At 71.5% G+C, this 56,612-nt stretch carries 52 protein-coding genes and 1 tRNA gene (2 of these 53 cut by a window edge); 27 read left to right on the top strand and 26 right to left on the bottom strand.

The genetic code is table 11. The features are described from left to right. On the bottom strand, nucleotides 1–948 hold the 5' portion of the coding sequence (locus ACFXKZ_RS10200; protein WP_379998494.1) for a choice-of-anchor A family protein. The gene continues 822 nt to the left of window position 1, outside the view; only the first 948 of its 1,770 coding nucleotides appear in the window; it begins with the start codon at nucleotides 946–948; its stop codon lies off the left edge, out of view. Between the two features lie 290 nt (nucleotides 949–1,238). Here ACFXKZ_RS10200 and ACFXKZ_RS10205 point away from each other — a divergent pair, with 290 nt between their 5' ends. Further along, nucleotides 1,239–2,180, top strand: a complete 942-nt coding sequence (locus tag ACFXKZ_RS10205; RefSeq protein ID WP_379998496.1) for a hypothetical protein — start codon at nucleotides 1,239–1,241, stop codon at nucleotides 2,178–2,180. Here the strand turns inward: ACFXKZ_RS10205 and ACFXKZ_RS10210 are convergent. Continuing rightward, nucleotides 2,102–3,130, bottom strand: coding sequence for a LysR family transcriptional regulator (locus ACFXKZ_RS10210; RefSeq protein WP_379998498.1), 1,029 nt, complete (start codon nucleotides 3,128–3,130; stop codon nucleotides 2,102–2,104). The genes ACFXKZ_RS10205 and ACFXKZ_RS10210 overlap by 79 nt on opposite strands. Before the next feature lie 74 nt (nucleotides 3,131–3,204). Here ACFXKZ_RS10210 and ACFXKZ_RS10215 point away from each other — a divergent pair, with 74 nt between their 5' ends. The 3 genes from ACFXKZ_RS10215 to ACFXKZ_RS10225 all read left to right on the top strand — a co-directional run bounded on the left by ACFXKZ_RS10215 (nucleotide 3,205) and on the right by ACFXKZ_RS10225 (nucleotide 5,944). Continuing rightward, a complete protein-coding gene (locus tag ACFXKZ_RS10215; protein ID WP_379998500.1) occupies nucleotides 3,205–4,125 on the top strand; it encodes an EamA family transporter in 921 nt (306 codons plus the stop codon). A 78-nt stretch (nucleotides 4,126–4,203) separates the two neighbouring features. Further along, a complete protein-coding gene (locus ACFXKZ_RS10220) occupies nucleotides 4,204–5,376 on the top strand; it encodes a helix-turn-helix transcriptional regulator (RefSeq protein WP_379998502.1) in 1,173 nt (390 codons plus the stop codon). A gap of 313 nt (nucleotides 5,377–5,689) precedes the next feature. After that, nucleotides 5,690–5,944, top strand: a complete 255-nt coding sequence (locus ACFXKZ_RS10225; protein ID WP_379998504.1) for a type II toxin-antitoxin system VapB family antitoxin — start codon at nucleotides 5,690–5,692, stop codon at nucleotides 5,942–5,944. Between the two features lie 69 nt (nucleotides 5,945–6,013). Here ACFXKZ_RS10225 and ACFXKZ_RS10230 read toward each other — a convergent pair whose 3' ends face one another. From ACFXKZ_RS10230 to ACFXKZ_RS10255, 6 genes are all read right to left on the bottom strand, one after another. Next, a complete protein-coding gene (locus ACFXKZ_RS10230) occupies nucleotides 6,014–6,973 on the bottom strand; it encodes an electron transfer flavoprotein subunit alpha/FixB family protein (protein ID WP_379998505.1) in 960 nt (319 codons plus the stop codon). Nucleotides 6,974–7,089: 116 nt separating this feature from the next. After that, nucleotides 7,090–7,884 (bottom strand): electron transfer flavoprotein subunit beta/FixA family protein, encoded by a 795-nt coding sequence (locus tag ACFXKZ_RS10235; protein WP_379998507.1) that lies wholly within the window; start codon nucleotides 7,882–7,884, stop codon nucleotides 7,090–7,092. A 241-nt stretch (nucleotides 7,885–8,125) separates the two neighbouring features. After that, entirely contained in the window at nucleotides 8,126–9,412 is a 1,287-nt protein-coding gene (locus tag ACFXKZ_RS10240) for an adenylosuccinate synthetase (protein WP_379998509.1), read from the bottom strand. Next, nucleotides 9,409–10,404, bottom strand: a complete 996-nt coding sequence (locus ACFXKZ_RS10245; protein ID WP_379998511.1) for a hypothetical protein — start codon at nucleotides 10,402–10,404, stop codon at nucleotides 9,409–9,411. The genes ACFXKZ_RS10240 and ACFXKZ_RS10245 overlap by 4 nt, the downstream gene beginning before the upstream one ends. Before the next feature lie 120 nt (nucleotides 10,405–10,524). Then, a complete protein-coding gene (locus tag ACFXKZ_RS10250) occupies nucleotides 10,525–11,679 on the bottom strand; it encodes a lipopolysaccharide kinase InaA family protein (RefSeq protein WP_379998513.1) in 1,155 nt (384 codons plus the stop codon). Beyond that, the gene (locus ACFXKZ_RS10255; protein ID WP_379998515.1) at nucleotides 11,676–12,578 is read right to left on the bottom strand and encodes an NUDIX domain-containing protein; all 903 of its coding nucleotides are present in this window, start codon (nucleotides 12,576–12,578) and stop codon (nucleotides 11,676–11,678) included. Before ACFXKZ_RS10255 ends, ACFXKZ_RS10250 begins: the two co-directional genes overlap by 4 nt. Nucleotides 12,579–12,866: 288 nt before the next feature. Here ACFXKZ_RS10255 and ACFXKZ_RS10260 point away from each other — a divergent pair, with 288 nt between their 5' ends. Next, nucleotides 12,867–13,664 carry an STM4013/SEN3800 family hydrolase gene (locus ACFXKZ_RS10260; protein ID WP_379998698.1) on the top strand — a complete coding sequence of 266 codons (798 nt, stop codon included), beginning with the start codon at nucleotides 12,867–12,869 and terminating at the stop codon, nucleotides 13,662–13,664. 119 nt (nucleotides 13,665–13,783) lie between these two features. Continuing rightward, nucleotides 13,784–13,859, top strand: a tRNA-Thr gene (locus ACFXKZ_RS10265). Between the two features lie 129 nt (nucleotides 13,860–13,988). Here ACFXKZ_RS10265 and ACFXKZ_RS10270 read toward each other — a convergent pair. Next, entirely contained in the window at nucleotides 13,989–14,843 is an 855-nt protein-coding gene (locus ACFXKZ_RS10270; RefSeq protein ID WP_379998517.1) for an ADP-ribosylglycohydrolase family protein, read from the bottom strand. A gap of 542 nt (nucleotides 14,844–15,385) precedes the next feature. Between ACFXKZ_RS10270 and ACFXKZ_RS10275 the strand changes: the two genes are divergently transcribed. The 4 genes from ACFXKZ_RS10275 to ACFXKZ_RS10290 all read left to right on the top strand — a co-directional run bounded on the left by ACFXKZ_RS10275 (nucleotide 15,386) and on the right by ACFXKZ_RS10290 (nucleotide 21,421). After that, nucleotides 15,386–17,554 (top strand): putative bifunctional diguanylate cyclase/phosphodiesterase, encoded by a 2,169-nt coding sequence (locus ACFXKZ_RS10275; protein WP_379998519.1) that lies wholly within the window; start codon nucleotides 15,386–15,388, stop codon nucleotides 17,552–17,554. A gap of 176 nt (nucleotides 17,555–17,730) precedes the next feature. Further along, nucleotides 17,731–19,017 (top strand): sensor histidine kinase, encoded by a 1,287-nt coding sequence (locus ACFXKZ_RS10280; protein ID WP_379998521.1) that lies wholly within the window; start codon nucleotides 17,731–17,733, stop codon nucleotides 19,015–19,017. Between the two features lie 13 nt (nucleotides 19,018–19,030). Further along, the gene (locus ACFXKZ_RS10285; RefSeq protein WP_379998523.1) at nucleotides 19,031–19,699 is read left to right on the top strand and encodes a response regulator; all 669 of its coding nucleotides are present in this window, start codon (nucleotides 19,031–19,033) and stop codon (nucleotides 19,697–19,699) included. Between the two features lie 285 nt (nucleotides 19,700–19,984). Beyond that, entirely contained in the window at nucleotides 19,985–21,421 is a 1,437-nt protein-coding gene (locus ACFXKZ_RS10290; RefSeq protein WP_379998525.1) for a DUF6745 domain-containing protein, read from the top strand. 13 nt (nucleotides 21,422–21,434) lie between these two features. Here ACFXKZ_RS10290 and ACFXKZ_RS10295 read toward each other — a convergent pair whose 3' ends face one another. The 3 genes from ACFXKZ_RS10295 to ACFXKZ_RS10305 all read right to left on the bottom strand — a co-directional run bounded on the left by ACFXKZ_RS10295 (nucleotide 21,435) and on the right by ACFXKZ_RS10305 (nucleotide 23,467). Continuing rightward, nucleotides 21,435–22,394 (bottom strand): DUF1152 domain-containing protein, encoded by a 960-nt coding sequence (locus tag ACFXKZ_RS10295; protein ID WP_379998527.1) that lies wholly within the window; start codon nucleotides 22,392–22,394, stop codon nucleotides 21,435–21,437. A gap of 134 nt (nucleotides 22,395–22,528) precedes the next feature. After that, on the bottom strand, nucleotides 22,529–22,705 hold the full coding sequence (locus ACFXKZ_RS10300; protein ID WP_379998529.1) for a hypothetical protein: 177 nt from the start codon (nucleotides 22,703–22,705) through the stop codon (nucleotides 22,529–22,531). A 69-nt stretch (nucleotides 22,706–22,774) separates the two neighbouring features. Then, nucleotides 22,775–23,467, bottom strand: coding sequence for a DNA polymerase beta superfamily protein (locus ACFXKZ_RS10305; protein ID WP_379998531.1), 693 nt, complete (start codon nucleotides 23,465–23,467; stop codon nucleotides 22,775–22,777). A 259-nt stretch (nucleotides 23,468–23,726) separates the two neighbouring features. Between ACFXKZ_RS10305 and ACFXKZ_RS10310 the strand changes: the two genes are divergently transcribed. The 8 genes from ACFXKZ_RS10310 (at nucleotide 23,727) to ACFXKZ_RS10345 (ending at nucleotide 35,278) form a co-directional block, all read left to right on the top strand. Continuing rightward, nucleotides 23,727–24,530 (top strand): hypothetical protein, encoded by an 804-nt coding sequence (locus ACFXKZ_RS10310; RefSeq protein ID WP_379998533.1) that lies wholly within the window; start codon nucleotides 23,727–23,729, stop codon nucleotides 24,528–24,530. A gap of 178 nt (nucleotides 24,531–24,708) precedes the next feature. After that, nucleotides 24,709–26,307 (top strand): acyl-CoA carboxylase subunit beta, encoded by a 1,599-nt coding sequence (locus ACFXKZ_RS10315; protein WP_379998535.1) that lies wholly within the window; start codon nucleotides 24,709–24,711, stop codon nucleotides 26,305–26,307. A gap of 85 nt (nucleotides 26,308–26,392) precedes the next feature. Next, a complete protein-coding gene (locus tag ACFXKZ_RS10320) occupies nucleotides 26,393–28,462 on the top strand; it encodes an acetyl/propionyl/methylcrotonyl-CoA carboxylase subunit alpha (RefSeq protein WP_379998537.1) in 2,070 nt (689 codons plus the stop codon). Continuing rightward, the gene (locus ACFXKZ_RS10325; RefSeq protein ID WP_379998539.1) at nucleotides 28,459–30,237 is read left to right on the top strand and encodes an acyclic terpene utilization AtuA family protein; all 1,779 of its coding nucleotides are present in this window, start codon (nucleotides 28,459–28,461) and stop codon (nucleotides 30,235–30,237) included. The genes ACFXKZ_RS10320 and ACFXKZ_RS10325 overlap by 4 nt, the downstream gene beginning before the upstream one ends. A 3-nt stretch (nucleotides 30,238–30,240) precedes the next feature. Beyond that, nucleotides 30,241–31,455 (top strand): acyl-CoA dehydrogenase family protein, encoded by a 1,215-nt coding sequence (locus ACFXKZ_RS10330; protein WP_379998541.1) that lies wholly within the window; start codon nucleotides 30,241–30,243, stop codon nucleotides 31,453–31,455. Between the two features lie 189 nt (nucleotides 31,456–31,644). Further along, nucleotides 31,645–32,925, top strand: a complete 1,281-nt coding sequence (locus tag ACFXKZ_RS10335; RefSeq protein ID WP_379998543.1) for an alpha/beta hydrolase — start codon at nucleotides 31,645–31,647, stop codon at nucleotides 32,923–32,925. A 128-nt stretch (nucleotides 32,926–33,053) separates the two neighbouring features. Then, the gene (locus tag ACFXKZ_RS10340; RefSeq protein WP_379998545.1) at nucleotides 33,054–34,601 is read left to right on the top strand and encodes an AMP-binding protein; all 1,548 of its coding nucleotides are present in this window, start codon (nucleotides 33,054–33,056) and stop codon (nucleotides 34,599–34,601) included. A 77-nt stretch (nucleotides 34,602–34,678) separates the two neighbouring features. Further along, nucleotides 34,679–35,278 carry a hypothetical protein gene (locus ACFXKZ_RS10345; protein WP_379998547.1) on the top strand — a complete coding sequence of 200 codons (600 nt, stop codon included), beginning with the start codon at nucleotides 34,679–34,681 and terminating at the stop codon, nucleotides 35,276–35,278. Between the two features lie 76 nt (nucleotides 35,279–35,354). On the opposite strand, the gene ACFXKZ_RS10350 is transcribed toward ACFXKZ_RS10345, so the two are convergent. Together ACFXKZ_RS10350 and ACFXKZ_RS10355 are read right to left on the bottom strand one after the other, a co-directional pair. Then, nucleotides 35,355–36,887, bottom strand: coding sequence for an APC family permease (locus ACFXKZ_RS10350; RefSeq protein ID WP_379998700.1), 1,533 nt, complete (start codon nucleotides 36,885–36,887; stop codon nucleotides 35,355–35,357). Between the two features lie 122 nt (nucleotides 36,888–37,009). Next, nucleotides 37,010–37,675 (bottom strand): TetR/AcrR family transcriptional regulator, encoded by a 666-nt coding sequence (locus tag ACFXKZ_RS10355; RefSeq protein WP_379998548.1) that lies wholly within the window; start codon nucleotides 37,673–37,675, stop codon nucleotides 37,010–37,012. A gap of 160 nt (nucleotides 37,676–37,835) precedes the next feature. Here ACFXKZ_RS10355 and ACFXKZ_RS10360 point away from each other — a divergent pair, with 160 nt between their 5' ends. Further along, nucleotides 37,836–39,041 (top strand): FAD-dependent monooxygenase, encoded by a 1,206-nt coding sequence (locus ACFXKZ_RS10360; protein WP_379998550.1) that lies wholly within the window; start codon nucleotides 37,836–37,838, stop codon nucleotides 39,039–39,041. 141 nt (nucleotides 39,042–39,182) lie between these two features. After that, nucleotides 39,183–40,103, top strand: a complete 921-nt coding sequence (locus ACFXKZ_RS10365) for an alpha/beta hydrolase (RefSeq protein WP_379998552.1) — start codon at nucleotides 39,183–39,185, stop codon at nucleotides 40,101–40,103. 49 nt (nucleotides 40,104–40,152) lie between these two features. Here the strand turns inward: ACFXKZ_RS10365 and ACFXKZ_RS10370 are convergent, their stop codons facing one another. From ACFXKZ_RS10370 to ACFXKZ_RS10400, 7 genes are all read right to left on the bottom strand, one after another. Next, nucleotides 40,153–40,977, bottom strand: a complete 825-nt coding sequence (locus ACFXKZ_RS10370; protein WP_379998554.1) for a heme ABC transporter ATP-binding protein — start codon at nucleotides 40,975–40,977, stop codon at nucleotides 40,153–40,155. Beyond that, nucleotides 40,977–42,092 (bottom strand): FecCD family ABC transporter permease, encoded by a 1,116-nt coding sequence (locus tag ACFXKZ_RS10375; protein WP_379998702.1) that lies wholly within the window; start codon nucleotides 42,090–42,092, stop codon nucleotides 40,977–40,979. Before ACFXKZ_RS10375 ends, ACFXKZ_RS10370 begins: the two co-directional genes overlap by 1 nt. A gap of 141 nt (nucleotides 42,093–42,233) precedes the next feature. Continuing rightward, nucleotides 42,234–43,172: a hemin ABC transporter substrate-binding protein gene (locus ACFXKZ_RS10380; RefSeq protein WP_379998556.1), complete on the bottom strand. Its 939-nt coding sequence runs from the start codon at nucleotides 43,170–43,172 to the stop codon at nucleotides 42,234–42,236. Between the two features lie 188 nt (nucleotides 43,173–43,360). Beyond that, complete coding sequence (locus ACFXKZ_RS10385) at nucleotides 43,361–44,311, bottom strand: hypothetical protein (protein ID WP_379998558.1); 951 nt, start codon at nucleotides 44,309–44,311, stop codon at nucleotides 43,361–43,363. Between the two features lie 83 nt (nucleotides 44,312–44,394). After that, nucleotides 44,395–46,914: a valine--tRNA ligase gene (gene valS / locus ACFXKZ_RS10390; protein WP_379998561.1), complete on the bottom strand. Its 2,520-nt coding sequence runs from the start codon at nucleotides 46,912–46,914 to the stop codon at nucleotides 44,395–44,397. A gap of 209 nt (nucleotides 46,915–47,123) precedes the next feature. After that, nucleotides 47,124–47,312 carry a DUF397 domain-containing protein gene (locus ACFXKZ_RS10395; RefSeq protein WP_379998563.1) on the bottom strand — a complete coding sequence of 63 codons (189 nt, stop codon included), beginning with the start codon at nucleotides 47,310–47,312 and terminating at the stop codon, nucleotides 47,124–47,126. A gap of 11 nt (nucleotides 47,313–47,323) precedes the next feature. Next, nucleotides 47,324–48,328, bottom strand: a complete 1,005-nt coding sequence (locus ACFXKZ_RS10400; protein ID WP_379998565.1) for a helix-turn-helix domain-containing protein — start codon at nucleotides 48,326–48,328, stop codon at nucleotides 47,324–47,326. Between the two features lie 292 nt (nucleotides 48,329–48,620). Here ACFXKZ_RS10400 and ACFXKZ_RS10405 point away from each other — a divergent pair, with 292 nt between their 5' ends. Further along, nucleotides 48,621–49,124, top strand: coding sequence for a hypothetical protein (locus ACFXKZ_RS10405; RefSeq protein WP_379998567.1), 504 nt, complete (start codon nucleotides 48,621–48,623; stop codon nucleotides 49,122–49,124). Here ACFXKZ_RS10405 and ACFXKZ_RS10410 read toward each other — a convergent pair. Then, nucleotides 49,070–49,972, bottom strand: a complete 903-nt coding sequence (locus tag ACFXKZ_RS10410; protein WP_379998569.1) for an ATP-grasp domain-containing protein — start codon at nucleotides 49,970–49,972, stop codon at nucleotides 49,070–49,072. The two genes, ACFXKZ_RS10405 and ACFXKZ_RS10410, sit on opposite strands and share 55 nt — an antisense overlap. A 73-nt stretch (nucleotides 49,973–50,045) precedes the next feature. Next, the gene (locus tag ACFXKZ_RS10415; protein ID WP_379998571.1) at nucleotides 50,046–50,630 is read right to left on the bottom strand and encodes a TetR/AcrR family transcriptional regulator; all 585 of its coding nucleotides are present in this window, start codon (nucleotides 50,628–50,630) and stop codon (nucleotides 50,046–50,048) included. Between the two features lie 70 nt (nucleotides 50,631–50,700). Between ACFXKZ_RS10415 and ACFXKZ_RS10420 the strand changes: the two genes are divergently transcribed. Continuing rightward, nucleotides 50,701–51,162, top strand: a complete 462-nt coding sequence (locus ACFXKZ_RS10420) for a DUF1707 domain-containing protein (protein WP_379998573.1) — start codon at nucleotides 50,701–50,703, stop codon at nucleotides 51,160–51,162. 228 nt (nucleotides 51,163–51,390) lie between these two features. Continuing rightward, nucleotides 51,391–51,912 carry an RICIN domain-containing protein gene (locus ACFXKZ_RS10425; RefSeq protein ID WP_379998575.1) on the top strand — a complete coding sequence of 174 codons (522 nt, stop codon included), beginning with the start codon at nucleotides 51,391–51,393 and terminating at the stop codon, nucleotides 51,910–51,912. 44 nt (nucleotides 51,913–51,956) lie between these two features. Here ACFXKZ_RS10425 and ACFXKZ_RS10430 read toward each other — a convergent pair whose 3' ends face one another. After that, entirely contained in the window at nucleotides 51,957–52,478 is a 522-nt protein-coding gene (locus ACFXKZ_RS10430; protein WP_379998577.1) for a hypothetical protein, read from the bottom strand. A gap of 430 nt (nucleotides 52,479–52,908) precedes the next feature. Here ACFXKZ_RS10430 and ACFXKZ_RS10435 point away from each other — a divergent pair, with 430 nt between their 5' ends. From ACFXKZ_RS10435 to ACFXKZ_RS10450, 4 genes are all read left to right on the top strand, one after another. Next, nucleotides 52,909–54,243, top strand: a complete 1,335-nt coding sequence (locus ACFXKZ_RS10435; RefSeq protein ID WP_379998579.1) for a helix-turn-helix domain-containing protein — start codon at nucleotides 52,909–52,911, stop codon at nucleotides 54,241–54,243. A gap of 286 nt (nucleotides 54,244–54,529) precedes the next feature. After that, nucleotides 54,530–54,664 (top strand): 4a-hydroxytetrahydrobiopterin dehydratase, encoded by a 135-nt coding sequence (locus ACFXKZ_RS10440; protein ID WP_379998581.1) that lies wholly within the window; start codon nucleotides 54,530–54,532, stop codon nucleotides 54,662–54,664. Between the two features lie 62 nt (nucleotides 54,665–54,726). Beyond that, nucleotides 54,727–55,302 (top strand): HD family hydrolase, encoded by a 576-nt coding sequence (locus tag ACFXKZ_RS10445; protein ID WP_379998583.1) that lies wholly within the window; start codon nucleotides 54,727–54,729, stop codon nucleotides 55,300–55,302. A 75-nt stretch (nucleotides 55,303–55,377) separates the two neighbouring features. Then, nucleotides 55,378–55,905, top strand: coding sequence for a flavoprotein (locus tag ACFXKZ_RS10450; RefSeq protein ID WP_379998704.1), 528 nt, complete (start codon nucleotides 55,378–55,380; stop codon nucleotides 55,903–55,905). Nucleotides 55,906–56,146: 241 nt separating this feature from the next. Here ACFXKZ_RS10450 and ACFXKZ_RS10455 read toward each other — a convergent pair whose 3' ends face one another. Further along, nucleotides 56,147–56,473: a DUF1048 domain-containing protein gene (locus tag ACFXKZ_RS10455; RefSeq protein ID WP_379998585.1), complete on the bottom strand. Its 327-nt coding sequence runs from the start codon at nucleotides 56,471–56,473 to the stop codon at nucleotides 56,147–56,149. Between the two features lies 1 nt (nucleotide 56,474). Continuing rightward, on the bottom strand, nucleotides 56,475–56,612 hold the end of the coding sequence (locus ACFXKZ_RS10460) for a DUF1048 domain-containing protein (protein WP_379998587.1). 219 nt of this gene lie beyond the right edge of the window; the window shows 138 of its 357 coding nt (coding positions 220–357); its start codon lies beyond the right edge, outside the window — the gene reads right to left on this strand; the stop codon is at nucleotides 56,475–56,477.

Raw genomic sequence — 56,612 nt, forward strand, 5'->3', positions numbered from 1 at the left:
CATGCTCCCCTGAAACTGGGCGCTGCCCCTGATGGTCACCGTCGTGGCTTCCGGGAAGTTCCACAGCAGCCGCTCGCGCAGCCCGGTCGGGATCGCGGTGTTGCCGATGAAGCTGGCGATCGTCCGGTCCGTCCCGGTCAGGTTGACCAGGACCGTGGCGCCGTTCGGGATGCCGAGGAAGCTCAGGCCCTGGTCCCCGCCGTTCACGCTCACCATGTCGAAGTCGACGTTGAACACCTGGAGCGCGGACGTGCCGTCCCCGGTGAACAACGTCTCGAAACCGACGTTGACCGCCGTACCGGTGGCCTGCCGGAGCCGGCCGTCCGGGAACGCGTAACAACTCGACGAGTCGGTCAGCTGCGGGCGCAGCGCCGTGTACGGCGCCGCGGCGGATCCGTCCTTGACCGGATCCGGCGTCACCGTGCCGCTGAGCGTGCCGGCGTAGCGGACGACGCCGCTGACCGCACCCTCCTCGGCGATCAGGGTCTGCCCCTCCGCCACGGTCAGGTTGCCGCCGACGGTGAGGAAGTCGGTGCCGTTGTCGGGGGGCACACGGGAGCCGACCCCGACGATGCCCACGTTGTAGATGCTGGAGCCGGAGGTCTTGTTCATGTCGAAGTTGCCGAGGGTGACCAGCTTGCCCTCGGCTTCGGCGGCGGACCCGCTCACGGTCCAGTTGCCGCCGACGAACATGTTGATGCCGTTGTCCCGGCCCTGGATCGGACCGTTGTTGGGCTCCAGGTCCACAGCCGGACAGCTGCCCGGGATGCAGGGGCCGAGACCGCCGGGCAGCGGCTTGGCGAAGCCCATCACGGCGAATACGCAGACGAGGATCACGCCGCCGAGGGTGACGACTCCGGATAGCGCGAGGCCCGTCGCGCGGATCCGGGCGTTCGGTTTCCTGTGCATTTCTGAAACATTGGGATATAAAACGACAAATGCGGACAAGGCGCGCGGAAGGTTCCCCCGAATGCCTCTCCCGGGGATTCGCACCCGCGACCGTCAACCGAGATGCGTACGGCCCGCATACGTCGCAGGTATGGGATACGAAGGGCACCGCCGAATCGGAAACCGCCCGCGCGACGTGATCGTTGCCGGGGCGAGGCGGGGCGGGAAGCCGTGCCGGTACGGTCGGGCCCGGGCGGGCACGCGTGAACCGGCGAGGTATTCACGGCCATGCGCCGTCGGTCGTCCTCGGACGAGGCACGAATCCTGGTGAGAGTGAGAGGGAGTCTTCTGTGATCGTCGGACTGGGCACCGCTGTCGCGGCCTCCGCCTGTTACGGAGTGGGGTCGGTACTGCAAGCGGTCGGGTCGCGGCGATCCGCGCGCGAGGAGGCGGCCAAGCAGGCCGCGCGGGGCGGCGGTACCGCACAGGTGACCGGGTACGGGGGCCCGAGCCTGTCCTCGACCGCCAAGGCCGCGGTCACGTGGGAGTTCATCGTCGGCACCCTGCTCGACTTCGTCGGCTTCGCGCTCGGCGCGCTGGCGGCGCGGCTGCTGCCGCTGTTCCTGTCCCAGACGATCATCAGCGCCAACCTGGTGATCACCGCCGTACTGGGCATCAAGCTGCTCGGCATCAAGCTGCATCGCGCCGACTGGACCTCGATCGGGGTGGTCTGCGGCGCGCTGGTCCTGCTCGGCATCGCGGCCGGGCCCGAGGGCGACGGGCACAGTCCGCGCGCCACGCACTGGTGGGTACTGATCGTCACGTTCGTGGTGATCGTCGGCGGGACCGTACTGGTCCGCTTCCTCGGCGCCAACGGCGCGATCGTCGCGGGCCTGCTGTCCGGTCTCGGCTTCGGCGGCCTGGGCATCGGGGTACGCATCCTGGACGGCGTCGACCCGTTCGACCTCGGCAAGCTGGCCGCCGACCCGGCCCTGTACGCGGTCCTGATCGGCGGCATCGGCGGCATGTACCTGCACACGATCGCGCTGCAGATCGGCTCGGTGAACGGCGCCACGGCGGCCCTGGTGGTCGGCGAGACGGTGGTCCCCGGCGCGGTCGGCGTGTTGTGGCTCGGCGACACCTCCCGCGCGGGCCTGGCCTGGCTGGCGGTCCTGGGCTTCATCCTCGCCGTGTCCGGCGCGGTGGCCGTCGCCTACTTCGGCAAGCACGACGCGCAGGAACCTTCCGCCACACCGGACAAGAGCCCCGAAAGCACCCCATCACGCACCTGACCACAGCCGCGGGGGCGCTGCGAGGCGCTCGCGCGGGTCAGCCGGGGGGCGCCCCGCTCCGCGAGTTCCGCGCCCACCGTGCGCAGGGTGTCGAGGAGGGGGGTCGGGCCCTGACCCCGGCGCACGGCGGCCATCAGGTGCCGGCGGGGGGCCGGGGCGGTGATGGGGCGAAGCACCACGCCCCGGGGGAGTTCGGGCTGGGCCAGGCGCGGAATGATCGTCACGCCCAGGCCGGCGGCCACCAGGGCGAGCTGCGCGCCGAAGTCGGTCGAGGTGTGGGCCAGGCGCGGTTGGAAGCCCGCCTGGTGGCAGGCGGTCAGGAGCACGTCGTGGCAGGCCGTCCCGGGCGCGGTGATGATCCAGTCGGCGTCCACGAGATCGGCGGCCAGGGCCACCTCGGCGCGCCCCGCCAGCGGGTGATCGGCCGGCAACGCGATCTCGAACGGCTCGTCGAGCAGCGGGTGCAGCTCGATCCGCGGGTGGTCCGGCGCGGGCAGGTCCGGATGCGTCATCACCACCGCGAGATCCAGCTCGCGCGCCGGCAGCAGCGGCAGCGCCAGCTCGGTCTCGTACTGGACGACCTCGAACCGCCATCCCGGGTGGGTCCGCTTGAGCCGGGCCAGCGCGGGCGCGATCAGGCCCGCGATACCGGACGGGAAGCCGGAGATCCGGGCCCGCCCGATGCGGCCGTCGCGCTGCGCCGCGAGGTCGGCGCGGGCCTGTTCCAGCCGGGTCGCGATGGCGTCGGCATGGCCGAGCAGCACATGCGCGGCCGGGGTGAGCCGGACGCCGCGCCCGTGCTTCTCCAGGAGTACGGCGTCGGCCTCCCTTGCGAGTACCGCCAGTTGTTGCGACACCGCGGACGGGGTCAGGTGCAGCGACTGGGCGGCGGCGACCACGGTGCCGTGCTGGTCGAGCGCGCGCAGGATGTTCAGCCGCTTGATCTCCATGTAGCAAAACTACCGATTGAGATCCGAAAAATGTAGCTGGACTCCATGGATGGCCCGAGCACACACTTCTCGGCATGACCCGTACCGATTCCCTGTGGGCCGTGCTCGTCACGGTGATCTGGGGGGTGAACTTCGTCGCGATCGACGCGAGCCTCGACGACTTCCCCCCGTTCCTGCTGGCCGCGCTGCGCTTCGCGCTCGTCGCGTTTCCCGCGGTGCTGTTCGTCAAGCGGCCGCGGACGAGTTGGAAGCTGATCATCGGGGTCGGACTCACGGTCAACATGGGGCAGTTCGCGTTCCTGTTCAGCGCGATGCACGCGGGCATGCCGGCCGGGTTGTCCTCGGTGGTGATCCAGTGCCAGGCGATGTTCACCGTGTTGTGCGCGGTGGTGATGTTGCGCGAGATCCCCGGGCGTACCCGGGTGCTCGCGCTGGGCGTGGCCGCGGTCGGGATGGGCGTGATCGCGTTCGGTCGTGGCCAGGGCGCGTCGTTGTGGCCGTTCCTGCTGGTGGTCGGTGCCGCCGCGTCGTGGGGCTTCGGCAACGTACTGACCCGCAAGGCCGGCATCCCCGGCGGGCTCGGCCTGGTCGTGTGGTCGGCGCTGGCCGCCCCGTTGCCGCTGCTCGCGCTGTCCCTGACCGTCGAGGGCCCGAGCCGGGACGTCGACGCGCTGACCTCGGCCTCCTGGACCGGTGTCGGCGGGCTGGCCTTCACCGTCGTGCTGTCGTCCTGGCTCGGCTACGGCCTGTGGTTCGCCCTCCTCGGCCGCCGCTCGGCCTCGGCGGTCGCCCCGTACGGCCTGCTCGTGCCGATCGTCGGCATCCTCGCCGCCTGGGCCGTCCTCGGCGAACGCCCGACCTGGATCGAGGCCGTAGGCGCCGCGATCGTCCTGACCGGCATAGCCCTGGCAAGCCTGCCCCGCAGGACCGGGACGCCGCCCCCGACACCCGCGGTCACCGTCCACCCCGCCGTGATCCCGGCCACCCGGCCCTGACCCGCCCGGCCTCGAAGCCGCCGATCCCGGTCGGCCGAGAGCCCCCCGCGCCCGCCCCGCGATCGGTAGCGTTGAGGCGTGAGTCTTGGCGGTTCGAGGCACCGGTTCGGTGGGTTGGACCGGGCCCTGCAGAAGGTGGTGGAGACCGGGAGCGGCGCGGTCGATGTCGTCGAAGCGGCGGCGGAACGGTTGTTGAAGGTGGTCCCGGCCGACGTCTGGTGCGCGGTATTGCTCGATCCGTCGACCCTGCTGGACACCGGCGGAGTGCACCGGGCCGGGTTCCCGGAGCACGTCATGCCCCGCCTGTTCGAGATCGAACACGTGGAGCAGGACGACGTGGACAACCTGCGCGCGCTCACCCGGCGGTCGACACCGGTGAGTTCGCTCCGGGTGTCCACCGGCGGCGCGCTCGAGACCAGCGGCTACTACCGGGACATCCTGCAACCGCTGGATCTGGCCGACGAGTTGCGCGTCCTGCTGCGCGAACGAGGACGCACCTGGGGCATGTTGGTGCTGTGTCGGGCCACCGACAGCGCCCCCTTCGACGCCCGCGACCTGGCCGCCGCACGAACCCTGGCGACGCCCGCCACCCGCGCGGTCCGCCGCGCCCTGGTCGTCGGCGGCGTCGACGAGGCGTCGATCACCGACGGGCCGGGCGTGCTCGTCCTCGACCACGCCCGGCGGATGATCGCGTGCAGTCCCAGCGCCGAGCGCATGATGGCCCGGATCGAGGACGCCGGTCCGATCGGTCGGCCCACGTCCTGCCCCTACGCGGTGCACGCGGTGGCCGCGGCGGCTCGCGCCGGACGGCCGGGCACCACCGCCCGCTCCCGGGTCCGCACCCGGGACGGGCGTTGGCTGGAATTGCACGCCTGGCACTCGCTCACCGAACCGCGGCCGGTGACCATGGTGTCGATCGGCCCGGCCGAACCCAGCCTGCTGGTACCGCTGGTGCTGGCCGCGTACGGTCTCAGCGAACAACAGCAGCGCATCGCCGGACTCGTCATGCACGGCCACTCCAGCGAAGAGGTGTTGGCCGCGTTGCACATCACCCGGAACACGCTGAACGACCACCTGGAGAAGATCTTCGACAAGGTCGGAGTGCGCAGCCGCCGCGAGTTGCCCGCCGCGCTCTTCTCTCGCCACTACCTGCCGCGCCCGAGCCCGGGCCCGCTCACCCTGGACGGCCGACTGACCGACCCGCACGTACCCCACACCCGTGGGGTATCACCCCTGCGCCCGTCGACCTAACGTCGTAATCGCAGGGCACGCCGAAGGGGGGACAACGACCGGCGTGCAACCGGCTCCGCCGGGACCGGGGGAATCCGATCCGGCCGACGAGGACGGCAACCGATGGCCGCGGCCGCCCTCTCGCCCGGATCGTTTCCCGGCGGACGCCCCCACGTTCGTCCGGGCCGCCCAACGCGTCCCGGACGAACACCACGGGGTCGGGATCACCGCACCGTCCCACCGAAAAGGCCGGACCGCGCCGCACCGACGGCGCACCGACGGCGCACCGGCGGTATACCCGAACCACATGCCCGTCTCGACGGAGGTGCATTCGATGGCTGGGACCGCGACCGACCCCGACGACGATCCCCTCGCCGCCATGCCCCGGCCCCCGGGCGCCCGTGGTGCCAACCAGCCCGGCGACCCCACCCTCGGCGAAACCTCGGAACGTCGCCGCCGGATACTCGCGCTCACCCGGTTGCGGGCGGCGGTCGAGGACGGTGCCTTCGACCTCGGCGTGCTCGCGGACAAGCGAAACCACCGTCGACCGGCCCCGCCGGTGTGGGGGGCTCGGGATCGTGCGCTCTGATGTGGAACGACCCCGCGACCGGGTTTCCGGTGCGGGGTCGTTGCGCGTGCGGTGGGGCGCCGGCGGCGGCTACTTGCGCTTGTTGATTTCCGCTTCGAGTTGCGGCATCACCTTGAACAGGTCGCCGACCACGCCGTAGTCGACCAGGTCGAAGATCGGGGCGTCCTCGTCCTTGTTGATCGCGACGATCGTCTTGGAGGTCTGCATGCCCGCGCGGTGCTGGATCGCGCCGGAGATGCCGACCGCGATGTAGAGCTGCGGCGAGACCTGGGTACCGGTCTGACCGACCTGGTGGCTGTGCGGGTACCAGCCGGCGTCGACCGCCGCGCGGGAGGCGCCCACGGCCGCGCCGAGCGCGTCCGCGACCGACTCGATCACGTGGAAGTTGTCCGCGCCGTTCACGCCGCGACCACCCGAGACGACGATGTCGGCCTCGGTCAGCTCGGGGCGGTCGGACTTCTCGCGCGGGGCGCGCGAGACGACCTTGGTACCGGTCGCCGCGGTGGTGAAGTCCACCGTCACGGCCTCCACCGTCGGGGTGGCCGGGGCCTCCTCGGGGGTGGCCGCGTTCGGCTTGACCGTGATGATCGGGGTGCCCTTGGTGACGTGCGCCTTGACCTGGTAGGTCGCGGCGAACACCGACTGCTCGGTGACCGGGCCGTCGGGGCCCGCCTCGACGTCGACGGCGTCGGTGATCAGGCCCGACTCCAGCCGCACCGCGACGCGCGCCGCGATCTCGCGGCCGTCGTTCGAGGACGCGACCAGGATCGCGCCCGGCTCACCGCCCCCGGCGATCTGCGCGAGCGCGTCGACGGCCGGCGCGACGAGGTAGTCGTCCACCTCGGGGGCGTCCACGACGTACACCTTCTGCGCGCCGTACCTGCCCAGCGTCTCGGTGGCGCCCTCGGCGCCCTTGCCCAGGAAGACCGCGGACGGCTCGCCGAGGCGGCGGGCCAGGGTCAGCAGCTCCAGGGTCGGCTTGCGGACCGCGCCGTCGGCGTGGTCGACGAGAACGAGGATCTCGGCCATGGTTGTTCTCTCCTACTCCGGTACAGCCCGGATCTCTCCGGCCGGGTTGCGATGCTCGGTCGCCCCGGGGGGCGGCCGGTCAAAGGTGTCGAAACAGTCCGGTTCTGCCGACCGACTCAGATGAACTTCTTGGCGGCGAGGAACGCGGCCAACTGCACGCCGCCCTCGCCCTCGTCCTCGACGACCTCGCCCTTGGCGCGCGGCGGGCGCTTGGTCGCGGTGTCCACGATCGACCAGGCGGCGGACAGGCCGACCTCGTCCGACTCGATGCCCAGGTCGTCCAGGTCCTTCGAGACGACGGTCTTCTTCTTGGCCGCCATGATGCCCTTGAACGAGGGGTAACGCGCCTCGCCGGTGCGGTCGGTGACCGACACGACGGCGGGCAGCGGGGCCTCGATCAGCTCGGTGGCGACGTCGCCCTCGCGGCGGCCCTTGACCACACCGCCGCCCTTGCCCGCACCCTCGACGGTGATCTCGTCCAGGTAGGTGACCTGCGGAACACCCAGGCGCTCGGCGAGCATGGCCGGCACGACGCCCATCGACGCGTCGGTGGAGGCCATGCCGCACACGACCAGGTCGAAGCCCGCGTCCTCGATGGCCTTGGCCAGGATCAGCGAGGTGCCCAGCGCGTCGGTGCCCGCGATGTCGTCGTCGTTGACGTGGATGGCGTTGTCGCCGCCCATCGCCAGCGCCTTGCGCAGCGCGTCCTTGGCATCGTCCGGACCGACCGTCAGGTACGTGATCTCGGCCTCGACGCCGGACTCCACGATCTTGAGAGCCTGCTCGATCGCGTATTCGTCCAGCTCCGACAGCAGGGAGTCGACCGACTCGCGATCGGTGGTGCCATCGTCGTTGAAGCCCCGGTCCCCGGTCGCGTCGGGTACGTACTTCACGCAGACAACGATTTTCACAACAGTTCTCCTGTGGTCGTCCGGTCACCCAGGTGCCGGTCCGAGGGTGTCATGCCCGCCGTCGGGGTCCACGACGGGCCCACGGTTCCGGCCCCAAGATCCATCGATCTCGCGCCACGATGCCACGCCCGCGCGCAGGCACACGCGTGACACAGGGCACATTCAGTTCTGACGGTCCGTCAACTTCTGGTTCCGAGAGTACGCGGTCTTGGAAAAGACTCCGACCATCGACCCGAAACCGCTATGTTACCGGAGAGTAATAGGAGCCTAGTACCGCCCGCTCGCGCTTGTCACCGGTGCGCGGACCGAACGAGAGCAAGGTCACCGGGGCACCCAGCTCGGCGGCGGCGAAATCCGGCCACTCGGCGGCCGACGGGGCCGGCTCCACCACCGGCCGCGCGGCCGACATCAAGGCGGTCAACCGCTCCGCGTGGGCCAGGTCCGGGACGGGGCTCGCCCATGGCTCGGGCCCCGCGTACGCGCGCACCACGCCCAGCCCCGGCACCCGCCCGGGCACGTCCGCGTGGGTGAGCGCGAGCCCGTCCACACCCCCGCACACCGCGAGCGCGTACCGGTGCGCGACCGCGTCGAAGTGGCCCACCCGGAACGTCCCCTGCCACCGCCCGGTCCCGTTGTGCGGATCCGGCAGCGCGGCCGTCAGCCCCGCGTCCTCGCTCGGCAACGGCCCGGGCCCGTGCCGGGTGGTGTAGGTGCGCAGCACGCCGAGCCGGTACACCCCCTCCCCCGCCTCGGCGGCCAACGCCTCCGCGCCCGCGAACGTCGTGGTCGACCACGTCGTGTACGGGTGGAACCCGTGCCACTCGTCGAGGAGTACGCCCTGCGCCCCCTCGAACACCACCGGCCCGGCCCGCAGCAGCTCGCCCGTATACCCCTCGTCCACCGCGCGCACCGCCCGCCCGAAGGCGGTGAACGCCGCCACGCACGCCTCGACGTCGGGTCCCAGTGGTGTCCCGAATTCGGCGCTCAACACCTCCCGCACCGCGCTCAGTCGCCGACGCAGAACTCGGGGCGCGCCGCAGTCCCCCACCCGCGGCGCCAGGTCCGGATGGGCGAGCGCGAAGGCCGCGGTCTCGCCCACCCCCATCCCGCACGACCCGTGCCGCCCCGCCCCGCGCGCCGACTCCCGGGCCCGATTGGCCGCCGCGTGGTACGGCGTGGTCAACAGCGCGTCCCGGTCCACCGTGAGCAGCCCGAGCGGATCCGCCACCCCCAGCGCGCGCAGGTGTTCGGCCTCGGCGGCCAGCGCGAGCGGGTCCACCAGCACGAACCGGGACAGGTGGGTGCGCGTGCCCGGGGTGAACGTGCCCGAGCCGAACTGGGCGAACGTGTGGTGCCGCCCGTCGTCGGTGACCACGTTGTGCGCGGCCTGCGCACCCCCGTTGAACCGGATCACCGCGTGGACCGGCCGCCCCTGCGCGCGTCCCCGCGCGCACAGCCGGTCCACCGTGGTGCCCTTGCCCGCGTCGCCGAACCCCAGGTCGACGACCGCGACATGACGAGGTGTCACAGGCGCGTGGTGCCCGCGCCGTCGCCCTCGCCCAGGCCCGGCAGCGAACCGGAGACGGCCACCGCGCCGCCGGAACGGGCGTACGAGGCCAGTGCCTTGGACACGTTGGCCACCTGCGCGTCGGCACCCACGTCGCGCAGGTGCTCCAGGCCCTCGTCCAGATCGATCGCGTCCTCCGCGAGGCCGATGGTCAGCGCGATCGTCTCGCAGACCCCGTCGGGGTCGTCGAGTTCGATCACGTGCTGCCCGAGCAGGCCCCTCCACTCGCCCAGGACCTCCTTGTCGCCCACGTAGGAGGACCCGGCCGGCAGGATGTAGTACACCTCGAACTTGCGCCGCAGTTCGGCCAGGATCCGCTCGATCGGGATGTCCTCGCCGATGTCGTCGCCGATGAACTCCAGCACCTCGGACCGGCGCACCTTGCGGTAGGGCATCTCGTCGCCGATCACGAACAGGTAGCCGCGCTTCCCCCGCTTCTCGTGGCAGTCGATCGAGGTGTGCCGAGCCATGAAGTACAGGGCCAGCTCGTAGGATTCGCGCTTTTGTCCGCCGCCGCCCCCTTCGAGCAGGATGTTGCCGAGCTGGTCGTCCATCCGGTTGTCCGACTCGAACTGGCCTACCTGCAACGGGACTCGGTCGCTGGTCGCGTCGCCGATCGCGCCGAACATGATCTGCGGGTCCTGCACATAGCCCTTGCGCAGCAGCAGCCCGAACAACTCGGGCAACTTGGTCTGCAGGGTCTGCGGGACGCGCAGCATCGAGCCCGTCACGTCGAACAACACCGAGACGGCCAGGGACATGGGGTGTTCGTCGCTGTCCCGGCTCTCCCGGACGCCCGCGAGCGCCGGATCCAGGTCGACGTGCGCCTTCCAGGCGCTGTGCGGCGTGCTGTTCTTGGTGACGTGGTCGTAGTGGAACGCGCTGCGACCGCTGGCCCGGTTGTAACTCTGGGCCGCGTCGTAGACGTTGGTGGACCAATTGCCACTACCCATGGTGCTCACTCCCCGATCGGGACGCTGGGATGCGTGCGTGAATGTTCGGCCGGCCGCGCAGGCCGACCGAAGGTGCGACGGGAGCAGGCGGAGACCGCCGCCGCTCCCGTCGGATGGGATCTACGACTCGCGACGCGTGGGCATCGCGAACGGCCGGAAACGGCGCGGGCCGTAGAGCTTGCCGAGCAGTTCGTCCAACTCGCCGAGCAACTTCCACGCGTCGTGCGGACGGCGTGCCGGGGCGGGCAGCGAGCAGCCCCGGGCGAAGCGCAACAGCGGCTTGGGCGCGTCCGGCGCGAGCAGGCCGGTGACACAGCGGGTCGCCATGTAGACGTCCGCGGCGGTCTCCGGCGGTTGCTTGGCCGGGATCTCCGGCGGGTACAGGTCGGCGTGCCGGTCGATCATCGCGGGCACGTGTTCGACCGCCTTCGCCCGCAGGATCGCCTCCGGTCGGGCCGGGTCGGCCGGGCCGTCGAGCAGCACCGAGTAGCACCAGTCGACCAGGACCAGGCCGTGCTCGCGCGGGTGGATCAGCACGTGGTCGGGGGTGATCGCGCCGTGGACCACACCCGCGCGGTGCGCGTATCCGATCGCGACCAGCAGCCGGCGCCACATCCAGGCCACGTCTCGCGCGTCCAGGCCGTCCGGGTATGCCTCGCGCACCTCGGCCAACGACCGGAAGCCGCGCACCCGTTCGATCACGTTGGCGCGCCGCTCGGTACCGGACGCGGCGTCGCGATGCCGGAACGTCTCGATCAGCCGCGGTACGTAGTTCGCGTATTCCGGGTCGCCCTCGCGCGCGATCCGCTCCAGGGCGGTGGCCTCGCGCTCCATCAGGTCGTTGTCGGTGACCGCGCGCGGCAGCTTGAGCAACGCCCGCGCCTCGCCGTCGTCCTCGGCCCGGTAGTTGACCTTGTAGAGCGTGGCGATGTCGCCGCTCGCCCGCTCGCCGCCGACCGAGTAGACCCGGCGCTTGGTGGTGATCACCACCTGACGGCCGGTCACCCCGGTGATGTCCTGCTGATACCGGTTCCACGACTCGCCGAGCCGGGTGAACGCGGCGGCGGCCTCGGCGCGGCGGTCGGCCGGCGCGGTGTCCGGGTGGAGCAGGCGCGCGAGCAGCCGATAGGTGCGGTTGCCCGCCCGCAGACAGGCCTCCGGCGTGCCGTCGTAGGGCCCGAAGACACCCTGCGGGTCCGGCGCGCCGGTCAGCAGATCGAGCGCGTCGTCGAAGGTGGTGGGGCCGGTCGTGGTGGTGCCGGGCGTCCTGGTCATCGGGAGTCCTCCTCCGGGGACGGGCGCAGCAGCGCCGGGTGCAGCAGACGTGCGGGGCCCGCGCGGTACAGCCGGGCGCGGCGCCCGCCGCGCGCGCCGCCACGGGCGGTGGTGGCGCCGGTGTCCCGGACGAAGCCGGGTACCGAGAGCACCTTGCGGTGGAAGTTGCCGGCGTGCATCGGCCGGCCCCACACCGCCTGGTAGACCTCGCGCAGTTCGGTGACGGTGAACTCCTCGCCCGCGAACGCGGTGGCCAGCGGCGAGTATTCGAGCTTGGCGCGGGCGCGTTCCAGGCCGTCGGCGAGGATGCGCGCGTGGTCGAAGGCCAGTTCGGCCGGGTCGACGTCGGCGACGGGCACCCACTGCGCGTGGGCGGCGTCGCCGCCGGCGGTCGGGTCGGGCAGGTCCGGGGCGAAGGCGAGGTGGGCGACCGAGACGATCCGCATCCTCGGGTCGCGCCCGGGCGTGCCGTAGGTGCCCAGCTGTTCGAGGTGGAGCCGGTCGAGCCGGGTGCCGGCGGCGAGCCCGGTCTCCTCGGCGAGTTCGCGCTCGGCGGCCTCGGCGAGGTCCTCCTCGTGTCGGGTCCCGTCCGGGTCGATCACCGGGCGGACGAAGCCGCCGGGCAGTGCGAGGCGGCCCGCGAACGGCATCTCGCCGCGCCGAACCAGGAGCACGTGCAGCGCCTTGGCGGCGCTCTCGGATCCCTCACCGGCTCCCCCGCAGGCCCCCGGCTCCGCCCCCGCCTCCGCGTCGCCCTCCGGATCGACCGACGCCCCGACCGGCGGGCCGAGTTGACGGATCGTCAGCGCGACGATGTCGACGGTCACCGCGATCGGCTCGAAGGCCCTGGGGTCGTAGGACGCGAGCCAGTCGCGTTCGGTGGTGGCGGCGTCGGCCATATCGCGAATCCCTCCCATGCGCTCATGGCGATGCACGTCCGACGCAGCCCTGTCGGTTCACGTTCCCGACACCGACTCGACGGTTGTTCTCCGATTGAGATCTTCTTAACCTGAGAACAACATACACGGCCGGATCCGAACCGGCGAGGGGGTTATCCCTCGAAGAGTCCCCTCCCTCTGGTAGGCATGGGCGATCCACTCGCCGCCCGCGTGCGGGCCACCGGCGGCGGCCCCGAACACCCGAGCAGATGCGGAGCAGGTGGCATGTCCGATATGACCGATCCCGACATGAACGCCGTCGTGGGTGAGCAGGACCTACTGCTCGTCACGCTCGACGCGCTGCGGTACGACGTGGCCGTCGAGCTCGCGGCGGCCGGCCGGCTGCCCAACCTCGCGCGGGTCCTGCCCGAGGGCGGCTGGCAGCGCCGGCAGACCCCCGCGCGGCTCGCCTTCGCCGCGCACACCGCGTTCCTCGCGGGCTACCTGCCCACCCCGGACGGACCCGGGCCACACCCGCGCCTGTTCGCCTCCCGCCTCGGCGACACCGAGACGACCGGCCCGCACACCTGGCTGTTCGACACCCCGGACCTGCCCAGCGCGCTGACCAAGGCCGGTTACCACACCGCGTGCATCGGTGGGGTCGGCTGCTTCGACAAGCAGGGCGCGCTCGACTCGGTGCTGCCCGCGATGTTCGCCGAGAGCCACTGGGACCCCGAACTCGGCGTCACCTCACCGATCTCCTTCGAGGCCCAGGTCGCCCGGGCCGAACTGGTGGTCGGCGGCCTGGACCCCGATCGCCGGTTGTTCCTGCTCGTCGACGTCGCCGCCGTGCACCACCCGAACTGGTTCCACACCCCCGGCGCCACCGCCGCCGACGGCGACACCCGCGACACCCACGCGGCGGCGCTGGAATACGTGGACCGGCACATCGGCCGGCTGTTTCGCGCGATGAGCTGCCGCCGGCCGTGCTTCGCGATCGTCACCAGCGACCACGGCACGGCCTACGACGAGGTCGCGCAAGCCGCCGGCGAGGTGGTCTGGACGGTGCCCTACGCGCACTTCACGATGAGCCCCGGCGAATGGTGAGCACCGCCCCGGGGGCCGGGCGCGAGCCCGGGCGCGGAACCGCTCCCGGGCCGGGCCGGCGACCCGAACGGATCAAGTTGGCAGACCGAACGCAGATCCGGTAAGTTTTCGCCGCGCAGGCCCCAATAGCTCAGTCGGTAGAGCGTCTCCATGGTAAGGAGAAGGTCTACGGTTCGATTCCGTATTGGGGCTCCAGGCAGACGAGAGGCCCCCGGTTCGCCGGGGGCCTCTCGTATTTCGCCGGGGGCTTCCCGTCTTTCGGCCGCCCACCCCTCGGGACGCGGCCGAGGCGATCTTTCGCCGGACTTTCGCCCCGCGCGCGGCTCAGCCGAATCGCGCCGTCAACCGCGCGTCCAGGCCCGCGAGATGTTCCCGGCCGTACGGGCCGTCCTCCAGGCCCGTCAGCAGCTCGCGCGGCAGGTCCTGGGCGTATTCCGCCGAGCAACTAGCCGCCGCCAGCGCGATGGTGGCCACCGTGTCCACGTCGCCGGTGTACGCGACGCACGCGCGCAGGAGCGCGGCCGTGCCGGTGTGCGCGGCGAGCGCGGTGACCGCCGCGCGGGTGCTGTCCATCCCGGCCGAGCCGACCTTGCCGCGCCACGGCTCGGTCCACACCGTCGGGCCGGTGGACGCGGGCAGGCTCGCCGCCAGCCATGCCGGCAGCTCGGCGACCGGGCCGAGCCCGTACCGGCAGTAGTGCACCGCCAGCGCCGCCGCCGTGGCCGAGGTCATCCCGCCGAGCGTGCGGTGGGTGATCCGGGCCTGGAGCGCCGCCGTGCGCCGCACCTCGTCCCGGTCCGGGAGCAGCCCGATCACGCCCGCCCGCATCGCCGCGCCGCTCTTGTCGCTCTCCGGCCGCAGCACCTCCAGAAGCCGTGTGCCGTCCGCGACTTCCTCGAGTACGCCCCGGAACCCCCGCGCGTATCCGGCGCGCGGATCCCGCTTGTACGCCCGCACGAACAGCTCCGCCAGGGCCGGGATTCCGCGATCGTCGCCGAGCAACCACTCGGCGACCGCGATACTCATCTGCGTGTCGTCCGTATATCGACCCGGCAGCACGTCACGATGACGGGGATGCTGCACATAACCGGCGAGTGTGTTGCCTCGCGTGACGAACGAGCGCTCCGCGTACTCGAACCCGGCGCCGTACGCGTCGCCCACCGCCAACTCGACCATCATCGGGACCACATCCTCTCTCCGGACGGGTCGCCGAACGCCGGTCGCGGCGGCGCCCCGACTCGCCGACGCGAGCCGGTAGAGCGTACCGTTACCCGGGGGCGACAACCTGATGGTCCGTCAGTCATCGCGTCGGGCGCCCTGCGTGCGCCGGAGCACGAGGGCGTACGCCACAATTCGGTACGGACCCGCGCGCACCACCTGTCCCTCTCCGGAGTGATGCTCCTCGCGCCGTGTCCAACTGCAAGACGTTTCCGCGCCGCGGCGGATACCGTCAACGATGATCACGCGATCGTCGGGACGTGCCGGACGTACCATCCGGCTCGTCCGAACGGGTGATAACGGGTGATGTGGCTCGTTCACACGGCCGCTGGGGATTGTGGCCGGCTCGTCCGAGAGGCGACCGCACCGACATTGCGCGGTGGCGGATCGCCCCCGAGGAGGAAAGGTGGGGCGGTGGATCGACCATCGTGGGCGCCGGGCATGTGGCTCCAGGCGTGCCGGGGAGCCGGCCGGCGCGCCCGGACCACCGTGGGGAGCAGAGCGTGAGCGGCGGAACGGACGACGCGCGCTTCGACGAGGCCGAGGGGTCGCTGAGCCGCTTCGCCCGGGACTGGGCCCGCACCATCGAGGGCACCAGCTTCGTCCCGTTGAGCGGAGCCGAGATCGAGGAGTACCTGCGCGGGCAGGCCGAGCGTCTCGCCCACGCGCTGCGTTCCGAGCCGTTCGACCCCGCGATCGCGCGCGAGGTCGGCGCGTCGCTGGTCGGGCAACACTTCACCGGCAGCGGGACGCTGGAGCGCACGCTGGGCCTGGTCGGCCCCTGGTGGCCCGTGTTGCGCGCCAAGGCCGCCGCCCAGGGCCACGATCCCGACGTCTGGCTGGAGCGCGTCTCCGCGCTCACCGGGGCGCTCGCGGCGGGCTACGCGGAGGCGCTGCGGCGGCGCACGCTGGACGAGCAGGAGGCCATCCACGCCGCCGTCCTGGTCGCGCGGGACAACGCCGAACACGCGCTGCACACGAGCGAGGCGCGCTTTCGGGCGGTTTTCGACCAGGCCGCGATCGGCATCGGGATCGGCGACGTCGACGGCAACGTGATCGACGTCAACCAGGCGATGACGACCATGTTCGCGGCCAGCGTCGAGGAGATGTGCAAGCGGCAGGTCCGCGACTTCATGCACGCCGGCGACACCGACCACATGTGGAAGCTCTACGACGAGTTGGTCACCGGCGAGCGTGATCACTTCGCGCTGGAGAAGCAGTTCGAGAACGCCGACGGCGAGACGTTGTGGACACACCTGTCGCTCTCCCTGGTCCGCGACTCCAAGGGCAACCCCGAGTACCAGGTCTGCATGCTGGAGGACGTCACCGACCGCCACCGCCTGCACACCCGACTGCGCCACCAGGCGATGCACGACCAACTCACCGGGCTGCCCAACCGCGCGCTGTTCGTCGAACGACTGACCGCGGCCTTCGAACACCCGGGCCCGGGCGATCGGGTCGGCCTGTGCTACCTGGACCTGGACGGGTTCAAGGTGGTCAACGACAGTCTCGGGCACGACGTGGGCGACCAGTTGCTGGTCGCGGTCGCCCGGCGGCTGAGCCGGTACGCGGGCCAGGCCGGGCATCTGATGGCGCGGATGGGCGGCGACGAGTTCGTCATCCTGGTCGAGCACTCCACCGGGACCGGCCAGGTGGTGGCGCTCGCCGACGGCGTATTCGCCGCGCTGCGCGAGCCGTTCCGGATCCGCGGCCACGATCTGACCGTCACCGCGAGCATCGGCATCGTCGAGCGGCCGGTGGCCGGCACCAGCCCGGCGGACACGCTGCGGGCGGCCGACATAACGCTGTACTGGGCCAAGTCCGACGGCCGCGGCCGGTGGACGGTGTTCGACACCGACCGCAACGACCGCGAGGTGGCCCGCTACACGCTGTCCGCGGAGATGCCCGCCGCGCTGCATCACGGCGAGTTCTACGTCGACTACCAGCCCTTGGTGTCCCTCGCCGACGGCGGCGTGCTGGGCGTCGAGGCGCTGGTGCGCTGGCGCCATCCGCGCAACGGCCTGGTCGGACCGGACCGCTTCATCGGCCTGGCCGAGGAGACCGGCCTGATCGTGCCGCTGGGCATGCACGTGCTGGAACAGGCCTGCCGCGAGGCACGCCGCTGGCAGGACCTGGAGCCGGACAGCGCACCGTTCATCAGCGTCAACCTGGCCGAACGCCAGTGCCGCGAACCGGGCCTGGTCCGGCAGGTGGAGCGGGTACTGGCCGAGACCGGCCTGGATCCGGGCCGGCTGCAATTCGAGCTGACCGAGAGTCAGATCATGTCCACCGACGGTGGTCCGTTGGAACGGCTGCGCGAACTGGCCGCGATGGGCATCCGGATCGCGATCGACGACTTCGGCACCGGCTACTCGAACCTGGCCTATCTGCGCCGACTGCCGGTGTGCGAACTCAAGATCGCGGGCTCGTTCGTCGAGGGCCTGCGCCAGCCCGGCGACTCGGACCCGGTGGACGGGCGGATCGTGGCCTCGCTGGTCGAGCTGGCGCACGCGATCGGGCTCACCGTGACGGCCGAGGGCATCGAGACGGCGGTCCAGGCGGAGCGGCTGCGGGCGATCGGGTGCGACGCGGGGCAGGGGTGGTACTTCTCCCGCCCGGGCCCGCCGGACCGCATCGAGGGCATGCTGGCGGGGGTCAAGGAGCCCGGTTGAGGGGTGCGGCGGCCGAATGCCGGCCGTCATACCCGTAATACCTCCGAGCCAGTCGCGAGGGCGGCTCCGCGGCGGGATGCGCGCCGGTGGGGGCGGTGCGTAGCTTCGGTGCCGGGGCCGGGTCGGGCATCGACCCGCCCGGACGGCGGAGGTACGGCGTGCCTAGGGTTGATCCTGTGCGGGAGGGCAGCGGGGGCCGATTCGGCGCGGCACTGGGCACACTGACCCGTACGCTCCGTGACGACCTGTGGACGGCGCGGCCCGATCCGCTGCCGCCCGGTTGGCGCGACTGGCAGCCGGCGATGGTGCTGCTGGTCGCCTTCGCGGTGTTCCCGACCGGGATCCTCGGCATCAACCAGGCCATCTGGCAGTACGGCCTGGGTCAGGGGCCCGGCGTGGTGCTGGGCGCGATTCCGCCGCTGGCGGTGGTGTACGCGGTGCGACGGCCGCTGCCGGCGTGGTGGGCGGTGACGGTGGCGATGGTCCTGGTCGCGGTGCTCGCGAAGCCGCACGGGCCGCAGATGTATCCGTGGACCGGCAGCGGCCTCGCGCTGCACGCCGCGGCGTTGTTCATCCTGGCGCTGCGGATGCGGCCGCGGATCGCGGCCGAGGCGCTGGGGATCAGCGTCCTGGTGGGCGCGGTGTGCACGGTGGCCGCGGCGCCGGTGCACAACCCCGATCTGTATCAGGCCACGCTGATCTTCTGCGTCACGGTGCTGGTCGGCGCCGCACTGCGCGCGCGGGGGGTGGCCCGGAACCAGTTGCTGGCGCAGACCGAACTCACCGCCGAGGAACGGTCCAGGCGCACCCTCCTCGAGGAACGCACCCGGATCGCCCGCGAGTTGCACGACGTGGTCGCCCACCACATGTCGGTGATCTCGATCCAGGCGCAGGTCGCGCCGCACCTGGTGGACAACCCGTCCGACGCGCTGCGCGAGAACCTGATCGGCATCCGGGCGAACGCGGTGGACGCGCTCGCCGAACTGCGCCGGGTGCTGGGAGTGTTGCGCTCCGAGGACGACCTGTCGACCGCGATGCGGCACGTCCCGCAGCCGACCCTGGACCGGCTGGACGAGTTGGTCGACAACGTACGTGGTGCCGGCGTCGAGGTCGACACCCGGATCACCGGGGAGCGTCGGGCGTTGTCGCCGGGGGTCGAGTTGTCCGCGTTCCGGATCGTGCAGGAGGCGCTCAGCAATGTGCTGCGGCACGCGCCCGGGGCGGCGATCCGGGTGGAGGTGGGGTATCAGGCCACGGGGTTGGCACTGCGGGTGGCCAATACGGCGCCGCCGACGACGGGGGGCGTCGCCGGGACCGCCGGGGCGGGGACAGCAGGTGGCGGGCACGGGTTGCTGGGCATGCGGGAGCGGGTGGCCATGCTGGGGGGCGAGTTCGCCGGCGGGCCGATTCCCGGCGGCGGTTACGAGGTGGTGGCGCGGCTGCCGCTGGGGAGTGATTCGTGAGGGGGAACGGTTCGTGACCGTGCGGGTGTTGATCGCGGACGACCAGGTGATGGTCCGGCAGGGGTTCACCGTGCTGCTGAACGCCGAGCCCGACATCGAAGTGGTCGGCCAGGCGGTGGACGGCCTCGACGCGGTCGCGATGGTCGCCGAACTGGCCCCCGACGTGGTGCTGATGGACATCCGGATGCCGCGCCTGGGCGGCATCGAGGCGACCCGCCGCATCACCGGCCCCGCCGACGCCGCGGCCAAGGTCCTCGTACTGACCACCTTCGACTTGGACGAGTACGTGTACGAGGCGCTGCGCGCCGGCGCGTCCGGCTTCCTGCTCAAGGACGCCTCGGCCGAGGAACTGGCGCACGCGGTACGGGTGGTGGCCGCGGGCGACGCGCTGTTGGCGCCCAACCTCACCAAACGCCTGATCGGCGAGTACGCCCGCCTGGCCGGCGCCCCGAAGCTTCCCGTCAAGGGCCGGCTCGGCGACCTGACCGAACGCGAGACCGAAGTCCTGTCCCTGATCGCCCAGGGCCTGTCCAACGCCGAGATCGCCGCCGGCCTGGTGGTGGCGGAACAGACGGTGAAGACCCACGTGGGCCGGATCCTCGTCAAGCTGTCCCTGCGCGATCGCACCCAGGCGGCGGTGTACGCGTACGAATCCGGCCTGATCCGCCCGACGGGATACTGAGCCCATACGCGACGCGACGCGGGCTTGGCCGGTCACGACGCAAGCTCGGTCGAGCGCAGCACGGGCCCGGTCGGGGGGCGGCGCGGCGCGAACGCAGTCGGGCGCGGTCACCGGCGGGCACGGGCACCGGCGGACGCAGGCACCGGCGGGCGCGGGAACGGGCGGACGCGGACACCGGCAGGCGCAATCACCGGCAGGCGCGGGTGCGGTGGGACTCGGGTGGGGTGGGCGTGTCGGTTGGGGGCGTTAGCGTCTCGGGGCGAACCGCGAGTCTTGGGAGACACGATGGCCCCGCCGCCCCGCCGACTGCCCGGCATCGCGCTGCCCCGCAGGCCGCACGACGCACAGCCGGCGCCCCGCCCCGCGCTGCCCGCCAATCCGGCCGCCGCGGCCTGGTCCGCGCTCCGGGCCCGCGAGGCGCGTACGGCCCGCGAGACGCAGGCTCCACACGACGCAACGGCGGTCCGCACGGACGTCTCCGCCCCCGTCGCCCCACCCCCGAGGCGCACTCCCGCGCCCTCCGGGCCCCGCCGCGGGCCGGCCCGAGTGCTCCGGGACGCGGACCGGGTGGTGTTGCAGGAGGCCGCCGACCACTGGGGCGAGGTGGTCTCCGCCACCGGCGGGGCGGATCGGGAGGCGGCCGAGCGGGCGATCCGGGCGGTGTATCGGGCCGCCGGGATGGCGGAGCCCGAGCGGGTGGTCTGGTACGACTCGCCACTCACGGCGGCGGTCGCGGCGGCGGTGGCCTCCGGTACGTGCCGGCCGGCGGATCTGGCCGCCACGCGGTTGTCGGTGAAGGTGCCCGGCCGGCCCGGTCGGCCCGTCCAGGAGCGGTTGTGGAGCGGGCCGTGGCAGGCCGCCAAGGCCGGGGCAAGCGCGGCGCTCGGCGCGGCCGGTTGGCAACTCGCCTGGAACGAGGGCGCGTCACGGCTGTGGGAACCCACCCGCGAGCTGACCGAGCGGATCCGCGAGGCCGTACACGCCGGCGTCGGCGCGACGGACCCCTCGGTACGCACCCCCACCAGGCGCGCCGCCTCCGTCCCGGGCCGATGGGATGTCGCCGACAAGGTCCGCGCGACCACGTACAGCGCCCTCGGCGGCCAGTTCGACGGGGCCTGGCTTGCGGTGTTCGACGGACTGCGCAGGTGTTTCCCCGAGTTCGACTTCCCCGTCGTGGCCGAACTGGGCGAGGTGGCCCGCCACGTCGGCTGGTGGTGGCCCTACGAGCGGGTCGCCCTCGTCAGCGAACGGCCCATCGTCATGCACCGTGACGACCACTCCCGGCTGCACCACGGCGACGGCCCCGCGCTCACCTACGCCGACGGCTTCGCGCTGCACGCGTGGCGCGGGATGCCCGTGCCGGCCGACTTCGTCGGTGGCCTGGGTCCCGGCGGCAGCAGGCTGACCGCACGGGCCATCCGGCACGAACACAACGCCGAACTGCGCCGGGTGATGCTGGAGATCTACGGCTACGACCGCTATCTGCGCGAGGTGGGCGCGCAGCCGCTCGACCGGGACGAGACCGGCGTGTTGTGGGAGATCGACCTCGACGACGACGAGCCGATCGTGATGGTCGAGGTGCGCAACTCCACGCCCGAGCCCGACGGCAGCGTCCGCACCTACTGGTTGCGGGTGCCACCCGACACCGAGACCGCCCGCGCGGGCGTGGCCTGGACGTTCGGCCTGGGCCCGGACGACTACCGCCCGCTGCGCGAGACCTGACGGCCGATCGGCCTCAGTGCGGGATCGCCCGCCTGGGCCGGGTCGACGGCAACTCGTCGCGGAACTCCGCTATGCGCGACGAGACCTCCCAGATGTTGCGGGTGCTCTCCAACCGGTCGAGATAGAGCGAACGTTCGGCCAGACCGACGAGGTCGACAGTGAAGTAGACGCTCATCAGCGGGTTGATGAACAGCTCGCTGTTCCCGGTGCGTTCGGTGAAGTGCGCGTCGCCGAACCGACCGGTCAGCGCGGCGCCCACCGACCCCTGCACGATGCTCGGGCGGCGCGGGGTGACCCGATTCGCGTAGGCCACCGCGTCCAGGAACAGCGTGCCCTCCCGCGACTCGCGCGGGATGGACAGCGCGCCGAGATAGTGGCCCGACCGGCTGAGCGCGGCCAGGTTCTCCAACACCTGCGCGTGGCAGATCCCGTGGTAGGCGTCGATCCCGAACCCGAGCGAGGCCACCAACCGGACCGGTACGTCCACTCCGACCACCGCGGCCAGGCTGGTCATGTCCTCCTCCGGCGTGCCGAGGGACGCCTCGTCGCCGCGCATCAGGATGTCGGTCCCGCCGTCGACCAACACGATCGCGTCGATGTCCAAGTCGTGGACCAGGCGCCGGTACAGCGCCCGCAGCGGCTTCGCCCCGGTCTTGGCGAAGGCGTACACCGTGTCCGGGAAACCGTTGCGCGACAACCACATCGCCAGCGCCCGCTCCGGGAAGTAGTCGTCGTTCCCGGGGGTATCCGACCGCACCGCCGCCAGGCCCGGCGTCACCCGTACCGAGGACGGCAGGTGATCCACCGTCACGAACGACAGATTGGCGAAGTGCACCCGCTTGCCCAGATCCGTCAACGCGATGCCGAGCGGCAGCCCGGCAAACACGTCGAAGCCACCGCCCGCCCCGGCGATCAACACCGAGCGAGCATCGCGGAGGCGGGCGAAGAGCGGAGGTTCGGCAAGTGTGAACACGGCCGGACCGTACCAAGGTGATCACCACGAAAGTCAACACATTTGAGCCATACCGCAAGGGTCCCGGAGCGCCCCCGACCGGACGCGGACGCGGGTGTGCTCGGCGCCGAGGCTCGGCGCCGCCGCGGCGGCCGCTATCGCGTCGGTGGTACCGGGACGGCGGAGGAGCGAAAGCCGCACTCGCCGCACTGGAACAGGTCCGGACCCTCCGCGTGCCAGTCGTGCGGCGTGGCGTCCCAGTGTTCGAAGGAGTTCTTCCAGTCCTTCCGGGGCGGCCTGCTCTTTCGCGGAGGGTCGTTTTCCTGCGCCATGATCGCGCCTCCCTTCGAAGGTTCCGGTCCGTGTCGATACCTACCCACACGGAGCGTATTCGACCTCGGTCAGGGAGTGAGGGCGGCCATCCGCAATTCCACGACCAGCGTGTCGATCGCCGCCCGGTCCGGGCGGTCGGGGAGCACCGAGGCCACGGCGTCGAGGCCGGCCTTCTCGTGTTCGAAGCGCGCGGCGAACGCGGTCGGGTCCTCGACGGCCAGCCGGCCCGCGGCGAACAGGTCCTCGCGCTGCGCGCTCACATCCAGGATCAACTCGCCTGTGGCGAGCAGGCGTTGGGCTTGGATCAGCAGGCGCAGACAGTGTCGGCCGTGTTTGGCGGTGCGTCGGGCGGTGTCCGCGGAGAAGCCGTCCTTGCCCGCCTCGTGTCGCCCGAGCAGGCGTTTGGCCTGCTGGAGCGCATAGCCGCCGTAGGCCGACCGGACGTACTCCGTGGACAGGAACTTCCCCCGCAGGGCCCGGAGTCGACGACCGGCCTCGGTCTCGACCCGATACTCCGGGAGCCACAACAGCTCGGTCACCGTCGGGTTGCACTTGAGTGCGAGCGAGCAGTACTTGCCCAGTTCGTGCATCGTCACGTCGGGCTTCGTGGTCACCCGCGAGCGGCCGGCCGCCGCCGCGCCGTCCAGGCCCAGCACCTCCCGCGAATCCGCGAGGAAGACGCCGAGCAGGTCCTCGTCGGAGGTCTCGGTGGCCAACCCGTAGGCGGTCGACCCGACTACCCCCATCAACAACGTACGCATCCCGCCGACCTCGCTTCCCCGTGACCGTCCCCCGAGCCCGCAGTATCCGACACCGCGCACCCGATGCGAATCCCGTTTTCCGGCCCGGCGACTCACCGGCATCGGCCGTCACGCTGCGAAGAAGTTTCGGGGAGCCTCGCCAATGATCTTGCCTGATACCCCCCAGGGGTATAACTTCGTCTTCGTGGCCGGCACCACCGGCCGCCGACGAAGAGACCGAACACCTCGAACAGCACGCACATCGCTCAGGGAGACCGTCATGACCGTCCACGCCCACCACGCAGCCGCCCCCGCCACCCCCGAGGGTCTTCAGGTCTCCCGCGACGGCTACACCCTGGTCCCGGTCGCCGCGCCCGCCGGCACCTTCGCGTTCCGGATCGACGGCCCCGACGGCTCCCCGGTGCGCGAGTACGTCCCGCAACACGACAAGGACCTGCACCTGATCGTGGTGCGCCGCGACCTGAGCGGCTTCCGGCACGTACACCCGGTCCTCGGCGAGGACGGCGTCTGGACCCAGGAGCTGACCCTCGACGAGGCCGGCACGTACCGGGTCTTCACCGACTTCGCCCCGGCCGCGACCGGCACCCCGCTCACCCTCGGCGTCGACATCCACGTCGCGGGCGACTTCCGGCCCGTGCCGCTGCCCGCCCCGGCCGCGACCGCCGAGGTCGACGGCTACACGGTCACCCTCGCCGGCGAACCCGCGGCCGGACAGGGCGCGCACATCACCCTCTCGGTGGCCCGGGGCGGCGTGCCCGTCACCGACCTGGAGCCCTACCTGGCCGCGTTCGGCCACCTGGTCGTGCTGCGCGACGGCGACCTCGCCTACCTGCACGTGCACCCCGGCGGCGCGCCCGGCGACGGGGTCACCCCGGCCGGTCCGGAGATCGCGTTCCACACCGAACTGCCCAGCGTCGGCACGTACCGGTTCTTCCTCGACTTCCAACACGGCGGCGTGGTCCGCACCGCCGAGTTCACCGTCGAGGCGGGCAAGCCCGCACCGCACGCCCACGCGCCGGAGCAGGCCGACCCGCACGCGGGGCACCACGGGCACCACGGCTGATCCCACCCGCCGACGCGGCCCCCATCCGGGGTCGCGTCGGCGTCGTTGTGCGCCGACCGACCCGGGTACGGCGCCGGCGCCCGCGACTCCCCCGCTGCGCTCGGGCCTTCCATAGCCAAGTGACCGGCCGTTAACATCCGGAAGCTGCCTTCGCGTCGACAGGCGAGGAGTCGAGGTCGTGCCCGTTCTGCGTTCCCGTCTCGATCCCCGGTCCGACACCTACCGGGCCAACCGCACCGCACAACTGGCCGCCCTCGCGGCGCTGCACGAACAACTGGACCTGGCCCGGGCCGGCGGCGGCGAACGCTACGTCGAACGACATCGGGCCCGCGGGCGCCTGACCGCCCGTCAGCGCATCGAGTTGCTGCTCGACCGGGACGCGCCCTTCCTGGAGTTGTCCTCCCTGGCCGCGTGGGGCACCGACTTCACCGTGGGCGCCGGCGTGGTCACCGGTATCGGTCCGGTCTCCGGCGTGGAGTGTGTGCTGATCGCCAACGATCCGACCGTGCGCGGCGGTTCCGTCAATCCGTACTCCCTGCGCAAGAATCTGCGCGCGCTGGAGATCGCCCGCCGCAACCGACTCCCCGTGGTCAACCTCGTCGAGTCCGGGGGCGCGGATCTGCCCACCCAGGCCGAGCTGTTCGTGCCCGGCGGCCGGGTCTTCCACGACCTGACCGAGCTGTCCGCGCTCGGGATCCCCACCATCGCCCTCGTGTTCGGCAACTCGACCGCCGGCGGCGCCTACATCCCGGGCCTGTGCGACCACGCGGTCCTGGTGGCCGGCCAGGCCAAGGTCTTCCTCGGTGGGCCACCGCTGGTCCGGATGGCCACCGGCGAGGAGGCGGACGACGAGGAGTTGGGCGGCGCCGCGATGCACGCGCGCGTGTCCGGACTCGCCGACCACTACGCCGTCGACGAGTACGACTGCCTGCGGATCGGGCGGCGCATCGTGGCCGACCTGAACTGGCGCAAGCACGGTCCGGGTCCGAGCCGACCGCCCGACGAGCCGCTGTACGACATCGACGAGGTGCTCGGCCTGGTGCCGACGGACCTGCGCGTCCCGTTCGATCCGCGCGAGGTGCTGGCCCGGGTGGTGGACGGGTCGCGGTTCGACGAGTACAAGTCCGAGCACGGCACCAGCCTGGTCACCGGCTGGGCCTCGGTGCACGGCTTCCCGGTCGGGGTGCTGGCCAACGCGCGCGGGGTGCTGTTCGGCGAGGAGTCCAGGAAGGCCGCCGAGTTCATCCAACTCGCCAACTGCGCGCACACCCCGCTGCTGTTCCTCCAGAACACCACCGGCTACATGGTCGGCACCGCGTACGAACAGGGCGGCATCGTCAAGGACGGCGCCAAGATGATCAACGCGGTGACCAACTCCACCGTCCCGCACCTCACCCTCAACATCGGCGCGTCTTTCGGCGCGGGCAACTACGGGATGTCCGGACGTGCCTTCGATCCCCGCCTGCTGTTCGCGTGGCCGACCGCCAAACTCGCGGTGATGGGCGCCGCGCAACTGGCGGGCGTGTTGTCCATCGTCGGCCGCCAGGCCGCCGCCGCTCGTGGGATCGCCTTCGACGAGAACGTGGACGAACTGCGGCGCGCCGCGATCGAGGCGCAGATCGAGCGCGAATCGCACGCCTTCTTCGTCACCGCGCGGCTCTACGACGACGGGGTGATCGATCCCCGCGACACCCGCAACGTGCTCGGCATCGCGCTGTCCGCCGCGCATTCGGCCCCGGTCGCGGGTACCACCGGCTACGGGGTCTTCCGCATGTAGGCCCGACCTCCGCCGGGGCCGCACCCGCCACCGCACCTGCCCCCGCGACCACCCCCACCGGCCACCCGCACACCGAGGGGATCGTATGCCGCTCATCCGCAGGCTGTTGATCGCCAACCGCGGCGAGATCGCGGTCCGGATCGCCCGCACCGCACACGCGATGGGGATCGACACCGTGGCCGTGTACGCCGATCCCGACGTCGACTCCCCGCACGTCGCGGCGGCGGACGAGGCGGTCCGGCTGCCGGGCGCGGCGGCCACGGACACCTACCTGCGCGGCGACCTGCTGATCGAGGCGGCCCGGACCACCGGCGCCGACACGATCCATCCCGGCTACGGATTCCTGTCCGAGAACGCCGACTTCGCCCGCCGAACGGCGGAGGCGGGGCTGCTCTTCGTCGGCCCGGCCCCCGAGACCATCGCCGCGATGGGCGACAAACTCGCCGCGAAGGACCTCCTCGGCCGCGCCGGCGTCCCGGTCCTGCCGGGCGGCGTCGTGGCCCCCGAGTCCGCGCCCGAATCCGTGCACGAACTGGCCGCCCGCATCGGCTTCCCCCTCCTCGTCAAGGCCGCGTTCGGCGGCGGCGGTCGGGGCATGCGCGTGGTCCGCGCCCCGGACGAACTGCCCGCCGCCGTCGCCGCCGCCCGTCGCGAGGCCGCCGCCGCGTTCGGCGACGACACCGTGTTCCTGGAGCAACTGGTCGTGAATCCACGGCACGTCGAGGTGCAGATCCTCGGCGACACGCACGGTCGGGTGATCGCCCTGTTCGAGCGGGACTGCTCGATCCAGCGCCGACACCAGAAGCTGATCGAGGAGAGCCCCGCGCCGGGCATCGACCCCGGATTGCGCGCCGAGTTGTGCGCGGCGGCGGTCACCGCCGGTCGCGCGATCGGCTATCTCGGCGCGGGCACCGTCGAGTTCGTCCTCGACCGCGCCGGCGCCTTCCACCTCCTGGAGGTGAACACCAGACTCCAGGTCGAGCACCCGGTCACCGAACTGACCACGGGCCTGGACCTGGTCCGCCTGCAACTCCTGGTGGCCCAGGGCCACGCGCTGCCCGCGAAGGCGCACTCCGCCGGGCACGCGATCGAGGCCCGGCTGTACGCGGAGGACCCGATCCGGGACTACGCCCCCTCGGTCGGCACCCTGCACCGGTTCGAACTCCCCGAGTCCGAGCGGGACGGAATCCGGGTGGACGCCGGGGTGGTGACGGGCAGCCGGATCGGCGCGCACTACGACGCGCTCCTGGCCAAGGTGATCGCGTATGCGCCGACCCGCGAGGAGGCGTGTCGCAAACTCGCCCGCGCACTGGCCCGGGCCCGGGTGCACGGCGTACGCACCAACCGCGACCTGCTCGTCGGCGTGCTGCGCTCGGCCGAATTCACCGCCGGCGCCGTGGACACCGGCTTCCTGGATCGGCATGCCGCCGCCGACCTGTGTGCCGCCGACCCCTCGGCGACGCCCGTGCACGCCGCCGCCGCAGCGCTCGCCGGACAGGCCGAACGCCGTTCCCGGGCAAGCGTGTTGACGAGCATCCCGAGCGGCTGGCGCAATGTCCGCGACGCCGACCAGCAGGTGACCTACACATCCGACCCGGACACCCGGACCACCGTGTCCTACCGCGTCCCGGACCACGTCGCGATCGACGGAAAACCCCTGCCTGGCCTGGTGATCCACGCCGCGCACGCCGATCGGGTCGACCTGACCGCCGACGGCGTCCGGCGAACCGTACACGTGCACCGGGTCGGCGACACGGTGTACCTGGACAGCCCGCTCGGCGCGAGCGTGCTGACCGAACTCCCGCGCCTGCCCGAGCCGGTGCCGGCCGAGACCGCACCGGCCGGGTCACTGCTCGCGCCGATGCCCGGCACGGTGGTGCGGGTCGCGGTCGCCGTGGGCCAACGGGTGACGGCCGGGCAACTCGTCCTGGCCGTGGAGGCGATGAAGATGGAGCACGAGGTGACCGCCCCGTACCCGGGCGTGGTATCCCACCTGCCGGTCGGCACGGGCGAAGCGGTGGACACCGGCGCGGTGTTGGCGGTCGTCCGCGCCGCGGATGGCGAGGAGTCGGGGCTCACCACGAAGCCGGCCGACCCACCCGTCGATCCACCCGCCGATCCACCCGCCGAGACACCGGAGGAGGCGGTCGGATGAGCCGGACCGACAGCCGCCCGATCCGGATCGCCAACTGCTCCGGCTTCTACGGCGATCGCCTCTCCGCCGCGCACGAGATGGTCGAGGGCGGCCCGATCGACGTGCTGACCGGCGACTACCTGGCCGAACTGACCATGTCCATCCTGTGGAAGGCCCGCGCCAAGGACCCGAGCGCCGGCTACGCGCGCACCTTCGTAACCCAACTCGAACAGGTCATGGGCACGTGCCTGGACCGGGGCATCCGGGTGGTCTCCAACGCGGGCGGCCTCAACCCCGCCGGCCTGGCCGAGCGACTGCACGCGAGCGCGCAACGCCTGGGCCTGGCCCCGAAGATCGCGTACATCACCGGCGACGACGTACTGGACCGGATCGACGCCGGCCCGCGCACCGTGACGGCCAACGCCTACCTCGGCGGCTGGGGCATCGCCGAGGCGCTGGCCGAGGGCGCCGACATCGTGGTCTGCCCGCGCGTGACCGACGCGTCCCTGGTGGTCGGCCCCGCCGCGTGGTGGCACGGCTGGCGACGCACCGACCACGACCGCATCGCCGGCGCGATCGTCGCGGGCCACGTGATCGAGTGCGGCCCGCAGGCCACCGGCGGCAACTACCCCTTCCTCGGCGAACCCACACGACGGCAACGCCCGGGCCGGACCGCCGACTTCGCCCTGGACAGCCGCCGACCCGGCTTCCCGATCGCCGAGGTGGCCGCCGACGGCTCGTCGGTGATCACCAAACACCGCGGCACCGGCGGCACCGTCTCGATCGGCACGGTCACCGCCCAACTCCTGTACGAGATCGGCGGCCCCGCCTACGCCAACCCCGACGCGGTGGCCTGCTTCGACACCATCCGGATAGGTCCGGCCGGCCCCGACCGGGTCCGAATCCAGGGCGTCCGGGGCCTGCCGCCACCACCCACCCTCAAGGTCGGCGTCAACGAACTCGGCGGCTACCGCAACACCATGACGATGGTGCTCACCGGCCTCGACATCGAGGCCAAGGCCGCGCACGCCGAGCGCATGTTGTTCGACGCACTCGGCGGCCGGGACCGCTTCGCCGAGGTGGACGTGCGGCTGATCCGCTACGACCGCCCCGACGCGCCGACCAACGAGCAGGCCGGCGCACACCTGCGGATCACCGTCAAGGACCCGGACCCGACCAGGGTCGGCCGCGCCTTCTCCGGCGCGGTCGTCGAACTGGCCCTGGCCGGCTACCCCGGCTTCCACACCACCACCCCGCCCACGGCCGAGACCGCCTACGCCGTCTTCCGCGCCGCGTGGATCCCGGCGGGCGAGGTCGCGCACACCGTGGTGCTCCCCGACGGCACCGCCCGCCCGATCCCGCCGCCGGAGTTGACCGCCGCGCTGCCCCACGGCTGCCCGGACCCCCTACCTCCCCCACGCCTCGACCCGCCGGGCCGACCCGCCCGCCCGCCGACCCCCACCCGCCGAGCCCCCCTGGGCCTGGTCTGCGGCGCCCGCTCCGGCGACAAGGGCGGCGACGCCAACCTCGGCCTGTGGACGCGCGACGACGCGTCGTATCGCTGGCTGCGCGTACATCTGACCGTCGATCGGCTGCGCGAGCTGCTGCCGGAGGCGGCCGACCTGCCGATCGAACGCCACGTGTTCGACAACCTGCGCGCGGTGAATTTCGTGATCACCGGCCTGCTCGGTGAGGGCGTCGGCTCCTCGACCCGACCCGATCCGCAGGCCAAGGGCCTGGGCGAGTACGTGCGGTCCCGCCATACCGACATCCCCACGACGCTGCTGGACGGGTGATCCATGCGCTTTGCCGAAAACCGCGACGAAACCCGCGACGAAGGCTTCGACCCGAGCATCGACGAGAGCGACGAACACCGGGCCCTACGCGCCGCCGTGGGTGCCATCACCGACGGATTCGGCCCCGGCTACTTCGCCGAGCACAGCCGCGAGCGCCGCCCCACCACCGAGTTGTGGCGGGAACTGGGCCGGCACGGCTACATCGGCGTCAACCTGCCCGAGGAATACGGCGGCGGCGGTGGCGGTCTGGTCGAGTTGACCATCGTCTGCGAGGAGGTCGCCGCGCACGGCTGCCCGCTGCTGCTGCTCCTGGTGTCCGGGGCGATCGCCGGCGAGGTGCTGACCCGCTTCGGCACTGCCGGGCAACAGGCCGCGTGGTTGCCGGGCCTGGCCGCCGGCACCCACAAGATCGTGTTCGCGATCACCGAACCGGAGGCCGGTTCCAACACCCATCGACTGTCCACCACGGCCCGCCGCGACGGCGAGGGTTGGTTGCTGCGTGGCACCAAGCAGTTCATCTCCGGAGTCGACGAGGCCGACGCGGTCCTCGTGGTGGCCCGCACCGGCACCGACCCCGGCTCCGGGCACGGCCGGCTCTCGCTGTTCCTGGTCGACACCGCCGACCCGAGACTGACCGCGACCCCACTGGCGATCGAAGGAGCGGCCCCGGAACGCCAGTTCACCCTCTTCTTCGACGACGTACCACTGTCCGCCGACCGGCTGATCGGCACCGAGGGCGACGGGCTGCGCCAGGTCTTCCACGGCCTCAACCCCGAGCGGGTGACCGGGGCGGCACTGGGCGTGGGCATCGCGAGATACGCCCTCGCCCGCGCGGCCGACTACGCCCGGACCCGCGAGGTATGGGATCGCCCGATCGGCACCCACCAGGCGATCGCCCACCCGCTCGCCCAGGCCGCCATCGAGGTCGAGTTGGCCGCGCTGATGACCTACCGCGCGGCCCGGCTGCACGACGCGGGCGAGGCGCGGGTCAAGGCCGCCGGAGAGGCCGCCAACATGGCCAAGTACGCCGCCGCCGAGGCGGCCGTACACGCCGTCGACGCGGCAATCCAGACCCACGGCGGCAACGGGATGAGCCGCGACTACGGGCTGATCCCCCTGTGGGCGATGGCCCGCACGTTGCGGATCGCGCCGGTGAGCCGGGAGATGATCCTCAATCATGTGGCGCGGCACACACTGGGATTGCCACGTTCGTACTGATCCCCGATCGGCGGCCGGAGGAGTCGGCGCACTTGCGTGCGACTTGTGAATGACTCGGCACGGGACTCGGGATCGACGCGCCGGCAACCCGTCGGGCACAAAATAGACAGAGGCTGCACCGCTCCCGGCGCGACCGTGCGGGGCGTCGTCCGGGACCGGCGCCATCGGTCGGGCTCGGCGGAGAAGGCAGTGGGAGCGTTGGATCAAGTGCTGGCGGGACGGCCCGTCTGGGACGTGGACATCACGAGTGTGTGGTTCGTCATAGGCATGGCGGTCGCCACCGCCGGTACCGCCTTCGCCACCGTCTGGTTCTGGAACCGCCCGACGCTGCAGCGCACCCGCCGGATCTGCACGCTGTTGTTCACCCAGCTCATGGTGACCTTCACCATCCTGGCCGCGGTCAACGCGCAGATGTACTTCTACTCGACCCTGTCGGACCTGATGCACATCGCCGACGGGCCGTCCGTACCGGACGTGTCGGTGTCCACGGTGAAGGTCAAGCACCTCGATCCCAAGCCGGCCGTGCCGTTCTCCGACGACGACGGCAAGGGCCTGCCGTTCATGGTCACCAAGCCCCCGCTGACCGACCAGCCGCGCCCGCCGCATCCGCCACGGCGCGGCGCCGACCCCAAGCACGGCGTGCTGGTCAACACCAGCATCCAGGGCCCGCGCACCGGTTACAAACTGAACACCTTCGTCTATCTGCCGGCCGCCTACTTCACCCCGGACAACGCCCGGACCCGCTTCCCCGTGATCCAGCTGACCTCGGGCTTCCCCGGCACCCCGGACACCTGGCTGCGCCGGATGAAGGTGCACCAGATGCTGGCGGGCCTTATGGAGTCGGGGCGGATGCCGCCGGCGATCGTGGTGATCGCGGCACAGAACCCGATCGAGGGCCGCGACAGCGAGTGTGTGGACGCGCCCGGCGGCGCCCGCGCCGACACCTACCTCGGCCAGGACGTGCCCGACGCGATAGCGGCCAACTTCCGCACCGCGCCCGCGCCGGCGGGCTGGGGGCTGCTCGGCTACTCGACCGGCGGCTTCTGCTCGGCGAACCTGGCCCTGCGCCACCCCGACCGCTACACCGCGGCGGCCAGCCTGTCCGGCTACTTCAAAGCGATCACCGACATGACCACGGGCGATCTGTACAGGGGCGACGACGGGCTGCGCCGGGCCAACAGCCCGCAGTACACGATCGACAACCCCCGGCGGGCGCCGGTGCGGATGTATCTGTTCGCGGCCAAGGGCGAGGGCAAAACGGTGCGCGAGGCCCGCGAGTTCGCCCGCAGGTTCCGGCCCACGGACACGGTGAAGGTACAGATCGAGTCGTCCGGCGGGCACAACTTCGGCACCTGGGCCAGGGGGCTGCCCGCGGCGTTCGAGTGGCTGGGGCGCGAACTCGCGGCGGCCACCGCGCAGCAGGGCGAGGTACGCGGACCGGCCTTCACGGGCGGACGCCCGCTGCACTGAGCGGTGGCCGCCGGTCCTTCAACGCGGCTGCGTACGGTGCGAGACTTCTGCGGCGCCATCCGAACGGAAGCTCAGCAGCCCGTCGCCCGCCCGGGCGGTGGACCGCCGCACCGAGACGAGGATCGCCCATGCATCCCGGTGTCATCGCCGCCGCGCACCCCGACCGCCCCGCCGTGATCCTGGCCGGCTCCGGCCGGGTCGTCACCTACGCCGAGTTGGACGCCGAATCCAATCGTTTCGCCCACCTGATGTACGACGCCGGGCTGCGTCCCGGGGACCATCTGGCCATCGCCCTGGAGAACCATCCCCTCTATCTCGCGATCACCTGGGCCGCACAGCGCTCCGGACTGATCTACACGCCGGTGAGCGTGCGCCTGCACCCGGACGAACTCGCCTACGTGGTCGACAATTGCGGCGCCCGCGTATTCATCTGTTCGGCCGGCGTCGGCGAACTCGCGGGCGCTGTCCGGGAACGGGCGCCCCGGGTCGAGCGTTGGCTGATGCTCGACGGCGCGAGAGCCGGGTTCGAGGCGTACGAGGAGGCGGTGCGGCCGTACCCGAGCACGCCGATCGCCGTCGAACTCGAAGGCGCCGACATGCTCTACTCCTCCGGCACCACCGGCCGACCCAAGGGTGTACTGCCCCGCCGCGAGGACCATCCGCTGGGCAGTGGACCGGCCGTGACGCTCTATCAGCTGCTCGGCGCGCTGTACGGGATGGACACCTCGGGCGCCGGCGGCGACGTCTACCTGTGCCCGGCGCCGCTGTATCACGCGGCCCCGCTGCGCTACTGCATGCAGTTCCTCCGGGGCGGGCACACCGTGGTGGTGCTGGAGCGCTTCGACGCCGAGGCAGCGCTCGCGGCGATCGAGCGATACCGGGTGACGCACAGTCAGTGGGTGCCGACCATGTTCGTGCGCATGCTCAAACTGCCCGCCGAGGTGCGCGATCGCCATGATCTGTCGTCGCTGCGCTACGCGGTGCACGCGTCGGCGCCGTGTCCGCCCGAGGTCAAGGAACGCATGCTGGAGTGGTGGGGGCCGGTGTTGTACGAGTACTACGCGGGCACCGAGGCCAACGGCTACGTCGCCTGCACATCCGAGGAGTGGCTGACCCATCGCGGCACCGTGGGGCGGGCGATCCTGGGCACGCCGCACGTGTGCGACGAGCAGGGCCGCGAACTGCCGGTGGGCGAGGACGGCGTGGTCTACTTCGCCGACGGGCCGCAGTTCTCCTACCACGAGGATCCGGCCAAGACCGAGGCCGGCCGCGATCCCGGCGGCCGGGGCTGGACCACCCTCGGCGACATCGGACACCTGGACGCGGACGGTTTCCTGTACCTGACGGATCGTCAATCACACCTGATCATCAGCGGCGGGGTGAACATCTACCCGCAGGAGGTGGAGAACCTGCTCGCCCTGCATCCCGCGATCGCCGACGTCGCGGTGTTCGGCGTGCCCGACGCGGACCTGGGCGAGCAGGTCAAGGCGGTCGTGCAGCCGGCCGAAGGCGCCGCGCCCGGACCGGAGTTGGCCGAGGAACTGATCGCGTACTGCCGCGCCCGACTGGCCCACTACAAGTGCCCGCGCTCCGTCGACTTCCGTCCCACACTTCCTCGCCACCCGACCGGGAAGCTGTACAAACGTCTGCTGGTCGAGGAGTACGAGCGCTCGTGAGGGAACACCGGTAGGTTGTGCGGCCCAAGGCCCCGTGCCTGCTAATCCAATGAATCCCCGGGGGGATCGCGCACGTCATGACCATGCCGTTCCAGAACGAAACACAGCTGATCATCCGGCAGAACTTCCGCCCGATCGTGAACCAATACGTGGTGCACCTGGTCGGCCCGGACGGCAAGCACGGACCGGTGATCGCCTTCGCGCAGCAAAAGCGCGGCAAGCTCAAGGAAGAGGTGATCCTCTACACGGACGACACCAAGACCACCGAACTCGCCCGGTTCAAGGCGCGCCAAATGCTCGACATCCGGTCCCAGCACGACGTGACCGGTGTCGAGGGCAGCAACCTCGGCATGTTTGCCAAGGACTTCAAGAAGTCGCTGCTGCGTTCCACGTGGCACCTGGAACGTCCGGACGCTCCCCGGGCGACGGGGCAGGAGCGCAGCCTCACCGGGGCGATCGTGCGCCGCCTGTGGGGCCTCATACCGGTGGTCGGGGACTGGTTGCCGGCCCCGACCTACCACTTCGACTTCGTCGACGAGGGCGGCCGGCCGGTACTGACCGTCGAGCGGCAGATGAAGCTGCGCGACCAGTACCTGGTCTCGCTCCCCGACCCGACGATGGACCGCCGACTGGCGATCTGCGTCGCGGTGGCCATGGACGCCATCCAGAACCGCTGAATCGTTCCGCCGCCGGCCGGGTCCCCCAGCGACCCGGCCGGCGGCGGGCCGGTCGTGCCCGGTGCGCCGCGTGCGCTCAGTCCTCGTCCGGCACCAGGACGGGCGTGTCCCGCTTGAGCACCTCGCCCCGGAAGAACGCCGGGCTCTCGATCCGGCGGATCTCCATCAGCACCACGCCCAGCACCAGCAGGCCCACGCCGATGATGAACACGCTGCCCACGCCCAGGACCCGGTTGCCGTCGCCGTAGTTCGGGTCGGCCACGTCGACCAGCGTCTTGACGAAGATCGCGCCCAGCATCAGTCCGCCGAGGGCCGGCATGACGCCCTTGACCATCGCCTCGCGCACGCTGCGCGACAGGTCCTTGCGGAAGTACCACACGCAGGAGAACGCGGTCAGCGAGTAGTAGAAACAGATCATCAGGCCGAGCGCATAGATCGTATCGGTGAGCACGTTCTCCGACAGGATCGTCATCACCGTGTAGAACGCGCCGGTCGCGACGCCCGCGGTGATGGTGGCGAACCCCGGCGTCTTGTACCGGGGATGCACCCGCGAGAACACCTTCGGCACCGCCTGGTAGGTGCTCATCGACAGCAGGGTGCGGGCGACCGGGATGAAGGTGGTCTGGAGGCTGGCCACCGAACTGGCCAGAACCGCGACGAACATCAGCACGCCGAGCCCCGAACCCATCACCGGATCGGCCAGTTTCGCGAAGATGTTGTCGTCCTCGTCGTTGTTCAGGCCCAGTCCCGTGGTCCCGGTGCCCGCGTACATCAGCGTGGCGACGCCGGTCGTCAGGTAGGCCACCACGATGCACAACACCGAGATGATCGCGGCCCGACCCGGAACCTTGGGCCCGCCGGCGGTCTCCTCGTTGATGCTCAGCGCGGTGTCCCAACCCCAGTACATGAAGATCGACAACGACAGGCCCGCGGTCAGCGCGGCGAAGCTGCCGATGCTGAACGGGTTGAACCAGTCGAAGGAGAACGGGATCGAGGTGGGCACGTCGCCCGCGCCGGCCTTGCCGATGGCCATCACGACGAACAGGGCGAGCACCGCGAGTTGGAGCGCGACGAGCACGTATTGGACCCGCTTGGTCACCGTCATGCCGCGGTAGCTGATCGCGGTGGCGGTGGCGATGAAGGCCAGACAGGTGGGCACGTGGACGAGCTTGTTGTCGTCCAGGTCGCGGATCCGGTCGCTGTCGAACGCCTCACCCAGCGCGAGGTAGAAGAACGACGTGCCGATGCCGGCCAGGTTGGACAGCACGATGATGGTGGCCATCACCAGGCCCCAGCCGCACATCCAACCCACGCGCGGACCGAACGCCTTGACCGTCCAGGTGAAGGACGTGCCGGCGTCCGGAACGGCCTTGCTGAGTTCGCGGTACGCGAAGGCGACGAGCAACATCGGCACGAAGCCGACCAGGAAGATCGCCGGCATGTGGGTGCCGACCTGGTTGACCGTGGGCCCGAGCGCGCCGGTGAGCGTGTACACCGGCGCCACCGTGGAGATGGCGACGACCACGCTGCCCAGCAGGCCGATGGAATTTCTGCTCAGCCCCTTGTCCTGGAGATCGGACTCCGGCAGGTAGTGCGACTCCCCTACCAGGTGGTGCTGGTGCTTATCGCCCCTTTGGCGCACGTGCTCATGACTCACAAGTGAACAGACTAAGTCAGGATGAAACGACTTTTGACCAAAGGGGTCGGGAACGATCGCACGAGTCGTTCATGTCACTCGTTGGGGCTTTCGGGCGGAGCTGTCGGGCGGGGCCGGCGGGCGCTATCGCCGAGCATCCCGGCCAGCAGTTCGGCGATTCCGGTACGGATGTCGGCGCGGGAGGGGGGTGTGGCCCAGCCCGAGCCGGCGATCGCGTCGAACATCACCCCTTCGCACCACGCGACCAGGAATCGGCCGTGCCGCGCGGGTTCGGGCGAGCCGAGCGCGGCCACCATCGCGACGGCCGCCTCCCGGAACGCGACCCCGGCGCTGTCGTACATCCCGCGCAACTCGGGACGCCGGGTCGCCTCCAAGGCCAGTTCGTAGCGGGCGATCTTCTGCGCACGCCCCTCGCGGATGGCCTCGCTCACGATCGTGGCGGCCATGTCGGCGACCCCGTCCACGTCGCGGGGCAGCGCGGGCGGCAGGTCGCCGTCGGCCAGCGCAGGGGCGAACTCCCCCGCCTCCAGGACGGTCATCCGGGCCAGCGCCACCTCCAGGAGCGCGACGCGCGTGCGCGCGTAGTAGGAGGTGGACCCGGCCGGCAGCCCGGCGGCCTCGTCGACCGCGCGATGGGTCAGCCCGCGCATGCCGCGCTCGACGAGCAGGCGGATCGCGGTGTCGCCGATCAGCACGAGGCGGTCGGGACGGTCGGGGCTGCGCTTGGTGGTGGTCGTCACGGGGGCAGCCTAGCGATTTCGCTACAGCTGTAGAGATCAATCCGCTACAGGTGTAGAGATTCGGGCCACTACAGCTGTAGAGTCATGGCCAGGTCCTCTACACCTGTAGTGGGCATCAGGCAGTCGACGCAGTCGACACCCACCGACCTCGGGGGAAACCATGTCCGTCATCAAGCCCGAAGCGATCGTCGTCGGCGCCGGCCCCGGCGGGCTCGCCGCCGCCGGCGCGCTGCACCGGAAGGGGTGGTCCGTGGTGGTCCTGGAGCGCTCCGCCACGCTGGAGCCGATCGGGGCCGCGATCGCGATCGCGCCGAACGGGCTGCGCGCCCTGGACACCATCGACGCGGGTGTGCCGCTGCGCGCGCTCGCCGCGATCCGGGGCGCCGCGACGTTGCGCCGGCCGGACGGGCGGGTGCTCGCGCCGACCAGCGGGGAGGCGTTCACCGCGCGGTTCGGCGAGCCGATGGTGCTCGCGGCGCGAGCCGAGTTGATGCGGGTGCTGCTCGCGAGGCTGCCGGCCGAGGCGCTGCGGACCGGGACGACCGTGCTCACCGTGACCCCGGGGGACGCGGATCGGCGCGCGACGGTGACCACCGCGGACGAGACGCTGACCGCCGACCTGGTGGTCGCCGCCGACGGGATCCGGTCGCCGATCCGGCAGGCGGTATTCCCCGAGCACCCCGGTCCGCGCTACGCCGGCTTCACCACGTGGCGGGCGATCGTCCCGGCCATGGACATCACACCGGGCGAGACCTGGGGACGCGGACTGGTCTTCGGGGCGATGCCGCTGGCCGACGGGCGGGTGTACTGGTACGCGACGGCGAACCGGCCGGCCGGCACCACGCACGGCGACGCGGCCGGGGAACGGGCCGAACTGCTGCGGCTGTACCGGGACTTCCACGCGCCCGTCGGCGACCTGATCGCCGCCGCGCCGGCCGAGCGCATCCTGCATCTGGACGTGCACGAGATGGCAACGCCGCTGCCGGCCCACCACCGGGGGCGAGTCGTGCTGATCGGCGACGCCGCGCACGCGATGACGCCGAATCTGGGCCAGGGCGGCAACCAGGCGCTGGAGGACGCGATCGAGTTGGCCGACGTACTCTCCGGGGTGAGCGCGACCGGGGTGGTCGACGCGCTGCCGGGATACAGCCGACGCCGGGTGGCCCGGACCTCGGCGGTGGTCCGGAAGTCGCGTCGGATCGGGGCGATGGCGCAGTGGCACGGGCGCGGCGCGGTCGCGGCGCGCGACACGCTCCTGCGGGTGGCCGGCCGGGTCGCGCCGGACGCGGCGTTGCGCCCGTTGGACCCGGTGCTCGCCTGGCGTCCGCCGACGGGGGCCGGCGCGTCACCGCGGGCCGAGGTCTGATCCGGGCCGGGCGGCCCGAGTGCGGCACCGATGTGGGTTCCGCCTTCGGGGCATGCGTCGTACATTCCGTACCGGCCGGCATGGAATGTACGACACACATTCCGTACCGGCCGGTATGGGGGGCTCGACGGAGGGGGCACGGTGACCATCGATCCGCAGCTGGTGGAGTTGTTGGGGGTCCTGCCGGACGACCTGTTCGTGGGGGACGCGGCGACCGCGCGGGCCACCATCGACGCCGGGGTCGCACTGCTGCCGGTACTGACCGAGGTGGCGCGGGTCGAGGATCGCACCGTCCCCGGCGCCGTCGACGCGCGGCCGGCGCGGGTGTACCGGCCGTCGGAGGAACCCGGGCTGCCGGTGACCCTGTTCTTCCACGGCGGCGGCTTCGTGATCGGCGGCCTGGACAGCCACGACGCGCTGGCCCGGCGGATCGCCCGACACGCGAACTGCGTGGTGGTGTCCCTGGATTACCGGCTCGCCCCCGAATTCCCCTTCCCCGCGGCGACCGAGGACGCGTTCGCCGCGTACCGGTGGCTGCTGGACCATGCCGGCGAACTGGGCGCCGATCCCACCCGGATCGCCCTCGCCGGGGACAGCGCGGGCGCCACGCTGTCCGCCACCGTGTGCCTCTTGGCCCGCGAACACGGGCTTCCACAACCGGCGTTGCAGATGCTCTGGTATCCGACGACCGGCGTCGCGGGCACCGCGTCGCAGGTCGAGAACGCCGACGCGCCGCTGCTCACCGCGGCCTCGATCGCGTGGTTCCTCGGCCACTACTTCGGCGACCGGAAGCCGGCCGACCTCGGTCCGTACGCCCGGATCGGCACCATCGAGGACCTGTCCGGCCTGGCTCCGGCGCATGTGGTGACCGCGGGCCACGATCCGCTGCGCGACGAAGGCGCCGACTACGCCGAGCGGTTGCGCGCGGCGGGCAACACCGTCGAGTACGAGTCGTTCGACGACATGGTGCACGGGTTCATGAGCTTCGTGGACCTGGTCCCCCGCTGCGAGGAGTGCGCGACGGGCTCGTTCGCGGCGCTGCACCGGGCGTTGCACCCCTGACCGGGCGGCGGCGCGGGCGCCTGCGGCGCGTGGCGCCCGGTCGCGCCGCTCAGCGGGACGGCAGGATCAGCAGTTCGTCCGTGCCGGGTCGGCGCAACACCTCGACCGGGTGGCCGTACAGGTCGGAGAGCACCGGCGCGGTGCACACCGCGTCCGGTACGCCGCACGCGACCAGGCGTCCGCCCGCGAGCAGCGCGATCCGGTCCGCGTAGGCGGCGGCGAGGTTGAGGTCGTGCAGCACGATCACCACCGCGTCGCCGAGCCGGGCCCGGGTGCGGGCCAGGCGCAGGACGTCCTCGGTGTGCCGGAGGTCGAGCGCGGCGGTGGGTTCGTCGAGGAACAGCACGGGCGCGCCCTGCGCCAGCACCCGGGCCAGCGAGACCCGGGCCCGCTCGCCGCCGGACAACGACGGGTAGCTGCGGTCGGCCAGGTGCGCCACGTCGGTCTGCGCCAGACAGCGCGCCACGATCGTGTCCTCGGACTCCTCGCTCGGCAGTCCCGCATGCGGCGCGCGGCCCATCCGGACCACCTCGTCCACGGTGAACGGGAAGGACAACGTCACGCTCTGCGGCAACACCCCTCGGCGCAGCGCCAGTTCCCGCTGCGCGTAGTCGGGCACCGGGCGGCCGGCGATGCGCACCGTGCCGTGGTGCGGGGTCAGGTCGCCGGTGAGCAGGCCGAGCAGGGTGGACTTGCCGGCGCCGTTGGGTCCCAGGACCGCGACGATCTCGCCGTGGCGCACGGTCAGCGAGACGCCGTCGACCAGGTTGCGGCCGCCGATGGCGAAGGTGACGTCTTCGGCCTCGACGCCGATCGTGCCGATCTCGGGGGTGCTCCGGTCGATCGCCGACCGGCTGCGGGCGAGCAGCCTCATCAGGCCCAACCTCCTTGCCGGGAACGGGTCCGGCGCAACAACCACAGGAAGAACGGGGCGCCGATCAGCGCGGTGAGCACGCCGAGCGGGACCTCCTTGGGCATCGCGACGGTGCGCGCCGCCAGGTCGGCGGCGACGGTGACCAGCGCGCCCAGGACCGCGCTCGCGGGCAGCAGCAGTCGGTGTCGGGGGCCGGCGATCAGGCGGATGATGTGCGGTACGACCAGGCCGACGAAGGTGATCACGCCGGCCGCGGCGACGGCCGCGCCGACCAGGGTCGCGCTCAGCACGACCACCACGACGCGTACCCGTTCGGTGTCCACGCCCAGGTGCCGGGCGCCGCGTTCGCCGAGGGCCATGATGTCGAGCGCGCGGGCGTACCGGGGCAGGATCAGCAGGCCGATCGCCGCGAAGGGGGCCAGTGCGCCGATGATCTTCCAGCTCGCGCCGCCGACGCTGCCCAGGTTCCAGAAGGTGATGCTGCGCAGTTCGGCGTCGTCGGCGACGAAGGTGAACAGGCCGATCGCGGCGCCCGCAAGGGCGTTGATCGCGATGCCGGTGAGCACCAGGGTGACCACTTCGGTGCGGCCGTCGGAGCGGGAGAGGAGGTAGACGAAGAGGGTGGTGAGCAGGCCGCCGATGAAGGCGAACGCGGTCACCGTCCAGGATCCGAAGGTGGACACGCCCAACACGATCGCGCCGACCGCGCCGAGCGCCGCGCCGGAGGAGACCCCGATCACGCCGGGTTCGGCCAGCGGGTTGCCGAACACGCCCTGCATCGCGGCTCCGGCGCAGCCCAGGCAGGCGCCGACCATGATGCCGAGCACGATGCGCGGGAAGCGGATGTTCCAGAGCACGGCCTCGTTGGCCTCGGACACGTGGCCGACGTCCAGGCCCAGGTGATGCAGCGCGGAGTAGAGCACCTGGTCGGAGGGGATCTCGAAGGCGCCCATGCCGGCCGAGACGATGCTCGTGGCCAGGAGGAGCAGTACGAGGGTGGGCATCAGCCAACGGCCGTGTCGGCGCGGCGCGGCCGGCACCGGGGCGGGCGTGCCGAGTTCGACCACGGGCGGGGGTTCGTTCGGCTCGCGGATGGGTTCTTGACGCTCCGTCACCGTGGCCACGGGCTCCCCTGGGTCTTCGCGTCGTGGGTCCTCGGGCGTCGGACGGGCGGGACGGGCCCGTCCGACACCCGGGGGGCGTGGACCTCGGGCCGGCCGACGCGGCCTGATCCACCAAGATCCGCCGGACAGGGCCTAGCCATGCAGGAGGTCGACGAGCTTGTTCAGCGCGACGCCCGCGGTCGGGCCGCCGCCGCCCAGTTCCAGGTCGTCCATCGCGACGACCTTGCGGTTCTGGCCGGCCGGGGTCTGCGCAACGCCGGGCAGCTTGAGCACGCCGTCGATGCCGCCGACGGACTCGAGGCCCTTTTGGAAGACGAGGATGACGTCGGGCTTGGCCGCGACCATCGCCTCCGGGGTGAGCGCGGCGGACATCTGTACGCCCAATTCGGTGCCGGCGTCGATGCCGCCGGCGGCGCTGATCATGCTGTCGGGGCCCAGGCCCTTGCCGCCGATCTGGTACAGGTTGGCCTGCCCGCGGATGTAGAGAAAGGCCACGCGCGGCTTGGTGGCGGCCTGTGCGCCCTTGGCCTTGGCGCCGGCGATCTCGCCGGCGGTGCGGTCGGCCAGCGCCTTGCCCCTGTCGGGCACGCCGAGCGCGGTGGCGACGGTGGTGATCCGGGTGATCGCATCCTCGGGCTTGCCGCTGTCCGGGACCAGCACGATCGGTATGCCGGCCGCCTTGAGCTGGTCGACCGCGCTGCGCGGGCCGACCGAGGCGCTGCCGATCGCGACGGTGGGCCGTTGGGCGAGGATGCCCTCGGGGTTGAGGCTGCGCGAATTGCCGAAGGTGGGCTTGCCCTTGCTCTCCGGCAGGACCGCGCCGGAGGTGTCCACGCCGACCACGTTCGAGGCCAGGCCGAGGGCGTAGACGGTCTGCGCGATGTCGCCGCCGAGCGGCACGATGCGGCTCGCGTCCTTGACGGTGACCTTGCCCATCGTGGTGTCCACGGTGGCGGGCAGCGCGGCGGCGGCCTGGTCGCCCTTGGCGGTCTTCGCGTCGGACTTCTTGTCGTCGTCGCCGCACGCCGTGGCGAACGCGATGATGGCGAGGACGACCGCGGCCGGCTTCAAGCTTGTTCGGCGCAGACGCATCCGGCGGCCTTTCGTGCACGGGGTGGGCCGACCCGGAGCCGGCGAAGTCAGGCAAGCCTTGCCTTCCTTCACCCGGCAATTTAAAGGTAAGGCTTGCCTAACTCAAGCCCGTGTCGGGTGGACAACGTCACACGAACCCCCCGCCCCACCCACGATTCACCCACCGCTCACCCGGCCGCGCGGCGGGCGCGCCAGTCCCGGCTGTGTCGGCGGATCTCGGCCGCGGAGAAGTTCTCGTGGTCCTCGCCCCACGCGGTGACGCCGTCGAAGGTCCACTCGGTGAGGCCGTTGACGGTGAACAGATTCGGGTTCAGGAAGAAGCCGAGGCGGTTGTACAGCCGCCCCTCGGCGCGCAGTTCGCGACCGAGCGTGTCGACGCCGGTCAGTACCACCCGGGTCGCCCAGCCGGTGGCGTCGTCCCGCTCGACCACCTCGCGGCAGCCCCGGGCCAGCTTCGCCCAGGTGCCGTCGCGCAGTAGATAGCCGTGGATCGACACGCACCCCTGGCCGAAGTCCATGGTGATGCTGTGGAAGGCGTCGTGTTCGGACGCGGTGGCATAGCTGTATCCGCCGCGCCGGGCGGGCGATTGCATCAGACCGGGGCCGAACTGGGAGCGCGGACCCCACGAACGGTCCCGGAAGCCGTAGGAGTCGACCGGGATCTCCTCGCCGCGCAGCACCACCGTGCCGGTGTAGCGGCCGGGCTGGTCGAGGTGCTTCTCGCCCAGGTAGTGCGGCGGCAGCAGGCCGGTGAAGGTGAGGTCGACGTGGATCTCGTCGCCGCCGTCGGGATCGTCGTAGCCGACCTCGTACACCCGCTGCGGCTCCACGCAGCGCACCCGGAAGCCGTTCGGCAGGCGCAGGTCGGTCAGGTCCTGGTCGGGGATCGGCAGATGCCAGAAGTTCTTGGCGTAGACCGCGTCGTGCGGGTGCTGTCCGCTGTCGTCCCAGAAGTACGCGCCGCCCGCCGCGACCCCCTGGTTCGCCCGGAAGAACGGGTACAACTGCCCGGACAACCGCTTGTGCGGCACGGTGAAGGTGAACCAGGAGGTCTCCGACCAGTACGGGTCGTCGCCGGTCGGCGGGTGGAACCTGTCGTCGGGGTGGTGAGTGGTCATGGCCAACGGGTACTACGGGTACTTGGCCGAGTCAATGAATGTTGGGCGTGACTTGGGGTTGGGCGCGACTTGAGGGCCGGGGGCTACTTGAGCACGACCTCCGCCGTGAGCGGCCCGCTCCCCGACACCCGGTCGATCCGCGCGATGTGGCCGGCCGCGCGCAGGTCGGTCTCGATCGGCGTGATGCGGGCCAGTTCGTCGGCGTCGCCGGTGACGGTCAGCGCGGCCACCTCGGCGCGCATCGACACCTGGGCGGCGGACTTGGCCCGGCGCACCTCGGCGATCAGGCCGGACGCGACGCCGAGCAGAGCCCGGTCGGCCGCCGGCGGTGCGGCCGGGGCGGGCCAGGCCGCCCGGTGCACCGAGCCCTCCTGCCACCAGGACCACACCTCCTCGGTGGCGAACGGCAACACCGGCGCGAGCAGCCGCGTCAGCACCGACAGCGCGCCGGCCAGGGCGGCCCGGGCCGACGCGGCGCCCGCCTCGTCGCCGGCCTCGCCGTACGCGCGGGTCTTGACCAACTCGACGTAGTCGTCGCAGAAGTACCAGAAGAAACGCTCTGTCCGCTCCAGCGCCCGTGCGTAGTCGTAGTCCTCGAACGCCTCCCCCGCCGCCCGGGCCACCTCCGCCAACTCGGCGAGCAGCGCCAGGTCGAGCGGTTCGGTCACCGCCCCGGGCGTCTCGGCCGCGCCGATCGACAACACGAAGCGGGCCACGTTGAGCAGTTTGATCGCCAGCCGCCGGCCGACCTTCATCTGCCCGACGTCGAACGCGGTGTCCACGCCTGGCCGGCCGTTCGCCGCCCAGTAGCGCACCGCGTCGGAGCCGTGCTGCGCGAGCAGGTCGACCGGGGTGACCACGTTGCCCTTGGACTTGGACATCTTCTTGCGGTCCGGGTCCAGGATCCAGCCGGAGATCGCCGCGTGCGCGAACGGCAGGCTGTCGTGCTCCGCGTCGGCGCGCACCACGGAGGAGAACAGCCAGGTACGGATGATCTCGTGCGCCTGCGGCCGCAGGTCCATCGGGAAGACCCGGGCGAACAGGTCCTCGTCCCGACACCAGCCGCCCGCGATCTGCGGGGTCAGCGAGGACGTCGCCCACGTATCCATCACGTCCGGGTCGCCGACGAACCCGCCCGGCTCGCCGCGCTGTTGCTCGGTGTATCCCGGCGGCACGTCGGTGTACGGGTCGATCGGCAGGTCGGCCTCGGCGGGCGACAGCGGCTTGTCGTGGAGCGGCAGGCCGGCCTCGTCCAACGGGTACCACAGCGGCACCGGCACGCCGAAGAAGCGCTGCCGGCTGATCAGCCAGTCGCCGTTGAGGCCGTCGACCCAGTTGTCGTAGCGGACCTTCATGTGCGCGGGATGCCAGGCCAACTCGGCGCCCCGGGCAAGCAGTCGGCCGCGCAGATCGGCGTCGCGTCCGCCGTTGCGCAGATACCACTGCCGGGTGGTGACGATCTCGAGCGGCTTGTCGCCCTTCTCGTAGAACTTGACCGCGTGCGTGATCGGCTCGGGCTCGCCGACCAGTTCGCCGCTCTCGCGCAACATCGCCACGATCCGCTCGCGCGCGGTGAACACGGTGGCGCCGCCGAGGCGGGCGTACGCCTCGATCCCCTCGGGCCGCTCGATCCCGGCCGGCGGCTCGGCCCGGAGCCTGCCGTCCCAGTCGAGCACGGGCCGGGTTTCCAGGCGCAGTTCACGCCACCACGTGACGTCGGTGGTGTCTCCGAACGTGCACACCATGGCCAGCCCGGAGCCCTTCTCCGGATCGGCCAGCGGATGGGCGTACACCGGCACGGCGACGCCGAACAGCGGGGTGCGGGCACACGAGCCGAACAGGTGGGTGTAGCGGGTGTCGTCGGGGTGCGCGACCAGAGCCACGCACGCGGGCAACAACTCCGGCCGGGTGGTGACGATCTCCAGCGCGTCGCCGGTCGGGGCGCGGAAGGTCAGGCGGTGGTAGGCGCCGGGACGCTCCCGGTCCTCCAGCTCGGCCTGCGCCACGGCGGTGCGGAAGGTGACGTCCCACAGGGTGGGCGCCTCGGCCGGATACGCCTCGCCGCGGGCCAGGTTGCGCAGGAAGGCCCGCTGCGACGCGGTGCGCGAGACGGCGTCGATGGTCTGGTACGTCATCGACCAGTCGACGGACAGCCCGAGCAGTCGCCACAACTCCTCGAACGCACGCTCGTCCTGCCGGGTGAGTTCCTCGCACAGTTCGATGAAGTTGCGTCGGGAGACCGGGATCTGACGCTTCGCCGGCTGCGCGGGCGGCACGAAGTCCGGGTCGTACGGCAGCGCCGGGTCGCAGCGCACACCGAAGTGGTTCTGCACCCGTCGCTCGGTGGGCAGGCCGTTGTCGTCCCAGCCCATCGGGTAGAAGACCTCGCGCCCGCACATGCGGCGGTAGCGCGCGATGGCGTCGGTGTGCGTGTACGAGAAGACGTGGCCCACGTGCAGCGATCCGCTGACGGTCGGGGGTGGGGTGTCGATCGAGTAGACCTCGTCGCGGGTCCGGGTGCGATCGAAGCGGTATACGCCCGTCTCGTCCCAGACGCGCGACCATTTCGCTTCCAGCCCGTCGAGGGTGGGCTTGTCGGGCATGCGGGGGGAACCAGAGGCGGGAACCATGCCCCCGGAGCGTACCGGGCGAGGGGGCGGGGCTCTAACCGATTGTTCGTTTCGTGGTGGTGGGTCGCGGCGGGTCGCGGTGGGTCGCCCGGGGCGGGGCGGGGTGGGCCCGGCGAACGCCCCTCGGGGGGTCGGGTGTTCGCCGGGGCCGGTCGGGTGCTGCGGGTACGCGGGCGGATCGGTCAGGCGTCGGCGCGCAGTGCGGCGACGAACGCGGCCCAGGGCGCCCGGGTCAGGGTCAGCAGCCCGATCGCCGGGTCCTTGCTGTCGCGTACGTCGGTGCGGCCGTCCGGGTGCGGACGGATCTCGGTGCAGTCGCCGTTCTGCATGCTGTAGCTGCTCTTGACCCAAAGGGGTGAGTTCTCAGGCATCGGCACTCTTCCTACTCGGTTACTCGACTACTCGGCTGCTCGACTACTCGGTTATTCGGCTGCTCGGGTACCGGACTGCTCGGCTCTTCGGTCCGCGAGTCGGTGGGGCCGCGAGGGGGCTGCGAGGTGGTCGGTGCGCAGGACGATCGGCCTGCGAGTTCCTTGGCACTGGACGCGATGAAGGCCTCGGACTCGATGGGACTCAGCGCGATTCCCCGCAAGTCCGCGAAAACCTTGCCGTAGTGAGCGGTGTCCTGGGCTCTTTCCAGGTAGGCGTGGCTGGTGAAGTTCTCCAGCGAAACCACTTCCATCCCCGAGGGGGGAGGGAACCCGTAGATCGAGAACGGCGTGGGGCCGCCCGGATAGGCGCCTGCCGAAAAGGGTAGTACCTGCACGGTCACGTTCGAAAGTTGGGCAATTTCGATCAAGCGCAGGAGTTGCTCGCGCAACACCTGCCGGCCGCCTATCTCCTGGCGCAGCGCGGCCTCGCCGATGACCATCAACACCCGCATCGGCGCCGGTTCTTCACGGGTCAGCACGCGCTGCCGATCCAGCCGCACCCGGACCCGGGTCCGGCACTGTTCGTCGAGCGGTCCCACGGTGCCGCCGCGGATGACGGCGGTCGCGTACGCCTCGGTCTGGAACAGCCCCGGGATGATGCTGGGTTGGAAGCCCAAACAGGAGGCGACCTCGGCCTCCAGGCCGATCAGGTCGAGGAAGTCCTGCGGGAGTCGGTCGGCGAGGTCGCGCCACCAGCGCTGCCGCCGACCCTCGCGCGCCAGCGCCAACCAGCCCTCGCGCGTGGCCGGGTCGGCCACCTCGTACAGATCGAGCAACGCCTTGAGGTCCAGCGCCCGGATGCCGCTGCGGCCGGACTCGATCCGGCTCACCTTGGCGGGATGGCAGGAGAGGGCGTCGGCCACGTCCTCCAGGAGCAGCGCGCAATCCTCACGCAGCCGACGCAGGTTGGCACCCAGGACGCGCCTGCGCACCGTCGGGTACTGCTCGGCGCCCATGGTTCCTCCCGCTTTCGATCCGATCCGATCCCGATCCGCACCGACCACTGCCGTGTCTTTTCGCAATACTCAGGGCTTTTCTGCGGAATTCCGGGAGTTCGCCCCGAGGAGTGGGCGTCATGGTACTCATATCCGACACGATGCAAGTCGGGTGACTTGTTTGACTTGCACTTGATGCCCGTACCGAGGACGCTACTTACAGCGACCCGTCGAGCACCTGCCGAAGGGCTCGTGGGGGTCCGGTCGCGCCCGGGGCCGCGCCGGTGTCCCGAACCTTGGGAGGCGAGTAATCGTGCTGCGGGAGCAAGACGCCGGCGTGAATCAGGCCGGGATCGCGTGGATCAGTGCCGCCACCCGCGATCCGCGCGACACGCGGTACACCTGGCTGACCAACCCCGGCGCACGCCGCGCCGCGGACACCGGCCGGCTGTTCGACGCCGTGGTGGTGCGGGCCGATCTGGGCCGGGCGGTGCTGGCGCTGCTGGTCGCGGCGGGCGCGCCCGTGGGGACGGTGATCGCCGAGGAGCACGCGGGCAAGTGGGCGTACCTGGTCGGACCGGGCAGCGCGGAGGCCTGGCAGGGCGCGGTCGGCCCGGCGAAGGGCACCCGCTACCACTACGTGGGCCACGGCGGCTGCCTCACCCTCCCGGGGCCGCGCCCGCACCCGGGCTCGTCGATGACCTGGATCATCCGCCCCGGCCTCGGCACGAACCTGACCTGCGTCACCACGCTGGCCGACGCCTACCTGACCGCCGAGGCCGACACACCGAGGGCCTGTGCCTCCGGCGGGGCGTAGGCGAACGGGCACCGAATCGCGGGGAGGTGGGGGTGGTTCAGCCGGTGGGCGGGCGTGTCGGGTCGTGCTCGGGTGAAGCGGGTGTCGGTCGGGCGCAGTGCGACGCGGGGGCCGGCGGCGGCGACGATCACGTCCAGGCAGCGGGCCGGATCGGCGGCGTAGATGTTGCTGAACCAGGCCATGTTGGGCTCGACCACCACCCAGTGCTCCTCGGCGCTGTCCGCGGTGCCGGCCAGGCCGACGTCCAGGACCACCGCGCTCGGCAACCCCGCGCCGTGCTCGGCGAGCAGGTCGCGGGCGAAGGCGAACACTTCCCCGGCCCTGGGATCGTCGATCAGCGGCATCGGGTCGAGCCGGCCGAAGATCGCGTAGCGCGAGCCCGTATGCGGAACGCCGTCCAGCACGAACAGCCGGTACTCGACGACGCAGGTCCGGATCTCGGCGACCAGCACCGGTGTGGCGTCGGGAACACCGGCGGGCAACCGGGTGCCATCCGTGTACACGGCCGCCTCGAACGACTTGTCGCTGGGCGGCTTCACGAACGCGGGCACCCGCAACCGCCGTGCCTCACCCATCGTCGTCGCGGCGATCCCCCGCCGCGTCCACCGCTCCGGCAACGCGGTCAACCAGCCGTCCGCGGGCTCCAGAAGGGCCACGTCCAGGGATGCGGCAACGGTGTCACCGAACAGGGGCCCACCGTAGTAGGCCGCTACGCCCCGCAGATCGGGCAGGGGCCCGGTAAGCACGGCAACCGCCATCCCACGCGCCACGGCGACCTCGGCCAACAACGCGGCCGTGGTGGTGGATTGGGCGGAGAGCGCGAGGGTACCGGGCAAGATCGAGGACACGTACGCACGTTACTCCGGCCGGTGCCGACGGGCGGTTCGCGCGGCTCCGCCCTCCTGCGTGCGGCGGCCGGGTTCAGTGGTGCGTGAGGAGTGCCCGCAATGCCCGGTCGAGGCCGGGAATCAGTTCGTCCTGCGCGTCGGGGGTGTAGAGCAGGCGCATGGCCAGGCCGTCGGACAGGGCGATCACCGCGTCGGCGAGCTGCTCGCAATCGGCGCGCTCGTGCGTGGGAAGTGCGGCGGCGAGGAGCCAGTCGGCCAGGGCCGTACGGACGTCGACGTCGATCTCGCGTTGGGTGGCGGCGAGACCGGGGTGGTGGACCGCTCGGGTGACGAAGGCGAAGCGGACGGTGGCCTCGGCGCGCCGGGCGTCATCCAGCGGGAGGGTGGTCAGCACCAGGCGGCGCAACACCTCGTGCGGTGGACCGGTGACGTCCACCTCGGCCCACCGCCGTTCCACCTGCTCGCCGGCCAACTCGGCGGCGAAGCGCACCATTTCGTCCTTGGTGCGGAAGTACTTCTGGACCGCACCGGCGGAGCGGCCGGCGGCGGCGGCGACGGTGCGCACGCTGACATCGTCGAGGCCGTTGCGGGACACCAGATCCAACAGCGCGGCGCCGATCGCGCGACGTTGTGCGGCACGGTCGACGACCTTGGGCATCGGACCTCCCGACAAGTTTCGGATACGACTGTATTCTAAAGATTCAAAGACCGCCCGGAAGGAGATTGTCGTGGATGCTCGACTCGATCTCGCGATGCGCGCGTCGGACCAGGACCGCGACGCCACACTCGCGCGACTCGCCGCCGGCTACGCCGAGGGCCGCTTGGACCGCGGCGAGTACGACGAGCGCGCGACGCGCGCCGCCACCGCCACGCTGCTCGGTGAACTGGCGTCGCTCACCGCCGATCTGCCCGCGCCGTCGACACGTAACCGAGCGACCCCGGCCGCGCGGGCGGAACGAGATCGCCGGGACCTGCGCGCATGGCTGAGGGAATGGCTCTACTGGCTGGGCGGCGCGGTGATCCTCACCGCCGTATGGGGAACGCGCTCCGTACTCAAGGGCGAACCGGCCCCCTACTGGCCACTCGCACCACTCGGCATCTGGGCCGCCGTCCTCGTCGCGATCGCCATCTGGCCGCGCGGAGACGAGGACGGAGCGGACGACGCGGACGGGGGGCACAAAGACTCCTGAGCTTTGCGAATCCCGTTGCAGTCGGCCCTCATGCCGGTTCGGTGGCTGCCCGGCGACCCGCCCGAGCGCAACGCGGCGGCCCCGCAGCCCACCCGGCCTGCGAAACGATTGATTGTTTCGCGGGCTCCCAATAACCTGCCCCGGCCCCATCGTGGGCGCAGTCCGTGCAAGGCACAACCTTGGTCGCTCTCCCATCCGAAGAACGTCAACCGAGGCAAGGACACGCGCATGAGGAAGCTCTTCCGCAGGCTACCCTTCGTCGCCGTCGCACTGGCTGCACTGTTCGCCGTCACCGCGCCGCCGGCCGACGCCGGGACGTACACCCTGAAGATCCGGAACCAGGGCACCGGTTTGTGCCTGGAACCCGAACGGGGAGCGCCGGTGATCTGGGACAGCGTCGTGCAAGTCGACTGCGGCTCCGGCCACACCAAGTGGCAGGTCGAAGAGGTCGGCATGTACATGGTCATGTGGCTCCGCCTGCGCCACCCGGAGAATCCCTCCTTGTGCATCACCGCCGGCTCCACTGCCGGTGACACGAACTACCTCGGCTACTGCGAGACCGAACAGTCTGCGTCCACCTACCAGTCCCAGCTGTGGGCCTTCGTTCCCGAGGGCGACAAATTCCAGCTCAAGGTCGCTTCGAACTACAACTGCATGGGCATACCGGGCGGCAGCATGCTCCCGGGCGCGAAGTCCATCACCTGGGGCTGCGGCCCCTGGAACGACCACTTCTGGTACCTGCAGCCCTGACGACGCAAATCAGAGCGTCGAACCGCCTCGGCGGCGTGCGATGGTCAAACGGGCCGGGTCATGGGCCCGGCCCGATACATCTCGGCGGCGGGCGCGGTGGTGGTCTTGTCGGCGAGGGCGCCGTAGTCGTATTCGACCATCCACCGGTCGCCGTCGTGCCACACGCGGGTGATGGTGCCGAGATGGTGATGCCGCCCGCCGTCGAGCTTGCGCCACAGGTGCTCGCCGACGGACCAGGGAGGTGAGGTGGACACGAGTTCTCCTGGGACATGGAAGGGCACCGGATCGGGGGCGGTGCGCGCGAGGTGCAGGATCATCCGCACGTAGCCGGGCGAGAACCCGACCACACGGGCGACGACTTCGACGGACACCCCGGCCCGGTACGCATCATCGACCGCGCCTCGAAGCGCCGCTCCGGCGGCGCGGCATGCCCGGCGGTGCGCGTCCCGCCGTTGGCGAGGCGTCGTCGCGGGGTCCGGCAGCCGACCGTGAAGCCGCTCGCGCTCGGCAACGGCGGCAACGAGGCGCACGAGGGCGGCCGGCCGGTCGTGGGATGACAAGAGCATGGTCCTCTCCTTGCACGCGGTGGTTCGGGGGCCGGCGCCGGCCGCCGGAAACGGTCGCGGGACGGGCCGCGCCGTCGGGCGTGGTTCAGCCGCCCGAGTTCGAGATCCGGCCCATTGGTGGCGTGGGGAGTGTTCGCACCAGATATCCACGGCCTTCCGTCAGCAACATGGCCAACTCGGCGCGCGTTACATCCATGGGCGTACGGCCCGGGGCGAGGATCCGAATCGGACGAGCCTCGTCGCCGGACGGTCCCACATGCACTCGGTCGGGGGATTGTGTCGCCATCGTCTCTGCTCCTTTGATCGCCGTAGGTTGCATGTGACCAGGGAACTCCGTCGTACGGCTTCGGCAAGGAGCCTCCATGTGGGCCCTTGGGTGGGCCACACTGGGGGCCGGCAGTACGACATGTGCACTATGTCGGGGGCGACCATGCACGAGCACGAGCCCGTCGGCGCGCTGATTGCGCGCGTGCGGCGGCAACAAGGCAAGACCCAACAACGCCTCGCGGATCTGCTGTGCGCGGCGTCCGGCGACGCCACGGTCACCAGGCATGAGGTCTCGCGTTGGGAGCGTGGCACCCGCCTGCCCACCCGATGGTTGCCCTGGATCTCGACCGTCCTTGGGATCAGCCGGGAAGAACTCGAAGTCGCTGCCGCCCCGTTGCGCGGGCGCCGCGGCCACCTCGGATCGACGACACCGAGTTCGGCCGCACCGTGGTGCACCGAGCAATGGACTCGGGCCGACGCGGAGGCCGTCGCCCACGCTTTCACCGCCGATCACGTCGATGGGCTCGCCGCGCGGGTGGCGCATGAATGGCTGCTCGCGGACGCGCCCCAGGTTTACGAGATGCGCTCCGGGAGGCGTGTCGGAGCCGCGCTCGCCGACACCATCCGACTCCGCGGCGACCGCCTTCGACGCATGGACGACGTTGTCGGCGGCACCGACCTCTACCCCGTCATCGCCACGGAGCTCGCCGACACCCTCCGCGTGCTCCGCGAAGGTGCCTACACCGACGAAACCGGCCGGGCCCTGTTGACGGTGGGGGCCGAACTCGCCCAGCTCGCCGGGTGGGTGGCGTCCGATCTCGGGATGCATGCACAAGCCGAGCGCGACTACCTCGCCGGCGTGCGGCTCGCGCACGGCGCGGGCGACCGGCCCCTCGCGGCGAATCTTCTGTCCACGCTCTCGTACCAAATGGCCAACACGGGCCGGGAAGCCGAGGCCGTCCTGGTCGCCCGGTCGGCGGAGGCGGGAGGCCGGAGGGAGGCGACCGCCGACGTGCGCGCACTCCTGCTCGAACGCGTGGCATGGGCCCACGCCCGAGCCGACCAACCCCGCGAGTGCGACCGGGCACTCGGTGCCGCCGACGACGCGTTCGAGCGCGGCCGACCGGGCGACGAGGAGCCCGAGTGGGTGTACTGGCTGAATCGCAACGAGATGGACGTCATGGCCGGCCGCTGCTACACCGAACTCCGCAGACCGCTGCGTGCCGAGCCGCTGCTGCGCGGCGCCGTCGACCGGTACGACGCGAGACACACGAGGGAAGTGTCCCTTTACCTGTCGTGGTTGGCCGAGGCGTACCTCCAGGCGCGCGAAGTCGACGAGGCGGCCGGTATCGCCATGCGGGTACTCGACATCGCGGCCGGCATCGACTCGGCACGCAGCCACGCCCGGCTGTCCCTGTTGGCCGATCGGCTCGCTCGGCACGAGTCGGTGCCGTCGGTGCGCGAGTTCCGTGACCGCTTCGCGGAAGTCGTCCCGTAGCCGACTCGCCACCGTACTCCTGGCGGCGGCTCGGACCCTGGCGTCGCGAACCTCGGGTGCGTCAGGCTGAGTGCCCAGTGGCCGGCCCGGGCGGTGGCCGGGAAAAGACAGAGGAGGACGGATCTCATGGGCAAGCGCACACCCCTCGATGCCGCCGACGTGACAGCTCGGTTGGCGGTTCGAGAGGGCTGGTCCGGAGACTCGACGCGCATCTCGAAGTCCTACGCCGTGGACTATCACGACGGCGTGCGACTGATCGTCGAGGTTGCGGAGGTCGCCAAAGGAAATGGAGCATCACCCGGATGTCGAACTGCACTGGCAGCAGGTTCGGTTCAGCCTGACCACCTACTCCGCAGGGGGCGTGGTGACCGAACTCGACTTCAAGCTCGCCGACGCCATCGACAAGATCGTCAACGCATAGCGCCGGGCGCCCGAAAGCGCACGACACGCTGCGAGGGCACGAGACACGGCAAGGAGCATGGTGTGGCCGGCGGAGATCGGGCGGTGGCGAACTTCCTCTTCGAGGCGGGGACGCTGAAGAATCACAAGCGCACCGGGTGGTGGATCGCCGGGGTCAAGGATCCGGAGAGTGTGGCCGAGCATTCGTGGCGGGCCGCGCTTTTGGCCTCGGTCATCGCGGAGGCCGAGGGTGCCGATCCGGCGCGGGCCGCGTTGTTGAGTGTGTGGCACGACACCGGGGAGAGTCGCACCGGGGATCTTGCGCACATCAGTCAGAAGTACGTCGGCAAGGGGGACGCGGTGGCCATCGTCGCGGACCAGTCCAAGGGCATGCCCGCCGGGTTGGGCGCGCTGATGCGGTCGATCGTGGGCGAGTACGAGGCGCGGGAGACGCCCGAGGCGGTCTGTGCGGGTGACGCGGACAAGTTGGAGTGCCTGGTGCAGGCGATCGAGTATCGGGACCGGGGGTATGCCAACGTGGAGCGCTGGATCGTGAATTCGCAGAAGCGGATCCGCACCGAGTCCGCCAGGCGCATCGCGGCCGAACTCCTGGAGACCGGCTCGCTCGACTGGCTTCGCGAGGCCATGGGCGAGTCGTAGCCGGACGCGCGGGGTTCGAAAGCGTGTTGGCCGGCTGTGTGATCGGGGGCTGCCGTGAGTCGGGTGTTGTATCTCGTGGTTTGTGCGGCGGGGCCTGCGCCGGGTGTTGTGGCCTTGGTGCGGGATGCGGTCGGGCGGGGGTGGGATGTGTGCGCCATCGCGACGCCGGCGGCCGAGAGTGGTGGGTTCGTTGATGTGGCCGCCGTCGAGGACGCTTCGGGGCGGGCCGTTCGGCACCGCTACCGGCGTGCCGACGAGGCCGGGCGGTGGCCGAAGGCGGATGCCGTGGCCGTGGCGCCCATGACCATGAACACCCTCACGAAATGGGCCGACGGGCACGCCGACACCTACGCGCTCGGCGTCCTCACCGAAGCCATCGGCCTGCGCCTGCCCATCGCCGCGCTGCCGTTCTGGAACACCGCCCAGGCCGCCCACCCCGCCGTCGACCGCGCCGTGGCCACACTGCGCTCCTGCGGCGTGCACGTCCTCTACGGCGAACCCCACTTCACCCCACACCCACCCGGCACCGGCAACACCCGCATCCCCACCTACCCCTGGCACCTCGCCCTCGACACGCTCGCGGAGCACGCCACCGGCGGCTGACCGGACCCATACCTCCACCACCCGCACGCCCCGATCGGCGATCATGGCAACCCGGCTCGGAAACCGTTGGCCCTGTCGTGCCGCTCGCCGCAAGCCGCCGAGTGCTGCCCGGGGCGATGCCCACCGGGCGGGTTCCAGCGGGCCACTTCGACGGCCAGGCGCGGTGTGGTTCGTGACGGCTGCGCACGGTCTCTGCGCTCCGCGTCTGCGGACCGGGGCAACCGGTGCGAGGCGGGTGGTTCTACCGCTCGGCCGGGCCGGGTCGACCGCCGATGGCCTCCTGGAGGATGTCCGCATGGGTGCGGGAGCCCTTGATCAGTTCGTCGCAGAACGCGGCGACGTCGGTGCCGATGAGTTCGAGGACTCCCTTGCCCGCGGCGGCGCCCTCCTCGAAGAAGTCGACGATTCCCGGGAGTAGGGGCCCGTCGGGCAGGTCGAGCGGGCCGACCTTGAACAGGTACGTCTGCATTTCCTTGTAGACGATGCGGTAGTCCGGCGGGAGCGCCTTGACCCGAGCCATGTGCGCCCGCCACTGCTTCTTGCCCTCGATGATGTCCCGGATGCTCACGTCAGCCTCCCAGCCGGCTCAGTTTCCGTGCCACGTTCCTGTTCAGCTGCTCGCGCCACCGGTCGCGATAGGTACGGGCTCCTTCGCCGCCGGCCAGGGCCGAGCAAAAGCCCGGGATGTCGTCGCCGAGCACCTCGTG

It is taken from the genome of Embleya sp. NPDC059237 (assembly GCF_042754105.1).
Lineage (GTDB): Bacteria > Actinomycetota > Actinomycetes > Streptomycetales > Streptomycetaceae > Embleya.

Excerpts from the sequence above, each read along its gene's own strand:
- ACFXKZ_RS10210 (WP_379998498.1), bottom strand. The coding sequence starts at position 3,130 with ATGGAGATCAAGCGGCTGAACATCCTGCGCGCGCTCGACCAGCACGGC.
- ACFXKZ_RS10215 (WP_379998500.1), top strand. The coding sequence starts at position 3,205 with ATGACCCGTACCGATTCCCTGTGGGCCGTGCTCGTCACGGTGATCTGG.
- ACFXKZ_RS10225 (WP_379998504.1), top strand. The coding sequence starts at position 5,690 with ATGGCTGGGACCGCGACCGACCCCGACGACGATCCCCTCGCCGCCATG.
- ACFXKZ_RS10230 (WP_379998505.1), bottom strand. The coding sequence starts at position 6,973 with ATGGCCGAGATCCTCGTTCTCGTCGACCACGCCGACGGCGCGGTCCGC.
- ACFXKZ_RS10245 (WP_379998511.1), bottom strand. The coding sequence starts at position 10,404 with ATGGGTAGTGGCAATTGGTCCACCAACGTCTACGACGCGGCCCAGAGT.
- ACFXKZ_RS10250 (WP_379998513.1), bottom strand. The coding sequence starts at position 11,679 with ATGACCAGGACGCCCGGCACCACCACGACCGGCCCCACCACCTTCGAC.
- ACFXKZ_RS10255 (WP_379998515.1), bottom strand. The coding sequence starts at position 12,578 with ATGGCCGACGCCGCCACCACCGAACGCGACTGGCTCGCGTCCTACGAC.
- ACFXKZ_RS10260 (WP_379998698.1), top strand. The coding sequence starts at position 12,867 with ATGAACGCCGTCGTGGGTGAGCAGGACCTACTGCTCGTCACGCTCGAC.
- ACFXKZ_RS10270 (WP_379998517.1), bottom strand. The coding sequence starts at position 14,843 with ATGATGGTCGAGTTGGCGGTGGGCGACGCGTACGGCGCCGGGTTCGAG.
- ACFXKZ_RS10290 (WP_379998525.1), top strand. The coding sequence starts at position 19,985 with ATGGCCCCGCCGCCCCGCCGACTGCCCGGCATCGCGCTGCCCCGCAGG.
- ACFXKZ_RS10300 (WP_379998529.1), bottom strand. The coding sequence starts at position 22,705 with ATGGCGCAGGAAAACGACCCTCCGCGAAAGAGCAGGCCGCCCCGGAAG.
- ACFXKZ_RS10305 (WP_379998531.1), bottom strand. The coding sequence starts at position 23,467 with ATGCGTACGTTGTTGATGGGGGTAGTCGGGTCGACCGCCTACGGGTTG.
- ACFXKZ_RS10310 (WP_379998533.1), top strand. The coding sequence starts at position 23,727 with ATGACCGTCCACGCCCACCACGCAGCCGCCCCCGCCACCCCCGAGGGT.
- ACFXKZ_RS10320 (WP_379998537.1), top strand. The coding sequence starts at position 26,393 with ATGCCGCTCATCCGCAGGCTGTTGATCGCCAACCGCGGCGAGATCGCG.
- ACFXKZ_RS10325 (WP_379998539.1), top strand. The coding sequence starts at position 28,459 with ATGAGCCGGACCGACAGCCGCCCGATCCGGATCGCCAACTGCTCCGGC.
- ACFXKZ_RS10330 (WP_379998541.1), top strand. The coding sequence starts at position 30,241 with ATGCGCTTTGCCGAAAACCGCGACGAAACCCGCGACGAAGGCTTCGAC.
- ACFXKZ_RS10340 (WP_379998545.1), top strand. The coding sequence starts at position 33,054 with ATGCATCCCGGTGTCATCGCCGCCGCGCACCCCGACCGCCCCGCCGTG.
- ACFXKZ_RS10345 (WP_379998547.1), top strand. The coding sequence starts at position 34,679 with ATGACCATGCCGTTCCAGAACGAAACACAGCTGATCATCCGGCAGAAC.
- ACFXKZ_RS10360 (WP_379998550.1), top strand. The coding sequence starts at position 37,836 with ATGTCCGTCATCAAGCCCGAAGCGATCGTCGTCGGCGCCGGCCCCGGC.
- ACFXKZ_RS10370 (WP_379998554.1), bottom strand. The coding sequence starts at position 40,977 with ATGAGGCTGCTCGCCCGCAGCCGGTCGGCGATCGACCGGAGCACCCCC.
- ACFXKZ_RS10385 (WP_379998558.1), bottom strand. The coding sequence starts at position 44,311 with ATGACCACTCACCACCCCGACGACAGGTTCCACCCGCCGACCGGCGAC.
- valS (WP_379998561.1), bottom strand. The coding sequence starts at position 46,914 with ATGCCCGACAAGCCCACCCTCGACGGGCTGGAAGCGAAATGGTCGCGC.
- ACFXKZ_RS10395 (WP_379998563.1), bottom strand. The coding sequence starts at position 47,312 with ATGCCTGAGAACTCACCCCTTTGGGTCAAGAGCAGCTACAGCATGCAG.
- ACFXKZ_RS10400 (WP_379998565.1), bottom strand. The coding sequence starts at position 48,328 with ATGGGCGCCGAGCAGTACCCGACGGTGCGCAGGCGCGTCCTGGGTGCC.
- ACFXKZ_RS10415 (WP_379998571.1), bottom strand. The coding sequence starts at position 50,630 with ATGCCCAAGGTCGTCGACCGTGCCGCACAACGTCGCGCGATCGGCGCC.
- ACFXKZ_RS10425 (WP_379998575.1), top strand. The coding sequence starts at position 51,391 with ATGAGGAAGCTCTTCCGCAGGCTACCCTTCGTCGCCGTCGCACTGGCT.
- ACFXKZ_RS10430 (WP_379998577.1), bottom strand. The coding sequence starts at position 52,478 with ATGCTCTTGTCATCCCACGACCGGCCGGCCGCCCTCGTGCGCCTCGTT.
- ACFXKZ_RS10435 (WP_379998579.1), top strand. The coding sequence starts at position 52,909 with ATGCACGAGCACGAGCCCGTCGGCGCGCTGATTGCGCGCGTGCGGCGG.
- ACFXKZ_RS10440 (WP_379998581.1), top strand. The coding sequence starts at position 54,530 with ATGGAGCATCACCCGGATGTCGAACTGCACTGGCAGCAGGTTCGGTTC.